55 protein-coding genes and 1 pseudogene are annotated in these 57057 nt (G+C 67.3%); 24 read left to right on the forward strand and 32 right to left on the reverse strand.

What is annotated here, in order from left to right; translation table 11 throughout:
* Position 1: 1 nt before the first annotated feature.
* Positions 2–556 carry a YceI family protein gene (locus ACNJ7E_RS17650; protein WP_009476977.1) on the forward strand — a complete coding sequence of 185 codons (555 nt, stop codon included), beginning with the start codon at positions 2–4 and terminating at the stop codon, positions 554–556.
* 73 nt (positions 557–629) lie between these two features.
* Here the strand turns inward: ACNJ7E_RS17650 and ACNJ7E_RS17655 are convergent, their stop codons facing one another.
* Positions 630–1964 (reverse strand): DUF1254 domain-containing protein, encoded by a 1335-nt coding sequence (locus ACNJ7E_RS17655; protein WP_418340561.1) that lies wholly within the window; start codon positions 1962–1964, stop codon positions 630–632.
* A 308-nt stretch (positions 1965–2272) separates the two neighbouring features.
* Between ACNJ7E_RS17655 and ACNJ7E_RS17660 the strand changes: the two genes are divergently transcribed.
* On the forward strand, positions 2273–2653 hold the full coding sequence (locus tag ACNJ7E_RS17660) for a DUF3054 domain-containing protein (protein WP_280784556.1): 381 nt from the start codon (positions 2273–2275) through the stop codon (positions 2651–2653).
* Between the two features lie 56 nt (positions 2654–2709).
* Positions 2710–4182: a peptide MFS transporter gene (locus tag ACNJ7E_RS17665; protein WP_283330856.1), complete on the forward strand. Its 1473-nt coding sequence runs from the start codon at positions 2710–2712 to the stop codon at positions 4180–4182.
* A gap of 43 nt (positions 4183–4225) precedes the next feature.
* On the opposite strand, the gene ACNJ7E_RS17670 is transcribed toward ACNJ7E_RS17665, so the two are convergent.
* The 3 genes from ACNJ7E_RS17670 to ACNJ7E_RS17680 all read right to left on the reverse strand — a co-directional run bounded on the left by ACNJ7E_RS17670 (position 4226) and on the right by ACNJ7E_RS17680 (position 8638).
* Positions 4226–4963: a sulfite exporter TauE/SafE family protein gene (locus ACNJ7E_RS17670; RefSeq protein ID WP_280784558.1), complete on the reverse strand. Its 738-nt coding sequence runs from the start codon at positions 4961–4963 to the stop codon at positions 4226–4228.
* A gap of 90 nt (positions 4964–5053) precedes the next feature.
* Positions 5054–6733, reverse strand: a complete 1680-nt coding sequence (locus tag ACNJ7E_RS17675) for an NTF2-like N-terminal transpeptidase domain-containing protein (RefSeq protein WP_283330966.1) — start codon at positions 6731–6733, stop codon at positions 5054–5056.
* Between the two features lie 96 nt (positions 6734–6829).
* Positions 6830–8638 (reverse strand): penicillin-binding transpeptidase domain-containing protein, encoded by a 1809-nt coding sequence (locus ACNJ7E_RS17680; RefSeq protein ID WP_418340562.1) that lies wholly within the window; start codon positions 8636–8638, stop codon positions 6830–6832.
* 95 nt (positions 8639–8733) lie between these two features.
* On the opposite strand from ACNJ7E_RS17680, the gene ACNJ7E_RS17685 reads away from it, so the two are divergent.
* Entirely contained in the window at positions 8734–9300 is a 567-nt protein-coding gene (locus ACNJ7E_RS17685) for a hypothetical protein (protein WP_280784560.1), read from the forward strand.
* 141 nt (positions 9301–9441) lie between these two features.
* Positions 9442–11031, forward strand: a pseudogene (locus tag ACNJ7E_RS17690) (ABC-F family ATP-binding cassette domain-containing protein); the annotation flags it as partial.
* 48 nt (positions 11032–11079) lie between these two features.
* On the opposite strand, the gene ACNJ7E_RS17695 reads toward ACNJ7E_RS17690, so the two are convergent.
* Both ACNJ7E_RS17695 and ACNJ7E_RS17700 read right to left on the reverse strand, forming a co-directional pair.
* On the reverse strand, positions 11080–11559 hold the full coding sequence (locus ACNJ7E_RS17695; RefSeq protein ID WP_280784562.1) for a nucleoside deaminase: 480 nt from the start codon (positions 11557–11559) through the stop codon (positions 11080–11082).
* 60 nt (positions 11560–11619) lie between these two features.
* Positions 11620–12693, reverse strand: a complete 1074-nt coding sequence (locus ACNJ7E_RS17700; protein WP_280784563.1) for an Lrp/AsnC family transcriptional regulator — start codon at positions 12691–12693, stop codon at positions 11620–11622.
* 55 nt (positions 12694–12748) lie between these two features.
* Here ACNJ7E_RS17700 and ACNJ7E_RS17705 point away from each other — a divergent pair, with 55 nt between their 5' ends.
* The 4 genes from ACNJ7E_RS17705 to ACNJ7E_RS17720 are packed head-to-tail and all read left to right on the forward strand — an operon-like array spanning position 12749 to position 17564.
* Positions 12749–14011: an MFS transporter gene (locus ACNJ7E_RS17705; RefSeq protein ID WP_418340563.1), complete on the forward strand. Its 1263-nt coding sequence runs from the start codon at positions 12749–12751 to the stop codon at positions 14009–14011.
* Positions 13989–15245, forward strand: a complete 1257-nt coding sequence (locus tag ACNJ7E_RS17710) for an amidohydrolase (RefSeq protein ID WP_418340564.1) — start codon at positions 13989–13991, stop codon at positions 15243–15245. Before ACNJ7E_RS17705 ends, ACNJ7E_RS17710 begins: the two co-directional genes overlap by 23 nt.
* Before the next feature lie 56 nt (positions 15246–15301).
* Complete coding sequence (locus tag ACNJ7E_RS17715; protein WP_418340565.1) at positions 15302–16729, forward strand: amidase; 1428 nt, start codon at positions 15302–15304, stop codon at positions 16727–16729.
* A gap of 28 nt (positions 16730–16757) precedes the next feature.
* Positions 16758–17564, forward strand: a complete 807-nt coding sequence (locus ACNJ7E_RS17720; RefSeq protein ID WP_418340566.1) for an alpha/beta fold hydrolase — start codon at positions 16758–16760, stop codon at positions 17562–17564.
* A 3-nt stretch (positions 17565–17567) separates the two neighbouring features.
* Here the strand turns inward: ACNJ7E_RS17720 and ACNJ7E_RS17725 are convergent, their stop codons facing one another.
* The 4 genes from ACNJ7E_RS17725 to ACNJ7E_RS17740 form a co-directional block, all read right to left on the reverse strand.
* Complete coding sequence (locus tag ACNJ7E_RS17725) at positions 17568–17945, reverse strand: VOC family protein (RefSeq protein WP_009478176.1); 378 nt, start codon at positions 17943–17945, stop codon at positions 17568–17570.
* Positions 17946–18015: 70 nt separating this feature from the next.
* Positions 18016–19251: an acyl-CoA dehydrogenase family protein gene (locus ACNJ7E_RS17730; protein WP_418340567.1), complete on the reverse strand. Its 1236-nt coding sequence runs from the start codon at positions 19249–19251 to the stop codon at positions 18016–18018.
* Positions 19252–19334: 83 nt separating this feature from the next.
* Positions 19335–20054 (reverse strand): ABC transporter substrate-binding protein, encoded by a 720-nt coding sequence (locus ACNJ7E_RS17735; protein ID WP_418340568.1) that lies wholly within the window; start codon positions 20052–20054, stop codon positions 19335–19337.
* A gap of 27 nt (positions 20055–20081) precedes the next feature.
* The gene (locus ACNJ7E_RS17740) at positions 20082–21386 is read right to left on the reverse strand and encodes an alpha/beta hydrolase (protein ID WP_418340569.1); all 1305 of its coding nucleotides are present in this window, start codon (positions 21384–21386) and stop codon (positions 20082–20084) included.
* Positions 21387–21453: 67 nt separating this feature from the next.
* Here ACNJ7E_RS17740 and ACNJ7E_RS17745 point away from each other — a divergent pair, with 67 nt between their 5' ends.
* The gene (locus ACNJ7E_RS17745) at positions 21454–22041 is read left to right on the forward strand and encodes a phosphoribosylanthranilate isomerase (protein ID WP_418340570.1); all 588 of its coding nucleotides are present in this window, start codon (positions 21454–21456) and stop codon (positions 22039–22041) included.
* 1 nt (position 22042) lies between these two features.
* Here ACNJ7E_RS17745 and ACNJ7E_RS17750 read toward each other — a convergent pair whose 3' ends face one another.
* The 5 genes from ACNJ7E_RS17750 to ACNJ7E_RS17770 all read right to left on the reverse strand — a co-directional run bounded on the left by ACNJ7E_RS17750 (position 22043) and on the right by ACNJ7E_RS17770 (position 26998).
* Complete coding sequence (locus tag ACNJ7E_RS17750) at positions 22043–22939, reverse strand: alpha/beta fold hydrolase (RefSeq protein WP_418340571.1); 897 nt, start codon at positions 22937–22939, stop codon at positions 22043–22045.
* 41 nt (positions 22940–22980) lie between these two features.
* The gene (locus ACNJ7E_RS17755; protein ID WP_280784573.1) at positions 22981–23619 is read right to left on the reverse strand and encodes an alpha/beta hydrolase family protein; all 639 of its coding nucleotides are present in this window, start codon (positions 23617–23619) and stop codon (positions 22981–22983) included.
* Positions 23616–24572: an alpha/beta hydrolase gene (locus ACNJ7E_RS17760; RefSeq protein WP_418340572.1), complete on the reverse strand. Its 957-nt coding sequence runs from the start codon at positions 24570–24572 to the stop codon at positions 23616–23618. Before ACNJ7E_RS17760 ends, ACNJ7E_RS17755 begins: the two co-directional genes overlap by 4 nt.
* A 48-nt stretch (positions 24573–24620) precedes the next feature.
* The gene (locus ACNJ7E_RS17765) at positions 24621–25967 is read right to left on the reverse strand and encodes an MFS transporter (protein ID WP_283351592.1); all 1347 of its coding nucleotides are present in this window, start codon (positions 25965–25967) and stop codon (positions 24621–24623) included.
* A gap of 125 nt (positions 25968–26092) precedes the next feature.
* Complete coding sequence (locus tag ACNJ7E_RS17770) at positions 26093–26998, reverse strand: LysR family transcriptional regulator (protein ID WP_283330844.1); 906 nt, start codon at positions 26996–26998, stop codon at positions 26093–26095.
* A gap of 112 nt (positions 26999–27110) precedes the next feature.
* On the opposite strand from ACNJ7E_RS17770, the gene ACNJ7E_RS17775 reads away from it, so the two are divergent.
* The 7 genes from ACNJ7E_RS17775 (at position 27111) to ACNJ7E_RS17805 (ending at position 32882) form a co-directional block, all read left to right on the forward strand.
* On the forward strand, positions 27111–27647 hold the full coding sequence (locus tag ACNJ7E_RS17775; protein WP_418340573.1) for a hypothetical protein: 537 nt from the start codon (positions 27111–27113) through the stop codon (positions 27645–27647).
* A 57-nt stretch (positions 27648–27704) separates the two neighbouring features.
* The gene (locus ACNJ7E_RS17780) at positions 27705–27911 is read left to right on the forward strand and encodes a hypothetical protein (RefSeq protein ID WP_005571421.1); all 207 of its coding nucleotides are present in this window, start codon (positions 27705–27707) and stop codon (positions 27909–27911) included.
* Positions 27912–27942: 31 nt separating this feature from the next.
* The gene (locus ACNJ7E_RS17785; RefSeq protein ID WP_005263616.1) at positions 27943–28098 is read left to right on the forward strand and encodes a DUF6131 family protein; all 156 of its coding nucleotides are present in this window, start codon (positions 27943–27945) and stop codon (positions 28096–28098) included.
* 116 nt (positions 28099–28214) lie between these two features.
* Positions 28215–29381 carry a dihydro-p-hydroxycinnamoy-CoA dehydrogenase gene (couH, locus tag ACNJ7E_RS17790; RefSeq protein WP_418340574.1) on the forward strand — a complete coding sequence of 389 codons (1167 nt, stop codon included), beginning with the start codon at positions 28215–28217 and terminating at the stop codon, positions 29379–29381.
* A 126-nt stretch (positions 29382–29507) separates the two neighbouring features.
* Positions 29508–30836 carry a p-hydroxycinnamate MFS transporter gene (couT, locus tag ACNJ7E_RS17795; protein ID WP_280784580.1) on the forward strand — a complete coding sequence of 443 codons (1329 nt, stop codon included), beginning with the start codon at positions 29508–29510 and terminating at the stop codon, positions 30834–30836.
* Between the two features lie 54 nt (positions 30837–30890).
* Positions 30891–32426 (forward strand): p-hydroxycinnamoyl-CoA synthetase, encoded by a 1536-nt coding sequence (gene couL, locus ACNJ7E_RS17800; protein ID WP_280784581.1) that lies wholly within the window; start codon positions 30891–30893, stop codon positions 32424–32426.
* A gap of 45 nt (positions 32427–32471) precedes the next feature.
* Complete coding sequence (locus ACNJ7E_RS17805) at positions 32472–32882, forward strand: DJ-1/PfpI family protein (protein ID WP_418340575.1); 411 nt, start codon at positions 32472–32474, stop codon at positions 32880–32882.
* Between the two features lie 32 nt (positions 32883–32914).
* Here ACNJ7E_RS17805 and ACNJ7E_RS17810 read toward each other — a convergent pair whose 3' ends face one another.
* From ACNJ7E_RS17810 to couR, 5 genes are all read right to left on the reverse strand, one after another.
* Positions 32915–34684, reverse strand: coding sequence for a CocE/NonD family hydrolase (locus ACNJ7E_RS17810; RefSeq protein WP_418340576.1), 1770 nt, complete (start codon positions 34682–34684; stop codon positions 32915–32917).
* Complete coding sequence (locus ACNJ7E_RS17815) at positions 34681–36006, reverse strand: MFS transporter (protein ID WP_280784584.1); 1326 nt, start codon at positions 36004–36006, stop codon at positions 34681–34683. The genes ACNJ7E_RS17810 and ACNJ7E_RS17815 overlap by 4 nt, the downstream gene beginning before the upstream one ends.
* A gap of 172 nt (positions 36007–36178) precedes the next feature.
* Positions 36179–37087 (reverse strand): LysR family transcriptional regulator, encoded by a 909-nt coding sequence (locus ACNJ7E_RS17820; RefSeq protein ID WP_280784585.1) that lies wholly within the window; start codon positions 37085–37087, stop codon positions 36179–36181.
* Positions 37088–37093: 6 nt separating this feature from the next.
* Positions 37094–37570: a DUF3237 domain-containing protein gene (locus tag ACNJ7E_RS17825; protein WP_280784586.1), complete on the reverse strand. Its 477-nt coding sequence runs from the start codon at positions 37568–37570 to the stop codon at positions 37094–37096.
* 6 nt (positions 37571–37576) lie between these two features.
* Positions 37577–38017, reverse strand: coding sequence for a MarR family transcriptional repressor CouR (gene couR / locus ACNJ7E_RS17830; RefSeq protein WP_009478157.1), 441 nt, complete (start codon positions 38015–38017; stop codon positions 37577–37579).
* Positions 38018–38131: 114 nt separating this feature from the next.
* Between couR and couN the strand changes: the two genes are divergently transcribed.
* The 3 genes from couN to couM are packed head-to-tail and all read left to right on the forward strand — an operon-like array spanning position 38132 to position 40436.
* The gene (gene couN / locus ACNJ7E_RS17835) at positions 38132–39043 is read left to right on the forward strand and encodes a 4-hydroxyphenyl-beta-hydroxyacyl-CoA dehydrogenase (protein WP_280784587.1); all 912 of its coding nucleotides are present in this window, start codon (positions 38132–38134) and stop codon (positions 39041–39043) included.
* Positions 39040–39930 carry a 4-hydroxyphenyl-beta-ketoacyl-CoA hydrolase gene (gene couO, locus ACNJ7E_RS17840; RefSeq protein WP_280784588.1) on the forward strand — a complete coding sequence of 297 codons (891 nt, stop codon included), beginning with the start codon at positions 39040–39042 and terminating at the stop codon, positions 39928–39930. The genes couN and couO overlap by 4 nt, the downstream gene beginning before the upstream one ends.
* A gap of 32 nt (positions 39931–39962) precedes the next feature.
* Complete coding sequence (gene couM / locus ACNJ7E_RS17845) at positions 39963–40436, forward strand: p-hydroxycinnamoyl-CoA hydratase (protein WP_144285422.1); 474 nt, start codon at positions 39963–39965, stop codon at positions 40434–40436.
* Positions 40437–40499: 63 nt separating this feature from the next.
* Here couM and ACNJ7E_RS17850 read toward each other — a convergent pair whose 3' ends face one another.
* Positions 40500–40679 carry a hypothetical protein gene (locus ACNJ7E_RS17850; protein ID WP_005243850.1) on the reverse strand — a complete coding sequence of 60 codons (180 nt, stop codon included), beginning with the start codon at positions 40677–40679 and terminating at the stop codon, positions 40500–40502.
* A 344-nt stretch (positions 40680–41023) separates the two neighbouring features.
* Here ACNJ7E_RS17850 and ACNJ7E_RS17855 point away from each other — a divergent pair, with 344 nt between their 5' ends.
* The 3 genes from ACNJ7E_RS17855 (at position 41024) to ACNJ7E_RS17865 (ending at position 44877) form a co-directional block, all read left to right on the forward strand.
* Complete coding sequence (locus ACNJ7E_RS17855) at positions 41024–41788, forward strand: pirin family protein (protein WP_280784589.1); 765 nt, start codon at positions 41024–41026, stop codon at positions 41786–41788.
* A gap of 91 nt (positions 41789–41879) precedes the next feature.
* Positions 41880–42851 (forward strand): intradiol ring-cleavage dioxygenase, encoded by a 972-nt coding sequence (locus ACNJ7E_RS17860; RefSeq protein ID WP_418340577.1) that lies wholly within the window; start codon positions 41880–41882, stop codon positions 42849–42851.
* Positions 42852–42927: 76 nt separating this feature from the next.
* Entirely contained in the window at positions 42928–44877 is a 1950-nt protein-coding gene (locus ACNJ7E_RS17865) for a M13 family metallopeptidase (protein WP_280784591.1), read from the forward strand.
* Between the two features lie 3 nt (positions 44878–44880).
* On the opposite strand, the gene ACNJ7E_RS17870 is transcribed toward ACNJ7E_RS17865, so the two are convergent.
* From ACNJ7E_RS17870 to ACNJ7E_RS17920, 11 genes are all read right to left on the reverse strand, one after another.
* The gene (locus ACNJ7E_RS17870; protein ID WP_283330832.1) at positions 44881–45945 is read right to left on the reverse strand and encodes an ABC transporter ATP-binding protein; all 1065 of its coding nucleotides are present in this window, start codon (positions 45943–45945) and stop codon (positions 44881–44883) included.
* A gap of 17 nt (positions 45946–45962) precedes the next feature.
* A complete protein-coding gene (locus tag ACNJ7E_RS17875) occupies positions 45963–47282 on the reverse strand; it encodes an ABC transporter substrate-binding protein (protein WP_418340578.1) in 1320 nt (439 codons plus the stop codon).
* Positions 47283–47300: 18 nt separating this feature from the next.
* Positions 47301–48155 carry a carbohydrate ABC transporter permease gene (locus tag ACNJ7E_RS17880; RefSeq protein ID WP_418340582.1) on the reverse strand — a complete coding sequence of 285 codons (855 nt, stop codon included), beginning with the start codon at positions 48153–48155 and terminating at the stop codon, positions 47301–47303.
* Positions 48156–48196: 41 nt separating this feature from the next.
* Positions 48197–49129 carry a carbohydrate ABC transporter permease gene (locus ACNJ7E_RS17885; RefSeq protein ID WP_280784595.1) on the reverse strand — a complete coding sequence of 311 codons (933 nt, stop codon included), beginning with the start codon at positions 49127–49129 and terminating at the stop codon, positions 48197–48199.
* Positions 49130–49227: 98 nt separating this feature from the next.
* Positions 49228–50148: a L,D-transpeptidase gene (locus ACNJ7E_RS17890; RefSeq protein ID WP_280784596.1), complete on the reverse strand. Its 921-nt coding sequence runs from the start codon at positions 50146–50148 to the stop codon at positions 49228–49230.
* A gap of 169 nt (positions 50149–50317) precedes the next feature.
* Positions 50318–51997, reverse strand: coding sequence for an FAD-dependent oxidoreductase (locus ACNJ7E_RS17895; RefSeq protein ID WP_418340579.1), 1680 nt, complete (start codon positions 51995–51997; stop codon positions 50318–50320).
* A gap of 93 nt (positions 51998–52090) precedes the next feature.
* The gene (locus ACNJ7E_RS17900) at positions 52091–52312 is read right to left on the reverse strand and encodes a dodecin (protein ID WP_280784598.1); all 222 of its coding nucleotides are present in this window, start codon (positions 52310–52312) and stop codon (positions 52091–52093) included.
* Positions 52313–52329: 17 nt separating this feature from the next.
* On the reverse strand, positions 52330–53535 hold the full coding sequence (locus tag ACNJ7E_RS17905; RefSeq protein WP_280784599.1) for a serine hydrolase domain-containing protein: 1206 nt from the start codon (positions 53533–53535) through the stop codon (positions 52330–52332).
* 93 nt (positions 53536–53628) lie between these two features.
* Complete coding sequence (locus ACNJ7E_RS17910) at positions 53629–54144, reverse strand: DUF6764 family protein (protein ID WP_418340580.1); 516 nt, start codon at positions 54142–54144, stop codon at positions 53629–53631.
* 53 nt (positions 54145–54197) lie between these two features.
* Entirely contained in the window at positions 54198–55226 is a 1029-nt protein-coding gene (gene ligD, locus ACNJ7E_RS17915) for a non-homologous end-joining DNA ligase (protein WP_283330826.1), read from the reverse strand.
* Complete coding sequence (locus ACNJ7E_RS17920) at positions 55227–56270, reverse strand: ATP-dependent DNA ligase (protein WP_280784602.1); 1044 nt, start codon at positions 56268–56270, stop codon at positions 55227–55229.
* A gap of 148 nt (positions 56271–56418) precedes the next feature.
* Between ACNJ7E_RS17920 and lppU the strand changes: the two genes are divergently transcribed.
* Positions 56419–57015 carry an LppU family putative lipoprotein gene (gene lppU, locus ACNJ7E_RS17925; RefSeq protein ID WP_037197591.1) on the forward strand — a complete coding sequence of 199 codons (597 nt, stop codon included), beginning with the start codon at positions 56419–56421 and terminating at the stop codon, positions 57013–57015.
* Positions 57016–57057 lie beyond the last annotated feature (42 nt).

Genomic DNA, 57057 nt, shown 5'->3' on the forward strand with positions numbered 1-57057 from the left:
CATGACCACCGCCACCGCCACCCTGCCCAACCTCACCGCCGGAACCTGGGCCATCGACACCGTCCACTCCACCGTCGGCTTCTCCGTCCGCCACCTCATGGTCAGCAAGGTCCGCGGCACCTTCAACGACTTCACCGGCGCGATCACCGTCGCCGAGGACGGCACCGCCGCCGTCACCGCCGAAATCCAGGTCGCGTCCATCGACACCAAGAACACCGACCGCGACGCCCACATCAAGTCCGCCGACTTCTTCGACGCCGAGCAGTACCCCACCGCCACCTTCACCTCCACCGCGGTCCGCGCCAAGGGCGACGACTACGTGGTCGAAGGCGAATTCACCCTCCACGGCGTCACCCGCCCCGTCGAGCTCGCCCTCGAGTTCAACGGCGTCAACCCCGGCATGGGCAACGGCCCGGTCGCCGGCTTCGAAGCCACCACCGTCCTCAACCGCAAGGACTTCGGCATCACCATCGACATGCCCCTCGAAGGCGGCGGAGCCGTCGTCGGCGACAAGATCACCATCACCCTCGAGATCGAGGCCGGCCTGCAGGCCTGACCCATAGGCGTCGATATCAGTGGTACTGAAACGAGTGCCCGTTACGACCTGGGACTGTCGTTCGCTCGCAGTCTCAGATTCTGGTGATCGGTGGGACGACGTACGTCTGATCCAGCACTGAGGGTGCGGGCTCGTACATTCTGAGTACGGGCCGGAACTCTCCTGTGGGAGAGGGCAACCAGTTCGCGGTTGCGGCATCACTCGCGGGTTTGGTGTGGCTGATGGTGATGGTCAACGACCCGTCCTCGTCGCGCACGATCCCGGGAGTGCGATCACCGATCGAATAGCGGTTGATCGGGTTGCTCACCAGGAAGAAGTCCGGCACCGAGTACATGGTCAGCGACCAGAATGCGTCAACGGGCGGAGTCGGGTCGAGCCGGAGTGTGTACGTATTCGAACCGGTGAGCTGCCGGCCCCGATCATCGAGGTAGGTCATGATGTATGCCGCCTCGTAGGGGTGATTCCCCCAGAGCCCTCCCTTGGCTGCGGCAGCCCGCTCGATGATCCGCAAGGTGGGGTCCTCGATCTTGAATCGTGCGTCGTCGAGCGCCCCGACTTCGAAGAAGTCGAGGTTGTAGTCGAAGGCGTGGAACGTCAGCTTCCAGCCGTTGACTTCGGGACTCGACCCCTTTGTCAGTGCCGTGTCCAGGTTTTGACGACCGGCAGCCAAGCCTGCGCGCAGAGCTGCCGCCGTCTCGTCGTCGGGTGACGAGTAGGGAGTGGGGCCGGATCGGTCGATTCCGAGCGGTGCGAACGAGTCCTGCAATGCGCGATCGCGTGTAGCCGGCGGGAAGGCCTGTGACCACAGCCGTAGCTTCTCGAAGAACAGGAGGTCGGTGCCGACCGTCGGATCCGGCGACGGGAGACCCGCGGGTCGGGTGCCGGGGTGGAGCACGGTCAGAGTGGTCGAATCCTGCAATGCATGAACAGCAGGAAGGTCGTCGTCGCCGGAGCATCCCCACCTGCCGACGATCGAGGCAATCGTCGTAGGGAACGTGATGACGGTGACGTCGCCCGGATCGCCGGCGTTCCAGCCCGGCGGCACCAGCAGGAAATCGGCGGCGGCGGTGCCGGTGGCGCGGTGGCCCACGTACGCGAAGTTGTTGGTCCAGGCGTCGACGAACTGCAGCACGTAGTACCGGCCGGCAGTGTCCGGAACGTGCAGGGCGACAGGTCCCACGGACAGATCTATCTGGGCCATCGAGTACACGGTGTCGTTGTTGATGGTCACGAACGTGTCTGCCGGGCCGGCCAATGCTCGCGCGTGGCTGAAGGTGTTGAACCCTGCTGCGGGATTCGCTCCGACTCCCTCGTGGACATACCGGTGGACCTGGTCCACGTTGAAGACGAGGGGAAATCCGTAGATGTAGGCATGAGATGCCAGATCGGACAACGTCTGGTTCGTCACGGCAATCCTTTTCTTCGTCCCTGTTCTTCGTCTCGGATACGCGTCGGGTCTCCATACCGGCCCGACTGTGGGCGAGCCCTACGATTGACAACACTGCGGTGATCAGCCCCGGTCCGCATCACCCGATGCGGATGAGGAACCTGCGAACGTTCCCACGTACCGACCCGCACCGCGTCATCGTATGAACGCCGTGCCCTTCCACGATCGGTGACCGCACGACCGTCAGCTCGCGACGCGTTCCGGCCGGCGCGGTCTCGCGAAGTCGATCGGCCGGAACTGTGAGAAGGCACCACCTCTAGGCTGGCCGTGTGAAGAAGTACCTCCCCGCGCTCGTCCTGGACGTCGTCCTCGTGATCGTGTTCTGCGCCATCGGCCGCCGCAGTCACGACGAAGCCAACGCACTGACGGGTCTGGCCACCACGGCGTGGCCGTTCCTGACCGGCCTGGCGGTCGGCTGGCTGGCCACCGTCGCGCTCTACCGCGACAAGTTCGACGCGTTCCTCATCGTCCCGACGGGCATCGTGGTGTGGCTGTCGACGCTCGCGGTGGGCATGCTGTTGCGCGTCGTCAGCGGCCAGGGAACGGCGTTCAGCTTCGTCCTCGTGGCGGGCACGGTGCTCGCCGTGTTCCTCCTCGGCTGGCGTGCCGTCGCGAAGATCGTGACGAAGTCGCGCGCCACCACCCGATAGCGGCGAATCCGCCCCGACGGCACACGCACACCCGCTCGAGGTGAGACAGTTTTCCCATGAGTGACACCATCGATCCGGCCCGGGACGAGAAGCGGTCCGACCGCGGCTTCTTCGGCCAGCCGTTCGCCCTCGCGAACCTGTTCGGCGTCGAGATGTGGGAGCGATTCTCCTTCTACGGGATGCAAGGCATCCTGATCTACTACCTCTACTATTCGGCCGCCGACGGTGGCCTCGGAATCGCCGAATCGTCCGCGACCAGCATCGTCGGCGCCTACGGCGGAACGGTGTATCTGTCCACCATTCTCGGAGCCTGGATCGCCGACCGGCTCCTGGGCTCCGAACGGACCCTGTTCTACAGCGCCATCCTCGTCATGCTCGGCCACATCGCCCTCGCCGTGTTCCCGGGACTGTGGGGTGTGGGAATCGGCCTGGTCTGCGTCGCATTCGGTAGTGGCGGGCTCAAGGCCAACGCCACATCCCTCGTCGGTGATCTCTACGACGAAAACGACGAGCGCCGGGACGCCGGATTCTCCATCTTCTACATGGGCATCAACCTCGGCGCCCTCGTCGGCCCGCTGCTGACGGGCTGGGCGCAGGACTCCATCGGCTTCCACGCCGGCTTCGCGCTCGCCGCAATCGGCATGGCGCTCGGACTGATCCAGTACACGCTCGGCCGCAAGCACCTCCGCGGCATCGGCGCGGAACCGCCCAATCCCCTCCCCCGCGCCCAGCGGCCCAAGTGGATCGCGATCGGCGCCGCCGCGGTCGTGGTCATTGCGGCCCTGTCCCTGACCGGGGTGATCACCGCGGCCAACATGTCGGATATCGTGGTCGGCCTCACCATCGTCGCGGCTATCGGCTACTTCGCGATCATGTTGTCGAGCCGCCGCATCACGGCCGTCGAGCGCAGCCGCGTCTACGCGTTCATCCCGATGTTCATCGCCAGCGCGGTGTTCTGGTCGCTGTTCCAGCAGCAGTTCACCACCGTCGCGGTGTACTCCGACAAGCGACTCGACCGCAATCTGTTCGGCTGGGACTTCCCGCCGTCCTGGGTGCAGTCCATCAACCCGGTCTTCATCATCATCTTCGCGGGCGTCTTCGCAGCCGCGTGGACGAAGCTCGGACCCCGCCAGCCGTCGTCGCCGATCAAGTTCGCGGCGGGCACCGTCATCATGGGTATCGCGTTCCTGGCGTTCATCCCGATGTCGGGTGGCGGCGCGAACAGTGCACCGCTGCTGGGTCTGGCCGGAATCCTGTTGCTGTTCACATTCGCCGAACTGCTGCTGTCCCCGGTCGGGCTGTCGCTGTCGACCAAACTGGCGCCCGAGGCCTTCCACACCCAGATGGTGGCGTTGTTCTTCCTGTCCGTCGCCCTGGGCACCGCCATGGCGGGCACACTGGCCGGCTACTACGACGAGAACAACGAAGTCCCGTACTTCACCGCGGTCGGGCTGGGCTCGATCGCCGTCGGTGTGCTCCTCGCCATCGGCTCCCCGTGGATCCGGCGTCTGATGAAGGGCGTGCACTGACGCATGGCGGCATTACGACACTGACGATGCACGGAGCGTCGACTCAGCGCACCCACAACCACGCGGCCAACCCGAATCCCGCGATCGCGATGACGACGCGGAGGACGGACGGTGGTATCCGCCTGACGACAGGCGGCCCGCACCAGCCACCGGCCAGGGCGCCGATCGCCATCGCGGCGGCGGCGCCCCAGTGGACGGGACCGAAGACCGCGAACCCGATCGCCGCCACCAGGTTCGCGACGCCGAGGAAAAAGCTCTTCAAGATGGTCGCGCGCCAGATCTTCTCCGAGGTGAGGATCAGCGCGATCGCCAGGAAGATCACGCCGGCGCCGGCACCGAAGTACCCGCCGTAGATGGCGACGACGAACAGCGACACCGAATACGCGCGTGGCATGTCCCGCTCGCCTGCGAGCGCGCGGAGCCGGGGCTGCAACAGCAGCGCCAGCGCGGCGAACGCCACCATGAACGGAACGATCGCCTCGAAGGACCCCGCCGGGGCCACCAGCAGGATTCCCGCGCCGACCAGGCCGCCCGCAGCCGAGTACAGCGCCCAGCGCCACAGCTTGGGACCGGTGTCGGCGACCTCCCGCGTCGAGTTGGACAGGGCGCCGACGCCGACCGCCACCATCGCGACCGTGTTGGTGACGTTCGCGGTCACCGGCGGCAGACCGACCGCGAGGAGGGCGGGATACGACACGATGGACGCCAGGCCGGTGACGAAGCCGACCAGTCCCGCGAAGAACCCCGCTACGACGAGAAGACCGATATCAAGCAGGGACACAAGGTAGAAACTTACCCTTGCTCACTTACTCCCTCAGCGCGGACGGCCCCGCCGTGTCCTCAGTTCGCCGGCTTCGCCATCACCGTGTCCTCAGTTCGCCGGCTTCGCCATCTCACGGAACAGCATGTCGGTCATCTTCACCGCCCGGTCGCCACCATCGGCGTCGGCGACGAAGACCGCGAAGGCCAGGTCGCCGCGTGAGCCGTAGAACCAGCGGTCGTCGCCGCTCGCCCCGTTCATGCCCATGAGGTCCGGGTAGCCGTTGAGGAACGACGCTCCGCCCCGCACCACGTTGTCACGCATCATGCCGCGGAGCTGGTCGTTGACGTTCGCCGGAAGCGGCTGAGCGGCCACATCCGTGGTGCCCGGCTGTCCCTGGACGATCATCGGGGCCGGCGCACTGCCCCGCGCGATCGATGCGGCCAGCATGGCCATCCCGAACGGCGTCACGGCGGGCAGGTCGCTGTCCTTACGGTTCATCACCTGGTTCATGCCCGACTGGTCGGCGGTGAAGACGGCCGTCTGATGGTCGAGGCCCGGGATCTTGTAGTTCATGCCGAGCCCGAGCTGATTGCCCGCCTTCTCGATGTCCTCGATCGACAGCGACGACGGGTCGACGCCCTTCTGCAGTCCGGCGGCCTTCTTCACCAGGTCGAGGTTCGACCCGGCGGGATACAGGCCCTGGAACGCGATCGGCCCCTGCTCCATCGCCTGATTGTTCTGCGCGGCGGCCAGCACGGCGCCGGAGGACGGCTGGATCGCGACGATCGTCGCGGGGGTGCCGACACTGACCACGGCTTCCTCGGCTGCCAGCTGCAGGCGGGAGTCCATGGTTGCGACGATGTCCGGTCCGGGCGGGCCCTGGAAGCCTGCCTGCGGGATGAGCGTGCCGTCGGGGTCCACGAGATGGACGGCCCAGCCGGCCGTGGCATCCCGGTTTGCCTGCCACACCTTGCGCAGCGGATCCAGCAGCGGCGTCGTGATACGCCGATCCGCCGTGATGAGCTTCGGCGTCTTGATGGTGACGACACCGGGGATAGCGAGATCCTGCTCGAGGTACTCCCAGTCCTGGTCGCGCAGCAGCACGGCGGTGACCTGCTGGCCGGGCTTCTCGGCCATCTCCGCCATCATCGTGTCGGACGTCACGAGGGGCGCCACCGGCTCGAGGACCTCCGCGAGACGCCGGGTGGTCGCGACGGGATCGGGCATCGTGGCGGGATCGAGGGTGACCGAGTTGATGGTCTGCTCGTTCATGAGCAACGCACCGAACGCGTCGAAGACCCGCGGCGGAGCGGCGTCCGTCCGGTCGTAGCGGACGATCCGTCCGTTGCCCAGGTCGGGCGCGAGGATCGACGGATCCCAGGAGATCCGCCAGCCGACGGACAGGTTCCGCACGCCACCCTGAACCTGGTAGGTCCAGTCCTTGCCCTCACCGAAATGCCAAGCGGCACCGACGGTGAAGAAGCCGGAGTCCGAGCCGAGATCCATGAACTGGGTCAGGTCGAACTTGGCGTCCTCGGGTTTGAGTCCGTCGAACATCTGCTGAATCGCCGTCTCCGCGGCGTTGGGATAAGAGGTCTGCGCTGCAGCAGCGGCGGCGTCGCCCTCGTTCAGTGCGTTGACGAAGTCGTCGACGACCGACTGAGCGGTCGCCTCCTCTTTCGACAGCACACACGACGCCAGAATCACCGCCAGAACGACAGCCGACGTCAGGGCGATCACGTATCTGTTGCGGCGGCCAAGCGATCGTCCATTCCCCATGTCCACCATCTTGCTTTCAGTCACATGCGTAACAAGCACCATTTGCCTACGAAGGAGTTACGGTTGAGCCACAACTTATCCCCGAACGGCCAAGCGCGAACGGGTTTATCGAAGAAAACGCCCCGCAGCCTGCACAGCAGGGGCCGAACTGTCACCTGTTGCTATAAATACGGCAAATGCTAGGTCGTCCTTGATTCCGACGAACCAGCCGTGCGCGGGACCATTTCCCGACTCGGCCGTCCCCGTTTTGCCGAGCAGTCCCGGAATGTCCTGCAGCGCAGTAGCGGTACCGCCCGTCACAGTTTCGCGCATCATCGTCCGGAGGTCGGAGGTGACGTTCGCAGGCACGGTGGGCGCCGTCTTGTCGGCGGTTCCCGGTTGGCCTTGCACGATCATAGGCGACGGCGTCGAACCGTTCGCGATGGAGGCGGCCACCATGGCCATCCCGAACGGCGTCGCGGTCACCTGCCCCTGCCCGATCCCGGACTCGACGCGGGCCGCCGGACTGTCGGCGACGGGCACGTTGCCGGTCACGGTCGTCAGCCCGGGCGTCACGTAGTCGACGCCGAGCCCGAACTGCAGCGCGGCCTGCTGCAGGGCGTCGGGCGGCAGGCCGACCGCCAGCCGTCCCATGGTGGTGTTGCACGACCGCGCGAAGGCGGTGTGCAGCGGGACCGCACCGAGGTCGAATTCGTCATCGTTGGGGATCTGCCTGCCCTCGATGTTCTCGGTGCCGGGGCAGGGCAGAACGGTGTCCGGTGTGGCGGCACCGGCCTGCAGGGCCGCGGACGTCGTCACCGTCTTGAACGTGGATCCCGGTGGGTAGAGGCCGGTCAGCGCGACCGGCCCGAGTGCGTCGGCCGGGGCGTTCTGCGCTACCGCCAGCACCTCGCCGGTGGAGGGTCGCAGGGCGACGATCGCGGCCTGCTGCGGGACGTCGGCGAGCGCCCGCTCGGCAGCCATCTGCATCGGGAGGTCGAGGGTCGTCGCGATGTCGGGGGCGTCGGGGCCCTGCTCGCCGGCGACGCTCTTGGCCGCGCCGTCCTGGCCGACCAGCTGCACCGCCCAGCCGGCGGAGGCGTCCTGTCCCTCCTGCCACAGGTCGCCGAGGCCCGCCAGGGTGGGTGAGGCCAGCGCCTTGTCCGTGCTGAGCAGTCTGGTCTGCGGGGCCAGCGTCACGCCGGCGAGTTGCCGCAACTGCGGTTCGATCGGCGCGAGGTCCTCGGCGCGCAGCGAGATGGCCGTGACCGGCTTGCCCTGGGCGCCGGCCAGATCCTGCTGGAGCGAGGCGGCGGTGATCGTCGGGGCGATGGGCGACAGCAACGCGGCCACCGCCGCGGTGTCCGCACCCGGTTCGAGGTTGACGAGCGTCACGACCTGTTGCTCGAGGATCGGTGCCCCGCCCGCCGCGAGGACCTTCGGCGGCGCCCCGGTCGTGGTGGTGTACCGGACGGTGGTGTCGTCGGTGAGGCCGGGTGCGAGGACGGCCGGGTCCCAGACGATCTTCCAGTCGTCGCCTTCCTTGGTGGCGTTGCCGGTGGTGCTGTACTTCCACTCCTGCCCCGGCGCGAACGGCCACGACACGTCCATCGTGAACGTGCCGCCGTTGTCACCCGCCTCCTGCACGTCGGTGCGGGTGAACGTCCCGTCCTTGTTTCCGAGCCCGTCGTACATCGCCGTGATCGCGGCGGTTGCGGCGGCCGGATCGGTGGTGAGTTCGGCGGCGGCCTGCACGTCGTCGCTGTTGAGGGCGTCGGCGAACTGCTGCGAGACGGTGTCGGGCTGGTCCGGCCCGAAGAGTCCGCAGGCGGAGAGCACGGACGCGAGGACGGCGATTCCGGCCGCTGCCTTCCGGGTGGGGGTGGGACGGATGGGGCTGTGACGAACGGTTGAGGTGCGCACGGACTCGATCATGCCTGACGTGGTGGCGCGCCTCGAATAATCGGTGTAATCATGTAATCAGTGCTGCATCACAGTGATCGCGGCACCAGGGTCCCCAGGAGGACGCCATGAGGAACACACAAGGTCCGGGCCCGCGCCGCTTCGGCCGGCCCGGTGGATGGCAGCAGGCGGATGTCCCCGATGCGAGCGACGCGGCCGAATGGTTCACCGGCCGTCTTCCCGACGACTGGTTCACCGGCCCCGCGACCGTCGAGGTCGACCGCGAGGAGATCGTGGTGGTCGGCGAATTGCCGCCCGTCGAGTCCGCCGACTCCGGTTCGGAGGCCGCGATCGACGGACGCATCTCCCGGTTCCGCGAAACGACCCGGGGCGATCGGATGCGCATCGCCGACGAGGCCGAGAGGCGTTACGGACGCAAGGTCGCGTGGGGCGTCAGCCTCGACGGCCACAAGACGTTGTTCACCCACCTCGCCGTTCCGGTGATGACCCGGCTGCGCCAACCCGAACGCAAGGTTCTCGACACGCTCGTCGACGCCGGTGTGGCGCGGTCGCGGTCGGACGCCCTGATGTGGACGGTGCGCCTGGCCGGCCAGCACAGCGAACAGTGGCTCGCCGAACTCCGCGACGCCATGGCGAAGGTGGACGAACTCCGGGCCGACGGCCCTCAGATCTAATTCGATTGCGCGGGCATCGGCGGCGTCCTATCGTGAACGTCACCGATGCGCACCGGGCGCGTCAGACAGAGGGGAACGGTCCATTGCTCCTGACGAGGTAGTCACGCGAGTCTTCATCCGCACACACCTCGGGAGTCCCCTATGGCCCAGTCATATCTGTCCCTGTCCGACCTCACGTTCACCTGGCCCGACGGCGAGCCGGTCTTCGACGGCCTCGACGCCGTCTTCGGCCCCGGACGCACCGGGGTGGTCGGTCTCAACGGTTCCGGTAAATCCACCCTGCTCCGGCTGATCGCCGGGCGCCTGCACCCCGACCGCGGGTCGGTGACGGCGCAGGGCGAGGTGGCGTACCTGCCGCAGGACATCACGCTCGATCCCACGCTGAAGGTCGACCGGATCCTGGGCATCGCCGACCTCCGGGCGGCGTTGCACCGCATCGAGTCCGGCGACGGCACACCCGACGATTTCGATGCCGCGACCGGCCGCTGGGACATCGAGGAGCGGGCGGTCTCGACCCTGCACCGCCTCGGTCTCGAACGCGTGCTCGGCAGCACGTCCGACCTCGATCGCACCGTCGGCACCCTGTCCGGCGGAGAGACCGTGTTGCTCGGCCTCACCGCGCAACTGTTGAAGGAACCGGAGGTGCTGCTCCTCGACGAGCCCACCAACAACCTCGACAGCGCGTCCCGCAGCAAGCTCTACGAGGTGGTGCAACAGTTTCCGGGCACCCTGCTGGTGGTCAGCCACGACCGCGACCTGCTCGATCTCATGAATTCCGTCGCGGAGCTGCGTGGTGGTGAGATCCGCATGTTCGGCGGGAATTTCAGTGCCTACCAGGAGATCGTCGAGGCGGAGCAGGAGGCCGCGCGGGCCGCGGTGCGCGATGCCCGCAGCGATGTGCAGAAGCAGAAGCGGGAACTCGTCGAGGCCCGCATCAAGATCGACCGTCGTAAGCGGTACGGGCAGAAGATGTTCGAGAACAAGCGCGAACCGAAGATCGTGATGGGGCTGCGGAAGCGTCAGGCGCAGGAATCCGCGGGGAAGCTACGGAACAACCACATCGCGAAGGTCGACGAGGCGCGGGAGTCGTTGACGGAAGCCGAAAGTGCCCTGCGGGACGACCGCGAGGTGCGCATCGACCTCCCGGCCACGGAAGTGCATTCGGGCCAGGAGGTGGTCTCCGTCCGGGACGTGAGCCTGCTCAGCGGACAGCAGGTGTCGCTGGACGTCGTGGGCCCCGAGCGGATCGCCCTCGTCGGACGCAACGGCGTCGGCAAGACGACCCTGCTCGACGCCGTCGTGGCCGCGGGACCGCGAGTTCCGTTCAAGGCGCTGCCGCAGCGACTCGACGTGTTCGACGAGTCGCTCACGGTCGCCGAGAACGTGGCCGCGGCGGCGCCTCACGCGTCGCAGGAACAGATCCGTGCCCAACTGGCCCGGTTCCTGTTCCGCGGCAACGATTCCGACGTGCTCGCGGCGGCATTGTCGGGTGGGGAACGGTTGCGGGCCGCGCTCGCGACCATCCTGCTGGCCGAACCCGCCCCGCGGCTGCTGCTGCTGGACGAGCCGACGAACAACCTCGACCTGCCGAGCCTCACTCACCTCACGCAGGCGCTCCGCAGCTACCGCGGCGCGTTGATCGTGGTCAGTCACGACCGACAGTTCCTCCACGACATCGGCGTCACCCGGTGGCTGGAACTGACCGACGAGGCCCTTCGGACCCGTGCGCCTTTCGGNGCCCCCGCTACCGGAAAGGCGCACGGGTGCCGGAGGCGCCGGTCATTCGGCCACGCCGATGTCCTCGTTCCAGAGTTCGGGCTGGGTCTCGATGAATTCGGCCATCAGGTCGATGCAGTGCTGATCGCGCAGGACGGTCACGTCCACGCCGTTCTCGCGGAGCCATTCGTGACCGCCGGTGAACGTCACGCTCTCCCCCACCACGATCGCGCCGATGTTGAACTGCCGGACCAGACCGCTGCAGTACCAGCACGGTGACAGGGTCGTCACCATGATCGTCGAGCGGTAGTCACGTTGGCGCCCGGCCGCGCGGAAGGCGTCCGTCTCACCGTGGACGGACGGGTCGCCGTGCTGGACTCGTCGGTTGCGACCGCTGCCCAGCAGGGTTCCGTCGCCGGCGAATAATGCAGCCCCGATCGGTATTCCGCCCTCACGTTTGCCGAGTTCGGCTTCGGCGATCGCCACGGCCAGCAGTTCCTCGGGGTCGAGCGCCGCCCGCGCGGAGTTCAGGGGAATCGACATGCCTCTACCTTCCCTGCGGGACGCGGCCACCACAACAGCGAAATCGTGTGGGTTGTTCGTCTACGCCGATCTCGGCGAACTGTCGCGCCACACATCCAAGGGAACGTGGCCGACTGCGGCGCCGTGCGGGCCGAGCAACCGCCCCATCCGTTTGAGCGGTCGAAGCGTCACCCGGCGGCTGTCGACGCGAACGTTGTCGGACAGGGCAACGAGCCGTTCCTCGATGCGGCGGCAGTCCTGCGCCGAGCGCAGCCACAGGTACACGAGCAGGTTGTATCGCCCGCTGGTCGAGGCGCACAGCCGGATTTCGGGCCACGTGGACACGGCACGGCCCACACGGTCGAGATCTGCACCCGCGTCGACCTCGAATATTGCATTGAGCGGCCAGCCTGCTGCCTGCTGGGTCATGTCACATCGGAAGGCCAATTGGCCTGATCGCGTGAGCTTGCCGAGCCTGCGCCTGACGGTCGTCTCGCTGACTCCGCACCGGTCGGCCAATTCGGCGTAGCTGCAGCGCCCGTCGGCGCTCAATGCGTCCAGCAACGGACGGTCGGACGCCTTCAGCGGAACCGGGAACGGATCACTCGGTGGCGTGGTGAGCTGGGCGCGCTGGGCACTGTCCAGCGTCCGCGGCTGCCATCCGCCGCCTTCGTGGTAGACGTGCAGACACAGCTCGGCCCGAATCGAGACCACTCCGGGTATCCGGCTCAGATGGTCGTGGACCAGATCGTCCAGGGCCTGGGGGCCGGCGGTGGCGACGGCGGCAAAGTATTGCGCCTTGCCGTCGGTGCGTTCGACCTGATAAGCGCAGTTCAGCCCGCACAGTGCTGAGCCGACGCGGTGAACGGCCTCGGGAGTGCACTCGAGCGTCACGTAGGCGTTCGTGTGGTGTTGCCCGACCGGGTACGCGGTGATCCACGCCTGTCCGTCGTCGGATAGCTGGCGCCAGCGCCGGGAGGCGGTGGTGGCGTCCACACCGAGGGCAGTGCCGATCTGGGCCCAGGACCCGCGTGGGCTGATCTGGAGCGCGTTGAGCAGGGTCAGGTCGAACTCACTGAACGAGGCGCCGCCGGAATCCGGCACGAAGGGGTGTTCTGCGCCGGAATGCTGCGCGTCAGGGGTTTCGAGTGCCACGCGGTCCATTGTGAGTCATCCCACCCATCGAGTTCGTCTTGTGAGGAGATTTATCGTGCTGCGTTCCACTCGCATCACCGTGCTACTGCTCTTCGCGGCGTGGGCGGTCGACTACATCGACCGACTCGTCATCAATCTCGCCCTGCCCGCGATCGGTACGGAATTCGCACTCGACTACGGGCAGCGCGGCCTGATCGTGTCGGCGTTCTTCGTCGCCTACGCGCTGTCGCAGATCCCGGGCGGGCTGCTCGCCGATCGGTTCGGTGCTGTGCGTATCGCCCTCGCGGGTCTCATCGCGTGGTCCCTGTTCACCGAGCTCACGGCGATCGCCTGGTCGTTCACCGCACTGTTGGCGATCCGGCTGCTGTTCGGCTTCGCGCAGGGCGTGTTTCCCGCAGCCGCGATCAAGCTGTTGTCGGAACGCAGCGTGCCCGAGCAGCGGATGACAGCCAACGGGTGGATGCTGAGTTCGAACGCCTTCGGCTCGTTCGCCGCCGCGATCATCGCGTCGATTCTGTTGCCACTGTGGGGATGGCGGCCGATGTTCGCCGTCATCGCCGTCCTCGGGGTTGTGGTCGTGGTTGCGATCAAGCGTTGGATGCCCGAGGCACTGCCCTCGGATGTGTCCACTCTCGACCCCGCCACGGCACACCGAAGCAGCAGTTCGAGTGGCGTGGGGATCGTGCTCCGAGCGCCCGCGATGTGGTGTTTCGCGCTGGTGTTCTTCGGATACGACGTGATCGTGTGGGGCATCGGCTCCTGGACCGTCTCGTATCTCCACGAGGAGCGGGGCGTGTCGATCGGCACCGCGGGTCTGCTCTCGATCGCCCCGACCCTCGTGGCCGCCATCGCCGTGATCGTCGGCGGCCGTTTGTCGGACCGGTGGGAGGGAAGACCCAGCCGCATCATCGTCCCCGCGATGATCGTCAGTGCCGCACTCGTGATCGTCCTGCCCCACACGGAATCGGTGACCATGTTCGTCGTCGTCGGAACCGTCCTCAGCGGCATCAGTGCACTGTGCTACATGCCCGCGTTCGCGGTGCCGCTGCGCAGCCTCCCGGCTTCGGTTTCCGGGGCCGCGTCCTCGATGATCCTGTTCGGCGGCATGATCGCCGGCATCGCGGCGCCCTTGGCCTTCGGAGCGATCGTCGACGCCGCGTCCTGGACCACTGCTTTCGGTGCGCTGGCCGTCGGCCCGCTCATCGCGATCGCCGCCGTTCTCGCCGCACCCCAAACCACCGACCACATGCTCGCCGCCGTCCGGCTCGACCGCACCCCCGACCGAGAGGAAACCCATGAGCATTCCACTGTCGAATGATGCCGCACAGCAGCCCCATTGGCGGGACGTCTACGACGATCTCCACGCGCATCCCGAGCTTTCAGCGTGCGAGTACCGCACCGCGGGTCTCGTGGCGCACGAGTTGCGTGCCCTCGGCGGCTGGGAGGTGACCGAGCGCGTCGGTGGCACCGGCGTCGTCGGTGTTCTGCGGGGCGGCCCCGGGCCGGTGGTGCTTCTGCGCGCGGATATGGACGCCTTGCCTGTGCAGGAAGACACAGGCTTGGACTACGCGTCGAGGGTGCCCGGGGTCATGCATGCTTGCGGACACGACGTGCACGTCGCTGCGCTCCTCGCGGTGTGCGCGCGACTCGCCGGCGCGCCGACGATCGACGGCACGGTTCTGGCGGTGTTCCAGCCCGCGGAGGAAACGGGGCAGGGTGCGCGCGCCATGCTGGACGACGGCCTGTTCGAACGGTTTCCGACGCCCGCGATCTGCCTGGGCCAGCACGTAGCGCCGTTGCCCGCGGGCGTCGTCGTCTCCCGGGAGGGTGCCGTGATGGCCGCGTCCGACAGCATCCGAGTGACACTGTTCGGGCGCGGTGGCCACGCGTCGACGCCACACAGCGCGGTCGATCCGTTGCTGATGGCGGCCTCACTGACACTGCGATTCCAGACTCTCGCCGCCCGTGAGGCCTCCGCCCGGCCGGCGCCGGTGCTCACCACCGGTGCATTGCATGCGGGCACCGCCGCGAACATCATCGCCGACGATGCCGAGTTGCTCCTCAGCCTGAGGACGTTCACACCGGCGTCGCGTGAGCGGATGCTGACGGCGATCAGGCGACTGGCCGAAGCGGAGGCGGCCGCTGCCGATGCGCCGAAGTCTCCGGATATCCAGGAGTTCAACAGCTTTCCGTTGACCGTCAACACTCCGGACGTGACCGGGTCGGTGCTGCGGACAATCGCCGAGGCCGGAATGCCCGTACATCGTCTGCCCCATCCACTGACCGGCAGCGAGGACTTCGGCGAACTCGGGACCGCGGCGCGGTGTCCTTCGGTGTTCTGGCACATCGGTGGGATGGAACACAAGCGCTTCAGTGAAGCGGATCTCGCGGCCCTGGCAGCGGGGCAACCGCCGGCCGGAATGCCACCGAACCACTCACCACGGTTCGCGCCCGACCCGGCATCCGTGCTGCCCGCCGCGACCGCAGCAATGCACGCGGCGGCGACGCACGCGCTCGCCACGGAGTGCTCACCGCACGCTGCGTCCCGCTAGCACTGCGCCACAACAGCTTCGACGACCCATCGGGTTCTACGAAAGACGAGGAACATATGACCACCGATCTCCCGTACCTCAGCGCCACCGCAGCGCGAGCACTCTTCGACTCGCGCGAACTGTCCCCGGTAGAGCTGATGCACGCCCTCATCGACCGTGCCGAGCAGGTCGAACCCCACGTGAACGCGTTCTGCGAGCAACTCTTCGACGAGGCACTCGTACAGGCCGAGGAAGCCGAGCAGCGCTATCTCGGACGCGGCCCGGCGCCGCGTCCGCTGGAGGGCATTCCGGTGGCCGCCAAGGAAAAGCACGCTATCGCCGGGCGATCCCTCACCGAGGGCTCGCTGGTGAACAAGGACGTTGTCGCGGCCGAGAGCGCTCCGGTGATCGAGCGAATCCACGCCGCAGGCGGCATCATCCACGCCCGCACCACCACCCCCGAATTCAGCGTCGCCGGGTTCACCCACACCCCGATGTGGGGCGTGACCCGCAACCCCTGGAACCTCGCCTACAGCCCGGGCGGATCCTCCGGCGGCTCCGCGGCGGCGCTGGCCGCCGGAACCACCCCGCTGGCGACCGCGTCGGACATCGGGGGCTCGACCCGGGGCCCGGCGGCGTTCACCGGGACCGTCGGATACAAGGCCCCGTACGGGCGAATCCCCGGGGTGCCCCCGATGAGCATGGACTTCTATCGCGGCGACGGTCCCATGGCACGCACCGTCGACGACACGATCCTGTTGGCGAACATGCTCATCGGGCCGGACGTCCGCGACCACACCTCACTACGTCCTGCGATCACGCTGCCCACCGAATACCCCTCGGTGGAGGGCATGCGCGTGGCGTTGAGTATCCGGCTGGGCTGCTTCGTGGTGGAACCGGAGATCGAGGCCAACACCCGCGCGGTGGCACGTGCGCTCGAGACCGCCGGGGCGATCGTCGAGGAGATCGAGCTGCCGTGGACCGCCGAGGAGATCCGACTGGCAGTGACAACACATTTCGGCACGATCATGGGTGCGATCGTGGCGCAGGTCGCGGCCGGGAACGAGGATCTTCTCGCCCCCTACACCCGCGCGTTCGCGACCCAAACCGCGAGCGCCCGCACGGGGGCAACCTTCGTCGACGGTTTGCGAATCGAGACCCGGATGCACCGACAGCTCGCCGAGGCGATGTCCGGGTTCGATGCCCTGCTGTGCCCGACGTCCGGCGTATCGGCCTACCCCGCGGGGGACGACATGCTCGACGGGATCGTCGTCGACGGTCAGCGGCTCGATCACGCCGCGGAGGCGTTGCTCACCCTCCCGTTCAACATCAACAACCGGTGTCCGGTCCTGGCCGTCCCCAGCGGTCACGCGTCATCCGGCGTCCCCACCGGGGTGCAGATCGTCGGGCACACCTACGACGACGCCACCGTCTTCCGTGTCGGCAGGGCCGTCGAACAGCTGCGACCGTGGGATTACACGCGAGAGCATCGTCCCGGCGTGTGAGGTACGCAGGTGAGGCCGCGACTTCTGAGTGATGCAGACTGGGCGGGTGCAGCACGCTACCAATCCCGTCGACGGTGTCCGGATCGCGTACAAGACCGTCGGCGACGGTGAGCCGCTCGTTCTCCTTCACGGCACGGCGCTCTCCCACGCGATCTGGCGGGGATTCGGTTACGTCGCCGCGCTGCGTGACCGGTACCGGCTGATCCTGGTCGATCTGCGGGGCCACGGGCGCAGCGACAAGCCGCACGACGAGAGCGCGTACGCCATGGAGCTGGTCAGCGGCGACGTTCTGGCGGTCCTCGACCACCTGGATCTTCCGAGCGCGCACGTGCTGGGGTATTCGCTCGGCGGCCGGGTCGCGCTGGCCTTGGCGGTCGGGGCGCCCGAACGGCTGGAGAGCCTGATCGTCGGCGGTGGCAGCAGCCGACCGCAGGCCGGCGCGTTCGACCGCCTGTTTTTCCCGGGCTGCATCGACGTCCTCGAGCGGGACGGCATGGATGCGTTCCTGGGGCAGTGGAATGCCCTGCGCGCGTGGCCGATCGACGCCGGCACCCGGGCGGCGTTCATGGCGAACGACGCGAAGGCGCTCGCCGCGTACATGCGGCGTTCCGGTGTGGAGCCGGGGGTGGACGACGACGTCCTGCGCGGGATCGCCGTCCCCACCCTGTTGTTCGTCGGTTCGAACGACGCCGAGAGGATCGGCGACACCCAGCGGGTGGCGGCACTGATTCCCGGTGCGTCGCTGACGATCCTGCCCGGTTTCGACCACTCGACGGCGGTGGCCGCGAGCACCGAGGTGCTCGCGGCCGTCGAGCCGTTCCTCGCTTCGGTGTGACCGCTACATCCATTCGACCAGTTGGATGATCACCCCGTTGGGGTCGCTCATCTGGAAGTAGCGTTCGCCCCAGGGCTCGGTTTCGATGGGCGTCACGATCGGGACACCCTCCGCCTGCAGTCGCTCGTATTCGGCGTCGATACCGTCGACGACGAGCGCGATCAGCAACCCCTGGCCGGCGTCACCGGCGATCCGCGCGGGCTTGAAGGTTTCCAGTCCGGTCTTCAGGAAGACCAGATTGAAGCCCACGTCCGCACGCTTCAGTGACACGAAGCCCTCGGCTGCCATCTCCTCGACGAAGCCCAGGTGGGACTTGGCGAACTCGGCCGACGCACTGGGGTCTGCGACGTTCAGCGACAGTGCGCTCGCGGTGACCTTCACGGTGGTGTCCTTTCGTTGACGACACCCCACTAACGTACGCCGTACGACATTTGTTCCCGAGGGCCACACCTCACATCGCCAGCAGACCCTTCGCGATGTGCGTCACCTGGATCTCGTTGCTGCCTGCGTAGATCATGAGCGACTTCGCGTCGCGCGCGAGTTGCTCCACCCGGTACTCGGCCATGTACCCGTTGCCGCCGAACAACTGCACCGCCTCCATCGCCACCTCTGTGGCCGCCCGCGAGGAGTAGAGCTTCATCGCCGACGCCTCCGCGAGGCTCACCTGATCCCCCGCCGCGGTGCGCTCGATGGCATTGAAGACCATGTTCTGCACGTTGATGCGGGCGATTTCCATCTCGGCGAGCTTGAGCTGGATGAGCTGGAACTGGGCGATCTCCTTACCCCACAGCTTGCGGGACTTGGCGTAGTCGACGCACAGCCGGTGACACTCGTTGATGATGCCGAGCGACAGCGACGCGATGCCGATCCGTTCGGCCGCGAAGCTCTCCTTCGCGCTGGACTTGCCGTCGGACTTGCCGCCGTCCTCCGTCTCGCCGAGCAGACGGTCGCGGGTGAGGCGCACGTTGTCGAAGAACAGTTCTCCGGTGGGTGAGGAGTTCATGCCCATCTTCTTGAACGGCGCACCCTGGGTGAGCCCCTCCATGCCCGCGTCGAGGACGAAGGCGAGAACCTTCCGGTCGCGACGGTCGACGGACGAGTCTCCCTCGTCGAGCTTCGCGTAGACGATGATGACGTCGGCGTACGGGCCGTTGGTGATGAACGTCTTCTGCCCGTTGAGGATGTAGTCGTCGCCGTCGCGGCGCACGTAGGACTTCATGCCGCCGAACGCGTCCGAGCCGGAGTCGGGCTCGGTAATGGCCCAGGCTCCGACCTTCTCGAACGTGACCAGTCCGGGTAGCCAGCGCTCCTTCTGCGCCAGCGTCCCGCGACTGCGGATGGTGCCCGCCGCCAGCCCGAGGCTCACCCCGAGCGAGGCGACGAGCCCGAGGCTGACGCCGGCCAACTCGGCGTTCATGATGACGCCCATGCTGCCCGCACCGCCGAGGCCGCCGGACTTCTCTTCCTTCGCGCCGGACACGGCCCCACTGCGTTCGCGGTCCAACGACTTCGTCAGCGCGTCACGGGCCATCTCGTCCAGACCGAAGGTGGCGAAGAGTTTGCGGATGATGTCGAACGGAGGCAGCTCACCGGTCTCCAACTTGTCGACGTGCGGTCGAATCTCCTTGTCGATGAAACCGCGGATCGCGTCGCGGAACATCAGGTCGGTATCTGACCACTCATACATGCCGGGCACTCCAGTCACTGAGAGAAAGGGTTGCCGCAAATATAGAACACGTTCCTATTCTTGGACAGGTGTGCCGGTCAGCACTAGCGGCCGTCGGTTTCACCGACCCCGAGCCACGTCGACCTCAGCCGGTCGAGGGTGCCGTCCGCGGCCAGGGTGCGCTGCGCCGACTCGATGCGTTCGCGCAGCGCGTGATCCCCCGTGCGGACGGCGACGGCGATCTCCTCGCGGGAGATTTCCCGTTCGACCACCTCCACGTGCGGGCGATCCCGGACGAGCCAGGTGAGGACAGGCGCGAGTTTCATGACGGCGTCGCACCCGCCCGAGGACAGGTCGTCGAGAGCCTGCCCGATCCGGTCGTAGGCGTACACGCGGATCGCGCCCGCGCGATCCTCCGCGACCAGCCTCTCCACGATCGGCTGACTCGTGTTGCCGTGCTGGACACCGACGGTCAGACCGCCCAGGTCATCCACCCCGCGCACTCCCGGATGTCGCGACGTGTCGACGGCGAGGGACTGACCCGACACGAGGTACGGAGCGCAGAAATCTGCGCGCGCCCTCCGCTGCGGTGTCACGGTGGTTCCCGAGGCGATGCAGTCGAATTCACCGTCCGCCAGCGCATCGAAGATGCCGTTGAAGTCGGTGCCCCGGTACGGGACGAGCGACCATTCGAGGCCGAGCACCTGCGCGACGGCCCGCGTGAACTCGACATCGAAACCCGCAGGAGCCCCGCCGTCCCGGAACTCGAACGGCGGGTCGGGCAACGCCGAACCCACCCGCAGTATGTGCGCTGCCGCCGTCATCTCATCCCTCTCCGCCGTGACGAGTGCCTACGAGCCGATCAGCCCCAACCGCTGTGCCAGCCACGGCAGTTCCTTCTCCAGCCCCGCCGACCACACCGCGAAGCTGTGCCCGCCGGGGACCTCCGCGTACTGCACGTCCATACCCGCGGCCTTCGCTGCCTGATACACCTTCTGCGCGCCGGGTTTGTAGGCGTCGTCGTCGGAGCCGACCACGAAGACCCCTGCCGAGTCCGGGTACTTGTTCGACGCCATCAGATCGAGCGGGTTGACCTTCTTGAACTCGGCCTCGTCACCGCCGAACGCCTCGTCGAGGGTGCGCTGGTGGTCGCCGAGTGTGGGTTCTTCCTGACCCGAGATGTCGAGGAACGTCGGGTACACGTCGGGATAGTTGGTGGCCATCTGCAGCGAACAGGTGCCGCCGTAGGAGAGGCCGCCGATGGCCCACGCCTTGGGGTCCGGGTTCACCTGCAGGTTCGACTTCACCCAGGACGGAACGTCCTTCGCCAGATACGTGGCCACGTTGCCCAGCTTCGAATCGACACACAGGGGGTTCGCGATCTGCGAGCCGGTGCCGTCTGCCACCACCACGATCGGGGCCAGTCCCCCGTGTTTCGCGGCGAACTCGTTCATCGTGGTGGCGAGCTTGCCGCCGGCGAACCAGTCCTCCGGCGCACCGGGCTGACCGGCCAGCATCACGAGCACCGGCAGCAGGGGGCGCGGGTTGGCGAAGTAGGCGGGCGGGAGGTAGATCTCGGCGTCGCGGGCGGCGAACCCCGACGCGGTTCCGGGGACGGCCGCCGTCAGGACCCTTCCCTCGCTCGGCATTCCGGGCGGGGCGGTCCACGACGCGTCGAGAGGTGTTCCCGTCACCACGTTCTCGGCGGCGCTGCCGAGGTCGTTCATCTGAACCCGGTCGAACGGCTCCGCCCCGAAGGCCGTGCCCACCGTGGGGTAGGCGTCGAACACCAGGTTGATCTGCGTCGCGGACGCGAGAATCACGGCGAGAACCGCGAGAACCGAGACGACGGCGGCTTTCACCGTCCGGCCGGCGCGGATCCTCGGCACGAGCAGGACGATCGCGAAGAGCCCCAGACCGATCCACACGTAGATGGAGATCTCGATGGGGTCGGGGAACGGCCGGAGCACCTTCTCGACCATCACGTTGAGGACGACGGTGACCACCACCGACACGGCCAGGCAGATCGGAATCGCTTTCCTGGGGTACCAGGGTGCGCGGGCGGCGAGCAGCCACACGCCGCCGAGCGCACCGATCACCGTGAGGATCCAGGGCAGAGGCCCTGAGATCACGCTGAGGTCGCTGAGCCATTCCACGTCACGAAGCCTAGAGCGCGAACCCGCACTGCGTCGGCGACTCGGAGCGACCGGTAAAATTGCCGGGGTGACATTCATCAAGGTGTGCGGTCTGCGAGACGAGGCCTCCGTCGACCTGGCCGTGCGCCTCGGCGTCGACGCCGTGGGTTTCGTGTTCGCCGACAGCGTCCGCCGGATCTCCCCCGAGGACGCCGCGCCGCTGGTCCGCCGGGTCACCGGTCACACCGTCGCGGTGGGTGTGTTCAAGGGGAGTCCCGTGTCGGAGGTGATCGAGGTCGCCGCCGCGGCGGGTCTCGGGACCGTCCAGGTGCACGACCTGAAGTCCGCCGACGACGTCGCCCGGTTGCGGGAGGCGGGGCTCGGCGTGATCCGTGCCGTGGTCGCCGGTGACACGTCGGGCGATTTCGGCGCCGACCGCATCCTCGTCGACGGGGCGACCGCCGGGGCGGGCGTGCCCTGGGACTGGGCGAACCAGAGCCGGCCCGACGGCGAGTGGATCCTCGCCGGCGGACTTCATCCCGGCAACGTGCGGGCCGCCGTCGACGCGACCGGCGCGTGGGGCGTCGACGTGTCGAGCGGCGTCGAATCCTCGCGTGGAGTGAAGGATGCGGCGCTGATCGAGCAGTTCGTCGCCGGCGTCCGGTCCGGCGACTGAGTCAGCCCGGCATCCCGGCCACGGAATCTTCGACGTCCCACGACGCGAGCACCGTCCGGATGCCCACGACGAGCGCGAGCGGCTGGTCGATCATCACGTGATGTCCGGCGTCGGGGATTTCCACGACCCCCGCGGTGGGCCCGAATCGACGGCGCATGTCGTCCATCATGGCGTCGGTGACGATGCCGTTCTCGGCGCGGAAGTACGCGATGCGGCAGCGTGGGTCGGATCCCCCGAGGTGGTTGCTGCCGTGACGCGCGAAGAACGTGGAATCGAACTTCCACGACCAGCCGCCGTCCACCTCCTCCATCGAGTTCTCGGCGACGTGACGCAGGACCGCGGGCACCGCGGTGTCCTGCGGCGGGACGAACCGGAACCGCTCGAGCGCCTCGGCCCTGGACGGGTAGACCTTCTTCGGACCGAAGGCACGCTGCTTGCGCGCTTCCTCCTCCTCCGGTGTGCGGGCGAGGACGGGCGAATCGATCAGCTGGACACCGGCCAGATCCTCGCCGAACAGCTGCGCTGCCACGTAGGACACCATGCCGCCCATGCTGTGCCCGACGAACACCGGCGCCCCCGAGATGCCCGCAGGCTTCGCCACCGCCAGGGCTTCCTCCGCCCACTGCTCCAGGCCGTACTCCGCGCGCCGGTCGCTGTCACCGTGCCCGGTCAGGTCGAGAGCGACGACGCGACGGCCCGTGGCCAGCATGGGTGCCACATGGTCCCACCACCGGCTGTGGGCGGCGCCGCCGTGCACGAGCACGGTTCCCGGTGAGCCCGACGGCCCCCACGCACGGTAGTGGACCTGCGCCCCGGCGACGTCGACCCGGCCGGTGTCGACCGGCGACGCCAACGCCGTGGTGAACCAGTGGGGCGCGTTCGTCTGCACGTTGCTCATTCACCGAACATACCGACGACGCGCGGCCGTCCTCGCCCGCCCTACAGAAGGTCGAGCATGGCCGTGACCGCGCGTTCGACCACCGGGAACTTGTCCGGGGCCAGATCGTGGCGGGCCCCCTCGAGTTCGACGAGCGTCGTCGGTGCGGGGATCAGTTCGAGTGCCGACCGCATTTCGCCGGTAGTCGCGAACGGGTCCTTCGAACCGTGCACCACCACGGTTGGGGTGCGGAGACCGGGCAGGTGCTCGGTGCGGAGCTTCTCCGGCTTGGCCGGCGGATGCAGCGGGTACGACAGCAACAACAGGGCGTCGACGAGACCCGGTCGCTCCGAAGCGAGCATGGACGCCTGCCGCCCGCCGTACGAGTGCCCGCCTGCCCACACCGGCGCCGACACCAGCTCCCGCATCACGGCCACCGCGGCCGCGACGCCGTCCCGATCCTCCGCCGCCTTCGACGGATGCGGCGGACCCGACGCGCGGCGCTGACGGAACGGCAGATCGAACCGCAGGACGACTACGCCCCGCTCCACGAACCCGTCGGTCATGGCACGCAACAGCTTTGTGTCGCAGTCACTTCCCGCTCCATGCGTCAGAACCAGCCCCGCCACTGCGTCACCCGCGGGGCGGTGGAGATGTCCGCGCACACCGTCACGTTCCAGCAACTCGTTCATGCGGTTCACGGTAGTGGAATGGCGAGCAACTCCGGGGCGAGCAACTCCGCGAGTTCTTCGCACAGCTGGTTCGCGAGGTCGTTGGCGCGTGGCACGACGCCCATGCTCCAGTACCCGTGCAGCATGCCCGGCGAGATCCGGAGTCGCACCGGCACACCGGCGGCCTCCAGCGCAGCGGCGTACGCGGGGGCGTGATCTCGGAGCGGATCGCATTCGGCCCCGCACACGATGGCGGGTGCCACCCCCGCCAGATCGCCCTCGATCGGCGAGACGCGGGGGTCCGACGACAGTCTGCGGTCGTCGAGGTAGCCGGCCCCCATGTCCTCGTTTGCCGGCATCCTGAGGAAATACCCGTCGGCGAGTTCGTCCATCGACGGGTAACGCTTCGCGAGATGCACCGGCACGTACAGCAGCAGTTGTGCCCGCAGAGGAAGTTCCGCGTCGCGGGCCGCCAAGGCCACCGACGCCGCGAGATTTGCACCCGCGCTGTCTCCGGCGACGGCAATTCGGGACGCGTCGCCGCCCAGCCGATCGATGGTGTCGTGGATCCAGTGGAGCGATGCCAGGCAGTCGTCGTAGCCCGCCGGGAACGGGTGTTCCGGTGCCAGCCGGTAGTCGACGGCGACGACGACGGAGCCGGTTCGGGCGCAGACGCGTCGAGCGTGTGACTCGTGCGAGTCGAGGCCGCCCATCACCCAGCCGCCGCCGTGCAGGTACAGGACGGTCGGCAGAGTCGACTCCTCCGTGTCCGGCCGGTAGATCCGGGCGGGGATGCCGCCGGCAGGACCCGGGACGGTGACGTTCTCGACTTCTCGTACCTCGAGCAGTTCGGGTTCGAAGTAGAGGGCACGCATCTCCTCGATGCGCTTGCGGGCGCCTTCGATCGTCGTCTGCGGACCTGCGGCGGCGTCCCAGTCGTTCAGCTTGTCCAGCAGTACTGCCATGTCGGGGTCGAGCGTCATGAGTTCTCCTCGTGATGGGGAACCGCACCGAGGCGGTTCGGGGATCGATTACTTCTTGCCCAGGTCGGTGATCGCGACGCTGCCCGTCTCCGGGGCGGTCACCGCCGAGAGGCCGGCAACCAGCAGGCAGACGGAGCCGAACGCCGCCACCGGTATCCACCCGTGCGTGCCGGTTCCGAGCAGCGCATAGCCGATGCTCGGGGCGAAGCCCGCGAAAGCGAACCCGATCTGCGTCGAGATGGCGATGCCGGAGAACCGCACTCGGGTATCGAACATTTCCGCGAAGAAGGTCGGACCGACACCGCTGACACCGGATGCGGCGGCACCGAACAAGGCCGACACCGCGAAGATCAGGGGAACGGAACCGATGCTCATCGCCTCGAAGTAGAAGAAGAACGCGGCGATGGCGCCGACGATTCCGGCGAGATACACGGGCCGGCGGCCGATCCTGTCTCCCAGCATCGCCCAGAGTGGAATGGCGAACAGCTGCATGATGTTTGCGATGACGCCCGCCCACAGCAGGGTCTGCCGTTCGAGCCCGGCCTCACCGGTACCGTAGGCGAGCGCGAAGACCGTCATGATCGTGCCCGACACGGCGAAGAGCGAGCACGCGATCACCCGAAGCATCTGCAGCCGATAATTCTTGAACAGTTCGACGACGGGGATCTCGACCAGCTCGTTGTCGCGTTCCGCCTCCCGGAACACCGGTGTCTCCTCCATCGTCCGGCGGACGAACAGCGCGACGATCGTCAGGATTCCGCTGACGAGGAACGGGATTCGCCACCCCCACGTCATCAGCATGCCCTCGGGCAGCGCGGCGACGGGGATGAACACCAGGGTCGCGATGAGCTGCCCCGCCTGGGTGCCGCTCATCGTGAAGCTGGTGTAGAACGCCCTCGAACCCTCCGGCGAATGCTCGAGGGTCAGCGAATTGGCGCCACTCTGTTCGCCCGCCGCCGACGCACCCTGCATGAGCCGCAGGACCACCAGCAGGATCGGCGCCGCGACCCCGATGCTCCCGAACCCCGGCAGGCATCCGATGAGGAACGTCGAGACACCCATCAGGACCAGCGTGAAGACGAGCACACGCTTGCGTCCGATGCGGTCGCCGTAGTGGCCGAGCGCCACGGCCCCGATCGGGCGGGCGATGTAGCCGACGCCGAATGTCGCCAGTGCCGCCAACGTGCCGGTCGCCGGACTCTCCGACGGAAAGAAGACCGTCGGGAAGATCAGGGCGGCCGCCGACCCGTAGATGAAGAAGTCGTAGTACTCGACGAGGCTGCCGAGGAAACTCGCGAAAGCCGCCTTACGGGGCTGACGCGCGGGAACACTCGCCGGGGTACCGACAGGCTGCTGCGCGTCCGGGTGCGCAGCGGAACCAGCTCGTACGCTCATGGGAGGACCTTTCGGACCGGAGTGGAGGTGATGACGTGCCGCGGATCACACCACCGCTGCGCCGACGACTCTGCCAAACCCCTTCATCACAGTCCAAGATCAACTTGGCATACTTTCGATAAGAACTACTTATCGACACCGTCGATCGTCGGCATGAGCTCCGCCGCGAGGGCGAGGACCGTCTCGAGCAGCGGTGTCAGGGGCCTGTCCGCCCACGCCAGCGCACCGCGGATTCGGTGGCGTCCGCCGTCCGTGGGCACGACGACGGCGTCGACGGCTCCGGTGCGATGGGAACTGACAGGAATGAGCGAGACCCCCACACCCGCCGCCACCAGCGCGGTCAGCGTCGTTCCGTCGGACGTTTCCTGCGCGATCTCCGGCGTGAACCCCGCGTCGTGGCATGCAGCCAGCACGTCCAGACGCAGAGTCGATCCCGACGCCGCGGGGTTGGTGACGAACGGATCGTCGCGCAGTTCGGACAGCGAGATCTCCGAGCGTTTCGCCAATCGGTGGTCGGCGTAGAGCAGCGCCCCCAGAGGCTCGACCGAGATCACTCTCGTCCGGATCTCGGGATGCGACAGGGCCGCCGAGACGAAACCGAGATCGAGCTTGCCGGAATAGATGTCGTCGAGGATCAGCCCGCTCGGTCTCGCCCCGTCGAGAACCAGCTCGAGCTTCGGATATCTCTTGCGCACGGTCCGAGCGAACAGGGGCAGCTTCGACTGTCCGTAGGCACCGCTGAATCCGACCCGCACACGGCCCTCCTCCGCGGGATTGCCCGCCGACGCCGACTGCTCGGCCCAGGCAACGGCTTTCATCGCGGATCGGCAGGGTTCGAGAAATTGCTCGCCCGCGGCGGTCAGCCGAATCGGTCTCGTACCGCGGTCGAACAGCTTCACTCCGAGATGCCTCTCCAGCTGCTGGATCTGCTGGCTGACCGCGGGCTGGGCTATGCGCAACGACTCGGCGGCCCGGCCGTAGTTCGACACCTCGGCTACGGCGAGGAACGCGCGCATCCAGCGGATCTCCATGCCCGCACCCTATGTGGTGTCGAAATACGACGGTTGATTGCGATTGGCTCTCGGTCTGTTTGCCGGGTTTCAGCGCGGGGTACCTTAACAACACAACCGCTGGGAGTAGCCAATGGACACCATGACTGTCATCTGGATCATCGTCGCGATCGTCGTCGTTCTCGCCCTGATCGCGCTGGCCGTTGCGGCATCGCGCAAGCGGAACCAGCGCCACCGTCAGCAGGCCGACAGCATCCGCGCAAACGCGCAGGAGCAGACGTCCGTCGTCGAGAAGCGCGAGGCGATCGCGGAGGAAACTGCAGCCAACGCCAGAAGGGCTCAAGCAGAAGCCGAGGCCAAGGCGGCAGAGGCCAAGAGACTGCAGGTCGATGCGCAGACGCACCAGAATACGGCGACCAATTCCCGTGACGACCTGAAGCACGAGTGGCAGCGCGCCGACGAGCTCGATCCCGACGTCAAGAAGACGGACACTGCGACGAACGACGCCAGGGCCACCGACGCTCGAACCACGGGAGCGGGGCCCACGAACACTCGGGCCACCGACGCTCGCACCACGGACGCAGGGCCTGCCAACGGTCGCCCCAGCGGCACGGACTCCACGAATACCCACGGAGCACACGCGAAGCCGACCGACACGTCGTCGACATAGCGTTCGAGTACGACACGTGCACCGGCCGGGCGCCGGTGCCCACACGGGAGGTCGGAAATGCGTATCGGACGGCTCGTGACGCTCATCGTGATCATCTGGCTGATCATCGGCGCCGTTGCCGTGTGGCAGCGCGGTTACTTCAAGGACACGACGGCCGATTGCGCCAGCGCCGGAACGATCGCGGTGACTGTGATCGCCGGCCCACTCAACTATGCGGGTGTGAACCCGAAGATCGATTGTGAAGTGCCGCAACCGAGTCAGTAGCTCCAGACCGTCAACCGAAAGAGGGAAGACCGTGATCGTTCTCGGGATCATCCTGCTCGTCATCGGCCTCGTCGCGGGGATTTCCATCCTCACGACGATCGGAATCATCCTTCTCGTCATCGGCCTCGTGCTACTACTGCTGGGCACGACGGGCCGCGCGGTCGGCGGGCGGAAGTATTGGTATTGACGCCGGCACCCTTCTGTTGAACATGATCAATCATTGACATTATCAATGATTGATAGATAGGTTCCTTTCGAGTATGCACGCGTGCGCCGCACGCGTGCCGTCGAAAGGAACCTCGCATGTCTTCGGTTGCACTGGAACGGACCATCTTCGACGCCGATCACGATGCGTTCCGGGAAACGGTGCGCCGGTTCGCCGAACGTGACGTGGCCCCGCATCTTCGCGACTGGGCCGAGGCGGGACAGGTGGACCGGGACCTCTACCGTCAGGCCGGCAAGCTCGGGCTCCTCGGGATCAATGTCGAGGAACGATTCTCCGGCGGCGGAATCGACGACTTCCGTTTCAACGCCATCGCCATCGAGGAGCTCTGCCGCGTCGGGGCCCCCGCCGTGGTGATGGGCCTGGCCGGCATCAACGACCTCGTGACGCCGTACCTCGTCTCGCTGGCGAACGAGGAGCAGAAGCATCGGTTCCTGACCCCCTTGTGCACCGGCGAGAAGATCGGCGCCATCGCCATGACCGAGCCGGGCGCGGGTAGCGACCTGGCCGCGATCTCCACGACCGCCCTCCCCGACGGCGACGATCTGGTCCTCAACGGCACCAAGATCTTCATCAGCAACGGAATGCTCGCCGACTTCGTGATCGTCGTGGCCAAGACGGATCCGGTGGCGGGCAAGAAGGGCGTGAGCCTGCTGGTGGTCGAAGAGGGGATGGCCGGCTTCACCCGCAACGGACCGCTGCACAAGGTCGGCCTGACCGCACAGGACACCGCCGAGTTGGTGTTCGACGACGTCCGCGTCCCCCGCGAGAACGTCCTGGGCGAGCTGAACGACGGCTTCGGCTACTTGCGCCACAACCTGCCCCAGGAACGCCTCAGCGTGGCCGTCACGTCCATGGCGTCGATGCGACGCACGTTCGACCAGGCCCTGACGTACAGCTGCGACCGCACGGCGTTCGGCCGGCGGGTGGCCGACTTCCAGGCCAACCGCTTCTACCTCGCGGAGCTCGCCACCGAGATCGAGATCGCGCAGTGCTTCACGGACCGCTGCATCCTCGACGCCGCCCACGGCACGCTCGACGAGGTGACCGCGGCGATGGCCAAATGGTGGATCACCGAGCTGCAGCAACGGGTGGTCCAGCGCGCGGTCCAACTCCACGGCGGGTACGGATATATGCGCGAGTACGACGTCGCCCAGGACTATCTCGACTGCCGCGGCGGGTCGATCTACGCCGGGACCACCGAGATCATGAAGGAAATCATCGGGCGCACGCTCACGCGTGCCTGATGGGTGCGGTTACCACAGAAGCGTTGGCGATCTCTTCCATTGACAAGTTCAATGATTAATGTTTAATTGTGATCCGCGCTACACGCGATCCGCTCTGTTGTCCCACGCTTCGGCCAAGGAGTTTCGATGACGGTCACCGCCACCGCCGGCACCATGTCGGCCACCCAACGCAAGAAGGAAGTTCGCAGGGTGATCCTGTCGAGCTACCTGGGCAGCACCATCGAGTTCTACGACTTCCTGCTCTACGCCACGGCAGCGTCCCTCGTCTTCGGTCCGGTCTTCTTCGCCGATCTGGACCCCCTGGCCGCGAGCATCGCGTCGATGGGAACGTTCGCCGCCGGCTATGTCGCGCGCCCCCTGGGCGGAATCGTCTTCGGTCACTTCGGGGACACCGTCGGCCGCAAGGCCATGCTGCTGATTTCGATGACCGTCATGGGCATCGCCTCGTTCGCGATCGGACTCATTCCCCCACCGGAAATGATCGGCTCCTGGGCCGCGGTGATCCTCGTCCTTCTCCGCGTCTGCCAAGGACTCGCCGTCGGCGGCGAATGGGGTGGCGCAGCGCTGATGTCGCTCGAGCACGCCGAATCCGGCAAGCGCGGTTTCGCCGCGGCGTTCACCAACGCGGGCGCCCCCACCGGCGCACTGCTCGGCACGCTCGCGCTGGCGGCCGTGTCACTTCTCCCCGACGAGCAGTTCCTGACCTGGGGCTGGCGTATCCCGTTCCTGATCTCGGCGTTCATGCTGGCCCTCGGCCTGTTCATCCGGTCCAAGGTGTCGGAGAGCCCGCTGTTCACGGCGGCGCTGAAGGAATCCGCGAAGAAGGAAACCACCCCGCCCATCGTCACCATCCTGAAGCGGCCCCGCGCGGTCGTCGTGGCGTCGATGAGCTGCATCGCGAGCTTCGGAATGCAAACCGCGTTCACCACGTTCGCCATCACGTACGCCGTGTCGAGCGGCGCCGCGCGGTCCGACGCGCTGCTGGCGTTCTCCTTCTGCCAGTTCTGCGCGATCTTCCTGGTCCTCGGATCGGCGCGACTGTCCGACCGGATCGGCCGCCGCCCGGTCATGCTCGCGGGACTCGGCGCGATGATCCTCAGCGTCTACCCCCTCTTCCTGCTGCTCAGCACGGGACAGTTCCCGTTCATCGCGCTCGCCTTCGTCGGCTACACCATCTGCCACTCGGCCACCTACGGTCCGATGGCCGCGTTCATCTCCGAGCAGTTCGGCACCCGGGCGCGCTACACCGGTGCGTCGCTCGGATATCAGCTGGCCACCCTCATCGGTGCGGGATTCACCCCCGTCATCCTGGCGTCGCTGTTCGCGTCGTCCGGTAAATCGATCCTCCCGGTCGGGCTGTTCATCATCGCACTGTGCGTGGTCAGCGCCGTCTTCCTCGTCGCGACGAAGGAGAGCAAGGACAACGACCTGACCGCCGACACCCCGTCGGCCTGACACACCACGCCGCCACAAGCTCGAGAGTAGTTTCGAAGAGAACGAGGAGTCACCATGGACAACGAAGGCATCGGCTCGTGGCTCGAGCGCCGCATCACCATGACGCCGAAGAACGAGGCGCTCGTCTTCGACGGTCAGGCCGTCACGTACGAGGAGATGGCACTGCGGACACGCCGACTCGCCCACGGCCTGCGCGCCCTCGGCGTCGAGAAGGGTGACTGCGTCGGCTTCTTCGGGTTCAACGACCCGGCGGCGCTCGAGGTGATGTTCGCTGCCGGGCTGCTCGGCGCCACGTATCTCCCGCTCAATGCACGCCTCACCGCGGAGGAAGCACGCTACGTGCTCGGCGATTCACGCTGCACCACAGTGATCTTCGGCGATCAGCAGGCCGACGTCGCGCAGGAGCTGGCGCAGTCGGACACCCCGGTCACCACCTGGATCGGCCTGGGCGACTCGTGGTCCACCCACACGTACGAGGGCGTGCGCGCCGGCCAGCCGGACACCCGCATCGACGAACAGGTCGGCCTCGGCGACCTGTCGGTACTGATGTACTCGTCGGGCACCACCGGCGCACCGAAAGGCGTCATGCTCAGCCACGGCAACATGCTGTGGAACGCACTGAACCAGCTTCTCGCCCAGGACATGACGTCGAAGGAACGCACACTGTCGGTGGCGCCGCTGTTCCACATCGGCGGGATCGGCGGCGCTGTCACGCCGACACTGCTCAACGGCGGCACCGTGGTGCTGCTGCGCAAGTTCGATGCCGGCGTCGTCCTCGACACGATCGAGAAGGAACGCATCACCACGTTCTTCGCCGTCCCCACGATGATCCAGGAACTCTGGCACCACCCCCGGTTCGCGGACGCCGACCTGTCCAGCCTGCGGGCCATCTGCGTCGCCGGGGCTCCGCTGCCCGAAGCATTGATCTCCCCGTGGCAGGACCGGAACGTCGCGATCACGCAGGCGTACGGCCTGACGGAGACCGCGCCGTCGGTGACCATGCTGTCGAGTGCGGACGTGCGCACCAAGATCGGTTCCGCCGGCAAGCGGACGTTCTTCACCGACGTCGACGTCGTACGCCCGGACGGGTCGAGCGCCGAACCGCACGAGATCGGCGAGATCGTCGCCAAGGGCCCGAACGTGATGCTCGGCTACCTGAATCAGCCCGAGGCGACCGCCCGCACCATCGTCGACGGCTGGCTGCACACCGGCGACGCCGGCTACTTCGACGACGAAGGCTTCCTCTTCATCTGCGACCGCTACAAGGACATGTACATCTCGGGCGGCGAGAACGTCTACCCCGCCGAGGTCGAGGCGGCGCTCCTGAAACTGGACGGCATCCGGGAGGCGGCGGTCATCGGCGTCCCCCACGAAAAGTGGGGTGAGACCGGCATGGCCTTCGTCGTCGCCGACGACGGCACGACACTCGACGAGGAGACGGTGCGCGCCCGGCTGCGAGAAAAGCTCGCAGGGTTCAAGATTCCCACGTTCATCCAGATCGCGGAGGCACTCCCCCGCACCGCCACCGGCAAGATCCGCAAACCCGACCTGCGCAAGCTTGCCGCTTCGCAGCCTGTGAGTACTTCTTAACGTCGGGCGGTTAACAAGTACTCACGAGCGTGCTTGCATTATGGAATGAAGCACATCGGGATCGTGTTGTTCGACGGCGTCGAGGAGTTGGACGCCGTCGGGCCGTGGGAGGTGCTGTCCGCGTGGACGCGCATGTACCCGGACGACGGATACGCCGCGTCCTGCCTCTCCGCGTCGGGCGGGAGTGTGCAGTGCGCCAAAGGCCTCGTCCTGGGCGCTCATCATTCCCATGCCGACGCGCCGCCCCTCGACGTGCTGCTCCATCCCGGCGGTCAGGGCACGCGGCCACAACTGCTCGACGACGCCCATCTCGACTGGGTGCGCCGCCAGCGCGCCGTCGTTCCGTTGATGACCAGCGTGTGCACGGGTTCCCTGGTCTACGCGAAAGCCGGCCTGCTGAAAGACAGGCCGGCTACGACGCATTCGGCCGCTTCGCCCCCTGTGAGTACTTGTTAACCACCCGCGGTTAATAAGTACTCACGGGCGCGTCAGCGCACCACGGACAGCGACACGCGGCTGGGGTAGCGCTCCCCTGTGTGCACGGTCTGTTGGGCGACCACGAATTCGGATGATTCGTAGGCGGATTCGCCGGTGTTGAGGTTGCGGTCCCAGCGGGGATGATTGCTGGACGTCACGTGGACCCGGATCCGCTCGCCCGGTTGGAAGGTGACGGCCGTGGACCACAGGTCGATCGCGTACTCGTACACCTCCCCGGGCACGAGCAGGCTCGGTTCGGTGGACGTGTACGTCCCGGGGGTTCGGTAGGAGTCGCGGTAGCGGGCCCGCACCATGCCGTCGGTGAGTGTGATCGACGTGCCGTCCGCGGTCACCCGGCACAGTCGCACGACGAAATCGGTGTCGACCGCGCTGGACGAAGCGAACAGTGTCGCGGACACCCGGCCGATCACCGTCAACGGCTCGGTGAGTGCCTCACCGGTGAACACGAGGACGTCGTCGCGGGATTCGACGCGGCTCTGTTCCAGTGCGCCGGGCGCGAACGTTCCCGGCATCATCGTCGCCCCACCGACCGTCGGCACCGGATCCGCCGGGTCGTAGTCGTAGTCGACGCGCCCGTCGCTCTCCTCCGCTTGCGCGACGAGGGTTCCGCCGGGAGCGAGGAAGAGTTCGGCCGTCCGCGCGGGTTCCGGGAAGCGGTCGTACGTCCGCCACCGGTTCTCCCCCATCACGAAGATCCGGACCCGGGGCATGGCGGGTTCCTCGTCGCCGAGCACCGACGCGTACCACTGCGCGTGAACCGACGACAGGTCCTGACCCGAGTCGAGCACCGCCTGGTTCGCGGGACTGCCGAACACGACCGACCCACCGAGCCCGGAGAAGTTGGTGTGACTCCACGGCCCCACGATCAGGTACGGCGCGGGGGCCGCACCGGAATCACTGTGCGCCAGTTGGCCGAAGTACTGGTCGAGGGTGCTGTTCACGAAGATGTCGTACCACCCGCCGATGTGCAGCGAGGGGAGGTCGACGGCCCGGTCGCTCGCGCTGTTCCACAGGTCGCGGGTGGGGTGGTCGATGGGGAATCCCAGCGATTCGACGATCGTCGACGCGAAGAACACCGGGGCGTCGGCGGCCATGTCGCGGACGGGCAGGATGTCGAGGAACGTGTCCTCGGACATCGCCCGATCGATTCGCGCCCACGACTCCCACTCGCGTTCCGCGCGGGCGGGATCGGTCCGGGACAGTTTCGCGATCTCGGCCGGTCCGGCCGAATAGTGCCCCCACCCGAGCCGGGCACCGAATTCCACCGCGCCGCCGCGCACGAGTCCACCGGACCGCGCATTGCCGCCTGCGGAGATGCCCGGGGCGATGCCGCGCAGGGCCGGCGGCTTCTCCTGGGCTGCACGCCACTGGGTTTCGGCGAAGTACGACCGTCCCCACATACCCACGGCGCCAGTCGAGTACGACAGTTCGGCGGCCCACTGCACCGTGTCGTAACCGTCCGGACCTTCGTTCTCCGACGGCACGAACTCGCCGTCCGAGCCGAACCTGCCGCGGACGTCCTGCATGATCACGACGAATCCGGCGGCCGCGACAGTGGTGGGGTTGAGGTAGCCCGAGTTCACGGACAGGTCTCGGCCGTACGGGGTGCGGGTGAGCAGAACCGGGAAGCGTCCGGATCCGTTCGGGCGGTACACGGTCGAGCGCAGAACCACCCCGTCCCGCATCGTTGCCTCGACGTCGTTCTCGATCAGTACATCGTGTTTCACAGGTTCGGTCACTTTCGACGGGAGTGCGGTCATTTGCCGAGGTCGGTGGTGCTGGTCCGGTAGGTTTCCCGGACCGTGAGCGTGGTGAGTGCGCTGACCAGGCAGCAGCACGCGGTGAACACGGCCACCGGGATCCAGCCGTTCGGTCCGGGCCGGACGAGAGCCGCGGCGATGGTGGGGGCGAATCCGGTGGCCACCAGCGCCAGCTGCCCGGAGATCGCCATGCCCGAATACCGGATGCGCGTCTCGAACATCTCGGCGTACAGCGCGGGACCGACGGCGTTGACGAGTGAGTAGCCGGCCACCATCACGATGCACGCCGTGATCAGGATCAGCGCCGTCGAACGCTGGCTGACCGCCCAGAAAAATCCGGAGATGGCGACGGCGCAGACGAGGTTGCCGGTGATGAAGATCGGTTTGCGTCCGATCCGGTCGGCGAGGATCCCCGCCGCGGGCTGGGCCACGAGCGCGAGTGCGGCGGTGAGCACGGTCGCGCCGACCATGACGGTCCGGGACACGCCGGCCTCGTGGGTGCCCCACGACAGGGCGAAGGCACTGAAGATGGTGGAGACCACCGCGAACAGTCCGCACCCCACGACCCGCAGCACACTCGGCCAGTGGTCGCGGAAGATCACCTTCGCCGGCATCTCCTTCGGCTCGTCGGTCGACACGGCCTCCTCGAACACGTCGCTCTCGGGCAGCATCCGGCGGATGACGAGGCCGGCGAGTGCGACGAAGATGCTGAGCAGGAACGGGATACGCCATCCCCAGCTGAGGAAGGCGTCCTCGGGCAGTCCGGAGAACACGAGGACGACCAGCGACGCCAGCAACATTCCCGCGGCGGCGCCGGTGTTCACCCAGCTGGCCGCGAGCGCCCGGCGATGGGCGGGTGCGTGTTCGAGCGCCAGGGACGCGGCTCCCGCCGACTCGCCTGCCGCCGACGCACCCTGGACGGCCCGCAGCAGCACCAGCAGGATCGGCGCCGCGACGCCGATCGCCCCGTACGTCGGCAGGCAGCCGATGAGCGAGGTGGCCACACCCATCATCACGAGCGTCACCACCAGCATCCGCTTACGCCCGAGCGTGTCTCCGAAGTGCCCGAAGACGAGGGCCGCGAGCGGCCGGACGACGTAACCGATCCCGATGGTCGCCATCGACACGATGGTCCCCCAGAACGAACCGAGATCCGGGAAGAACAGGGTGTTGAACGCGAGCGCGGAGAAGGAGGCGTAGATGAAGAAGTCGTAGTACTCGAGGGTGCTGCCCACGAAGGAGGCCAGGGCTGCCCGGCGCGCGTGGGGCGACCGGACGCTCGTGTCGGCGCGTACGTCGCGGCCGTCGAATGTGGAAGTCATGTGGTTCCTACCTGAATGTGAAGGGCATCCGGGAGTTCGGAGAGGCCTCGAGGCGGGTGCGGCACCGGGGATCGGAGTTGTCCAGGTCACATCCGCTGCCGCCGAGGGAGACTCTGCCAAAGAAACCGATCACCGTCCAAGAGCAGTATCGGCACCGATTGATAAGCGATCGTTATTGCTCGTCGGGGGCGGCGTCCGGCGACGGCAGCACCTCGGCGGCGAGGTCGAGAACCGTCCGCACCACCGGCGATACGGGACGGTCCGACCAGGCCAGCGCGGCCCGGACTTCGTATCGGCCGGCGTCGAGGGGAACGAGCACCACCCGATTGGGATACGTCTGGACGTCACCCGGCACGAGCGCCACACCGACCCCGGCCGCGACGAGGGCGGTCAGCACGATGCCGTCGGTGGTCTCCTGCACGATGTTCGGCGTGAACCCGACATCCCGGCACGCGGCGAGCAGATCGCGGCGGAGCGTGGATCCGGTGGCGGCGGGATTCGCGACGAACGTTTCGTCGCGTAGTTCCGCGAGGTCGATCGACTTCCGTTCGGCGAGTGGGTGATCGCTGGGGAGCAGTGCACTGAGGTACTCCACCGAGATCTGCCGCGTGAGCACATGGGGGTGGGACACCGCGTCCGAGACGATCCCGAGGTCGAGTTGCCCCTCCCAGATTTCGTCGAGGATCTGCCCACTGACCGTCGCCCCTTCGAGGACGAGATCGATCAGGGGGTACCGGCGGCGCACCGACCGTGCCAGAGAGGACAATTCGGTCTGCCCGTAGGCCCCGCTGAAACCGACCCGGACGCGACCCTCGACCGCAGGATCCGCGATCACCGCGGCATCGACGGCGCGGTCGATTCCGGCGAGCGCGTCCTTGCACGGCTGCAGGAAGCGCTCCCCCGCCGCGGTGAGCCGGACCGATCGCGTCGTGCGGTCGAACAATTTGACGCCGAGGCGTTTCTCGAGTTGCTGCACCTGCTGACTCACTGCGGGTTGCGCGATGTGCAGCACCTCGGCCGCCCGGCCGTAGTTGAGTTCTTCGGCGACCGCGACGAACGACTTCATCCAGCGGATCTCCACGACCGGTCAGTCCACCACGAACACCGTGAGACGCACCTCGCCGGGAAGGCGCTCGCCGGTGCCGACGAGGATCCGTGAGCGCAGCCACGACCACCGGCCCTCGGCGGCGGTGAGCCGCGGTGTGCAGCGGAAGTAGATGCGCTCGGGTGGCACGGCCTCGCCGTCGACCAGTCGGGCGATGTCTTCGGCGGTACCCGAGCGCAGCCCGAAGTTGGTGACGTAGATGCGGTCGCCGTCGTCGGTCTCGATGGCGTACTTGGCCTCGAGCTCGGTGAGCGTGGACGTGCTGAGCAGCTGGAAGTCCGCCCCGACCGGCAGCACGGTGCCCCGCAGCTCGGGGCCCTCGACCCGGCCACCGACGATGGGGATGATGCGACGTGTCCCTTCGGGCGTGGACCCGATCTCCACCGGCTCGGCCACCTCCACGACGAACGTGGCGAGGAACGACATGCCGGGCGGGGCCGGGGCGAGGAGCTCGGTCATCGCGCCCTACTCCACGAAGGTGGGAAAGGCGATGCTCTGCAACGTGTCCCGCATCTGATTGACGACCGTGTCGGGGATGCCCTCGAAGTAGCGTCCGTGCGCGGCGTCGACACGCGCCTTGGCGTCGTCGCGGAGCCTGCGCCCTTCCTCGGTGGCGGCGATCAGTTTGTTGCGGCGATCCGAGGGGTCGAGGGTACGCACGACGAGTCCGCGTTCCTCGAGTTCGTCGACCAGCCCCACGATCTGACTGGGGTCGAGACCCATGGTGGCGGCCACCCCGCGCTGGTTGACGCCCTCGGCCTGCTCACACGCGAGAACCAGGACCGAGTAGGAGCGCACCCGCAGACCCGTGGGGACGAGGGCCTTGTTCACCGCGCCCAGCACCATTCCGCCGACGCGCGAGAGCAGGAACCCGATGTCGTCCGATAACGCCTGCGACTCTGCCATGCGACGACCCCCTTCTGATGATTGTCGGTAGAGTAGCAGACCTTAATCATTGACATTCTCAATCATCAATGATTACGTGTGATCCAGCGAACACGACCTTAGGAGAATCACGACATGGACCTCAGCAACAAAGTCGCCGTAGTCACCGGCAGCGGACAGGGCCTCGGACTGGCCTACGCCAAGGACCTGGTGCGCCACGGCGCCGCGGTCGTGATCAACGACGTCAACCAGGCCACCGCCGACGCCGCCGTCGCCGAGATCACCGCCGCGGGCGGCCGGGCAGTCGCCGTCGTCGCCCCGGTCGGCAGCACCGAAACCGCCCAGAAGCTGGTCGCCGGCGCGATCGACGCATTCGGACGCCTCGACGTCATGGTCACCAATGCCGGCATCCTCCGCGACAAGGTGCTGTGGAAGATGACCGACGACGACTTCGACGCCGTGATCAACGTGCATCTGCGCGGCACCTTCACCTGCGTACGCGAAGCCGTCCTGAAGTTCCGCGAACAGGGCGACGGTGGTCGCATCATCTGCATCGGCTCCCCCGCCGGCCAGCGCGGCAACTTCGGGCAGACCAACTACTCGGGCGCCAAGTCCGGCATCGTCGGCATGGTCCGTACCTGGGCGATCGAACTGCAGCGCGCGGGCATCACCGCCAACGCCGTCTGCCCCGTCGCCGCGACGGCGATGACCGAGACCGTCCCGTTCCTCGCCCCCTACATCGAGGGCATGAAGAACGGCGAGCCGCTCCCCGACATCATCCGCCGCGAGGTGGGCCTGGGCACCCCCGAGGACGCCGCAGGCATCATCTCGTTCCTCGCGTCCGACGCGGCCGCCGAGATCACCGGCCAGGCGTTCGCCGTCGGCGGCGACCGCCTCGCGTTGTGGTCGCACCCCGACCTGACCGCGGTCGAGTACCACGACGGTGGCTGGTCGGCCGACGACATCGCGGCTCAGTGGAACGGCACGTTCGGCGACGCCGTCCAGTCCGTCGGCGAGGAATTCCCCGAGGAGCTGATGGCGAAGTGAGCCGCTACGAGTACGGCATCGACTTCGACAAGATCGACGCCATCGACATCCACACTCACGTCGAGATCGACGGCTGCGGGCACCGGTCGCTCGACGACGAACTGATGGCCGCCTCGGAGAAGTACTTCAAGTCCGGCGAGGAACGCACCCCGTCCATCGACGCGATCGCCGATCACTACCGCTCGCGCAACATGGCCGCGGTCGTGTTCACCGTCGACGCGGCCTCGGCCAGCGGACACGCCGCCAACTCGGTCGAGGAGATCGCCGAGGGCGCGGCCCGCCACAACGACGTCCTGATCCCGTTCGGATCCGTCGACCCCTGGCAGGGCAAGGCCGCCGTGCGGCGCGTGCACCGGCTCGTCGACGACTACGGCGTGAAGGGATTCAAGTTCCACCCGAGCATGCAGGGCTTCGAACCGAACGACCGGCAGTTCTACCCGCTCTACGAGGCGATCACCGAGGCCGGGGTCCCCGCCCTGTTCCACACCGGTCAGACCGGGATCGGCGCCGGGCTGCCCGGCGGCCACGGCATCAAACTGCGCTACTCCGACCCGATGCTGCTCGACGACGTCGCCGCCGACTTCCCCGACCTCACCGTGATCATGGCGCACCCGTCGGTGCCGTGGGTCGACTCGCAGATCTCCATCGCCACCCACAAGGCCAACGTCTTCATCGACCTGTCCGGGTGGTCGCCGAAGTACTTCCCGCCGCAGCTGGTCAAGGCCGCCAACAGCATGCTCCGCGGCAAGGTGCTGTTCGGCTCCGACTTCCCCGTCATCCAGGTCGACCGCTGGATGAAGGACTTCGCGAACCTCGACATCAAACCCGAGGTCGCGCCGCTGATCTTCAAGCAGAACGCGCTGCGCGTTCTCGGCGTCAAGCACTGACCCGGCCCCACCGAACCACCAGGAGACTTATCGTGACCACCGCAACCACCACCCGCGTCGCCACCCTGGCCGACCTCGCCGCACTCGAGGGCCAGCCGCTGGGCACCAGCTCGTGGATCGACATCCCCCAGCAGCGGATCAACACGTTCGCCGACGCCACTGACGACCACCAGTGGATCCACGTCGACCCCGAGCGCGCCACGGCGGAGAGCCCGTTCGGCGGGCCTATCGCGCACGGCTACCTGACGTTGTCGCTGATCATCCCCATGTGGGACGAGGTACTGACCGTCGACAGCGTCACCATGGCCGTCAATTACGGTCTCAACAAGGTCCGATTCACCAACCCCGTACCCGCCGAGGGACGCGTCCGGCTGAACGCGACGCTGCAGTCCGTCGAGGAGCTGCCCAAGGGCGGCGTCCAGGTGACCGTCGCCGGGCAGATCGAACTCGAGGGCAGCGAGCGTCCCGCGGTAGTCGTCGAGGCCGTGTACCGCTTCTTCGAGTGACCCACCTGTGAGTACTTATTAACCGCCCGGGGTTAATAAGTACTCACGGGCGGCGAAGCCGCACTACTCGGGAGCCTGGTCGTCGGGCTCGACCTGTTCCGCCTGCTTCCGCTCGGACGCGTTGCCCGCGATTCCCTTCGCCTCGCGCTCGGCCACCAGCCGGTCTTCCATGTCGTCGACGAGGTCTGCGATCCGCTGGTGCTCGGGGAGGTGCTGATCGTGTCGATCCGAATTCGCCTTCATCACGCTCCTTCCGCTGTGTGCGACGGGCCGCAAATCCTGCGACTTCCGGACGCACAATTCGAACTGTACGCCGCGGGCCCGGCCGAAGCGGGCATTCACGGCGGCACGAACTGGACGCCCGTCTTTCGGGCATTTCGCACCGTCGGTGAAACCTGTTGCCGAACACCACCTTACGGATGTCAGGTTCGCCAATGTCGCACTGCGCAACCTCATTTCGCCTTCGACGCGGGTCCTCCACCGCTGCCGGCAGGCGATGAATTCGATGCACAATCGACACCGTCTTGCGAGTACCTGCAGCCGGCACCTCGTACTCTGGACCGGGTACCACCCGAAGGAGGACCGATATGCCAGCAGTCACCACACCTCATGTCTATGTTCATCGTGCCGGCGATCGGCTGAAAACCAAGATTTCCTGGTTGGATTCGAAGCACTCGTTCTCCTTCGGCCAGCACTACGACCCCGACAACACACACCACGGGCTGCTCCTCGTGAACAACGACGACACCGTGCTCCCCGGTCAGGGATTCGACACGCACCCGCACAAAGACATGGAGATCGTCACGTGGGTGCTGCGCGGCTCGCTCGTCCATCAGGATTCGATCGGCCACTCCGGCATCATCTATCCCGGCCTTGCGCAACGCATGAGCGCAGGCAAGGGCATCATGCATTCCGAGAAGAACGACAGCTGGCGCCTCGAGGGTGAGCAGCACCACGAGCCGGTGCATTTCGTCCAGATGTGGGTGGTACCCGACGAAGCCGGCCTCACTCCGAGCTACGAACAGCTCGAGATCGAGGACGAGATCCTCAAGGGCGGGCTGGTGCCCGTTGCGTCCGGAATGCCGGAATACAAAGATAATTCGGCGATCCGAATCCACAACAAGCACGCGGCCCTGCATGTCGCGCGACTCTTCCCCGGCGCATCGGTGACGCTTCCCGAAGCGCCGTTCCTCCACGTCTTCGTCGCCCGGGGCACCGCGGAGATGGAGGGTGTCGGCACCCTGTACGAGGGGGACGCCGTCCGGCTGAGCGCCTCCGGTGGCCAGCAGGTCACCTCGCACTCCGGCGCCGAGGTTCTCGTCTGGGAGATGCACGCCCGCCTCGGCGGGTGAGTTCCCAGCAAGTTCACAGCCGGACGGCACGCTGCGCGCAGGTTCGTGCGCCACGATCGGGTCACAGCCCGATCATGGAGAGGTACGCATCGTGAACAAGGACGTCGAGAAGAGCCGTCTGCGCATCAGCCGCCGCCGCGCACTGGCGGTCGGTGGAACAGTGAGCCTGGGTGGGCTCATCGCCGCCTGCACCGGGAACGGGAGCAGCAGCACGTCGGCGTCGGCCACGTCGACCGCAGCCACATCCAGTGCCGCGACGACGAGCGCCGACACCGTGAGCGCCCTGCTCGACCAGGCACCGCGGTGCGTCCTGGCCGTCGAGGAGACGCAGGGACCGTACTGGTTCGACGTCGACTCCATCCGCAGCGACATCCGCGAGGACCGGCCGGGCACGAACCTGCAGCTCGCACTGCGGGTGCAGGACCTGACGAATTGTTCCGCGGACGGCTCCGCCGCGGTGGTGAGCAATGCCGTCGTCGAGATCTGGCACTGCGACGCGGGTGGGGTGTACTCCGGCTTCGAGTCGGGTTCCAAGGCCGCGGACCTCAGCGGCAACGGCGCCCCCGCAGGCGCGCCTCCGGCGGGCGGACCCGGTGGCGGCCAACCCCCGGCCGGTGGTCCCGGTGCGGGTGGTCCCGGTGCGGGTGGTCCCGGCGGCGACATGTCCGGCGGTTCGGGTGAGACGTCCGACGGGTCCTACAGCGTCGGCGACAGCGAGGCCGCCACCACGGACGACGGCACCTACCTGCGCGGCGCCCAGACCACGGACGCGAACGGTGTCGCCCAGTTCACCACCATCTTCCCCGGTTGGTACATCAGCCGGACCACCCACATCCACCTGAAGGTGCACATCGACAAGAAGACGGTGCTCACCACCCAGCTGTTCTTCGACGAGGCCCTGCTCGACGAGGTGTACGCGACCGCGCCGTACTCCGATCACACCGGACGCGAGAACAACGTGAACAACTCCACCGACAGCATCTACGACGCCGCCGGCCTGCTGACCGTCGCCAAGCAGTCGGACGGCTACCTCGCGGCGATCAACCTCGGCATCGACGTCTGATCGATCCCCGGTCGTCTGTTTCGCCCTGAGCGCAGTGGTGGACCTCCCGGCGCGGAACGGTGTAAGGATGGAACGCATGACCACGGCTCAGCGCTCCGGCATCGACCTCACTCACCTCGACAACGACACCCGCGCCCAGGACGACCTCTTCGTCCACGTGAACGGCAAGTGGATCGACGACTACGAGATTCCCGCGGACCGGGCGATCGACGGCGCGTTCCGCACGCTGTACGACAAGGCCGAGGTCGACGTCCAGACCATCATCGAGGAGGCGGCGGACTCCGGCGCGGCGCCGGGGACCGACGCGCAGCGCATCGGTGACCTGTACGGCAGCTTCATGGACGCGGATGTCGTCGAGGCCGCGGGGCTCGCACCGATCGCGGGCGAGCTCGCCGACGTGGCCTCGGCCGCCGACCTCTCCGCGCTCGCCGCCGTCATCGGCCGCCAGCAGCGCACGGGGGTCGGCGGAGCCGTCGGCCACTACGTCGACACGGACGCCAAGAACTCCGAGCGTTACCTCGTCCACTTCAGCCAGTCGGGCATCGGCCTGCCCGACGAGTCGTACTACCGCCAGGACGACCACGCGGAGATCCGCGCGGCGTACGTGAAGCACATCGCGAAGATGTTCGCCCTCGCAGGCGTCGACTACGACGCGCAGCGCGTGTTCGACCTGGAAACCAAGATCGCGGCCGGTCATTGGGACGTCGTGAAGCGTCGCGACGCCGAGCTGAGCTACAACCTGCTCACCCTCGACCAGCTCCCCGCCGGGTTGGACTGGTCGTCGTGGATCGGCGCGCTCGGCGGCACGTCCGAGCAGTTCGCCGAGATCGTGGTCCGCCAGCCCGACTTCCTCACCACGCTGACCGAGCTGTGGACGTCCGAGGACATCGACGACTGGAAGGCGTGGGCGACGTGGAACGTCATCCGGTCCCGCGCCCCGTACCTCACGCAGGCCCTGGTCGACGAGAACTTCGCGTTCTACGGGAAGACGCTGACCGGTGCCGAGGAGATCCGTGAGCGCTGGAAGCGCGGCGTGTCCCTGGTGCAGGATCTGCTGGGCGAGGCCGTCGGCAAGCTCTACGTCGAACGCCACTTCCCGGCCGACGCGAAGGCCCGCATGCAGGAACTCGTCGCCAACCTGCAGGAGGCCTACCGGCGCAACATCTCCGACCTGGACTGGATGAGCCCCGAGACGCGGCAGGCGGCGCTCCGCAAGCTGGAGAAGTTCACGCCCAAGATCGGCTACCCCGACAAGTGGCGCGACTACTCGGCCGTCACCATCTCCCGCGACGACCTGGTGGGCAACTACCGCAGCGGCTACGCGGCGGAGTACGACCGCGACCTCGCGAAGCTCGGCGGCCCCGTCGACCGCGACGAGTGGTTCATGACACCGCAGACAGTCAACGCCTACTACAACCCGGGCATGAACGAAATCGTCTTTCCCGCAGCCATTCTGCAGCCGCCGTTCTTCGACGCTGCCGCCGACGACGCCGCCAACTACGGCGGAATCGGTGCCGTCATCGGTCACGAGATCGGCCACGGCTTCGACGATCAGGGCGCCAAGTACGACGGCGACGGCAACATGGTCGACTGGTGGACCGACGACGACCGGACCGAGTTCGGCAAGCGCACGAAGGCGCTGATCGAGCAGTACAACGAGTTCGAGCCGAAGGCGCTGCCCGGCCACAGCGTGAACGGCGAGTTCACCATCGGTGAGAACATCGGCGACCTCGGTGGCCTGTCCATCGCCATCGCGGCGTACCGGATCGCCACGGAAGGGTCCGAGCCCGAGGTTCTCGACGGCCTCACCGGTATCCAGCGGGTGTTCTTCGGCTGGGCACAGGTGTGGCGCACCAAGGCCCGGGACGCCGAGGCGCTCCGCAGGCTGGCCGTCGATCCGCACTCGCCGCCGGAGTTCCGCTGCAACGGCGTGGTCCGCAACCTCGACACGTTCCACGACGCGTTCGACGTCCAGCCGGGTGACGCCCTGTATCTGGATCCGGAGGAGCGCGTCAAGATCTGGTAGCGACTACCGCAGACGGTTCCCCGTCGCCGCGGAGAAGAAGTACACCTCGCCGGGCTTCGGCTGCAGGTGCACCCTCTCCCCCGCGGCGACGGTGCGGGTGCGGTCCACCCGCACCACCACCTTCCCGGACGTCCCGGACGCGTACACGAAGGACTCCGCCCCCAGTTCCTCGAGCAGGTCGGCGTCGACCGTGTACGAGTCCTTGCGCCACGACCCCACCAGCACCCACGACTCCGGGCGCACCCCGACGATCACGGATCCGTCCCCGATAGCCGAGTGCGGCACGGGAATTCGCAGGTCGCCCAGTTCGGCGACGCCGTCGCGGATCGGGGTGTCCATGAGGTTCATCCCGGGCGAGCCGATGAAACCGGCGACGAACGTGTTGACCGGGTCGTCGTAGAGATCGCGGGGCCGGGCGACCTGCTGGAGGCGCCCACCCTGCATGACCGCCACCCGGTCGCCCATAGTCATGGCCTCCACCTGGTCGTGGGTGACGTACACGGTGGTCGTGCCGAGCCGGCGCTGCAGGCCCGCGATCTGCGAGCGGGTGCTCACCCGCAGCTTGGCGTCGAGGTTGCTCAGCGGTTCGTCCATGCAGAACACCTTGGGGTGCCGCACGATGGCCCGGCCCATCGCGACCCGTTGACGTTGCCCGCCGGACAGTTTCGCCGGTTTGCGATCCAGCAGCGGTTCGAGTTCGAGCATCCGCGCCGCTTCCAGCACCCGTTCGGTGCGTTCCACCTTCCCGACGCCGGCGTTGCGGAGCGCGAAACCCATGTTGTCGGCGACGGTCATGTTCGGGTACAGCGCGTAACTCTGGAACACCATGGCCACGTCCCGCGCCCGGGGCGGCAGCGCGGTGACATCGGCGCCGCCGATCTCGATGCGGCCCGCCTCGACGGCTTCGAGGCCGGCCAGCATTCGCAGACTGGTCGACTTACCGCACCCGGACGGACCCACCAGGACGAGAAACTCGCCGTCCGCGATGTCGAGGTCCAGCCGATCGACCGCGGGTCGATCGGCTCCGGAATAGCGGTGGGTGACACCTGCGAACTGCACGTGGGCCATGGATGTTCCTTCTCCTCCTACTGGGGCAGCTTGGGTGTGATCTGGCGGTCGATGATCTGCTGCAGTTGCGTCCCGACACCCGCGAACGTCGCCGCCACGTCCGCATTCTGCAGCGCGATCTGCTCGAGTCCGGTGCCGATGATCTGGTCGCCGCCGGGCACGAACACCCGGGCGTAGTCCTGCGACCGGGTCTTCGCGAGCTGGTCGACGGCGGTGCGCGCGTTGGGGTTCGCGTCGAGGTACGCCTTCATACTCGGGTCCTCGACAGCGGACTTGCGGACGGGCATGTATCCGACGTTCTGGGAGAAGTACGCGGTGTTCTCGCCGTTGGTCACGAAGTCGATGAACGTCAGCGCGTTCTTCTTCCGCTCGTCGGAGATCCGCGCCGGAATCGCGAGGCCCGCGCCACCGGTCGGGCAGCCCGGCGCGCCCGACGCGGGGAGGAAGGCGGTGCCGAAGTCGAACGCGGCCGACTTGGTGATCCCCGACAGGTCGCCGGTCGAGGCGATGGTCGAGGCGAGGATGCCGGCGCCGAACTCGTTGGCGATGTCGCTCGACACGGCCGCGTATTTCTTCGTGTGGATCATGTCCTTCAGGAACGTCCCCGCGGCGAGTGTCTTCTCGTCGCCGAACTTCAGGTCCCACTGGTCCGAGTACGCCCCGCCGAACGTCCAGACCGGCCCCTCGAACGTCCAGCCCAGGTAGTTCTTGGCGTCGCCCCAGCCGTGGGCCAGCTTGCCGCCGCCCATCACCCGCTGCAGTTCGGGACCCCACTCGTCGAACTCCTGCCAGGTGGCGGGCCCCCGGTCGGGCAGTCCGGCCTGCGCCCACACCTGCTTGTTGTAGTAGAACAGCGGCGTCGACCGCGCATACGGAAGGGCGTAGTGCCTGCCCTCGAACAGGTAGTCGGCGAGCAGCGAGTCGACGTAGTCGGAGGAGTCGACACCGACCTCGCCGAACAGTCCGTCGAGCGGCTCGATGGCCCCGGTCAGGGCGTAGTTGAACCACCAGACGTCCGACAGGACCACCACGTCGGGCAGTTCGCCGCCCGACAGGGCCGCGTTGAACTTCTGCGAGACCTCCTCGTAGTTCTTTCCGCCGTCGACGAGGTTCACGGTGAGGTCGGGGTATTTCGCCTGGAACCGGTTGATCAGTTCCCGTTCGACGTCCTGCGACTTGCCCGGGTGGTTGGACCAGAACGTGATGGTGTTCGCATCGCCCGCCGCGCCGGACGTCGCCGACGAGCCCGACCCCGACCCGGCGCACGCGGACAGCGCGGCGCCGGCGGCCACCGCGCCCGCCAGCCCGAGGAATCCTCGACGGTTCATCCGATTCATGTCTCTCCTCGTTCTCCGCTATCCCTTGACCGCACCCGATGTGAGGCCCTTGATCATGTGCCGTTGCAGCACAAGGAAAACCACGAGAATCGGCAGCATCGTGAGTACCGTTCCCGCCATGACCGGACCCCAGTTGGTGAGCCCGTCGTTGTTCTGGAGTTGGGTCAACCCGATCGGCAGCGGCGCGACGGACGCGTCGTCGGCCATCAGGAACGGCCACAGGTATTCGTTCCACTCGGTGACGACGGTGATGATCGCGAACGCCACCATGGTGGGCCCGGACACCGGCAGGATCACCCGCCACAGTAGGCGGAAGTGGCCTGCGCCGTCCATCCGGGCGGCCTCGATGATCTCGGTGGGGATCGACAGGAAGTGGTTGCGCATCAGGAACGTTCCGAACGCGACCCCGGCGAGCGGAACGATGATGCCGTGAAAGCTGTTCCGCCAGCCCCATTCGGCGACGAGTGCGTAGTTGGAGATGACCGTGATCTGGTTGGGCACCATCAAGGCGGCGATGATGCCGAGGAACACGACGTTCTTACCCGGGAACCGCAGGAACACCAGTCCGTAGGCGCTGAACACGCCGAGTGCGAACTTCACGACGGCCAGCACCCCGGTGATGATCACGGAGTTGCGCAGGAACGTCCAGAACGGCACCGACGTGGTGGCCTCCGAGTAGTTCTCGGGATGGAAGGTGCCGGGCCACCAGGTGACCGGCAGGGTGTAGACGTCCGGGCGATCCTTGAAGGATGTCATCACGATCCAGTACAGCGGCAGGGCCACCATGACCAGCACCGCCACCATCGCGGCGTATCCCAGGGCCGTCACGAGCGCTTCCCGGCGGCGATGGTCACGGGCCGGGTCTGTCGCCACCGGCACCTCCGTGCTGCGCTGTTCGCGCAGTGTCTCCGCGGTCACCGGACCTCACCGCGATCCATGATCCGCACCTGGTAGACGGTGATCCCTAGCAGGACAAGGAACATGATCGTGGCCACGGTGGCGCCGTAGCCGGCACGGAAGTTGCGGAACGATTCGTTGTAGACCTGGTAGACCATCGTGGTGGTTCCGGTGCCGAGCGGACCGCCCCGGGTCATCACGTTGATGATGTCGAACACCTGAAGGGAGCCCAGCATCACCGTGATCGAGAGGAAGTAGGTGGTCGGACGCAACTGCGGCAGGATGACCCGGCGGAACGTCGTCCACCGGCCCGCCCCGTCGATCTCCGCGGCCTCGGTCAGCTCACGCCGCGTGCCCTGCAGTGCCGCAAGGTAGATCACGAACGTGTAGCCGAGGTTCTTCCACATGTAGGTGACCGTCACCATGAACAGCGCCCAGTGCGGGTCCTGATAGAAGTCGGGGACGGAGTCGATCCCGACACGGTGCAGCAGATCCTGGATCAACCCGAAACGGGGATCGAACACGAACTGGAACGCCACGCCGATCGCGGCTCCCGAGATGACGAACGGCGCGAAGATCGCCGAGCGGACGAGGTTGCGGCCGTGCAGGTTACGGTCCAGCAGCACGGCGAGCGCGAGACCGGCGATCATCGATCCCACCACGGTCGCGACGGTGAACACGACGGTGTTGCCGACGATCTGCCAGGTGTCGGTCCGGCTCCACCACTCGCGGTAGTTGTCCCATCCGACGAACGTGGCGACGGGGTCGGCGATGTTCCAGTCGAAGAACGACAGCCGGATGTTGTCGACCAGGGGCCGGTATGTGAACAGTACGAGCAGAACCAGATTGGGACCCACCAGCGCCGCGAACAACGCATAGTCCCGCCACGGACGCCCGAGCAGTCCCTGCTTTCCCGGCGACGGCAGGGAACGTTGCGGACTCGATCTCACTGCGGCAGTCTGACGACCGATGACGAATAGCCGGTGAATTGCCGTAGCCCGCACATTGAACTGTGCGGGCTACGGGAAGAACGCGGTGGGAATCGGGGTCAGCGGTTCCAGTCGCCGAGACCGTCGGAGCCGCTCAGCACGCCGCCCGCGGTGTTCTGCACGACCACGGCGTCACCCTTCTTCGAGTTCTCGTAGAACCACTTGGCGTCCTCGGTACTCACGTTGAGGCAGCCGTGGCTGACGTTGGTGTTGCCCTGTGCGTCCACCGACCACGGTGCGGCGTGGACGAAGATGCCGCTGTACGACATGCGGGTGGCGTACTCGACGTACGTGCGGTACCCCTCGGCCGAGTCGACCGGGACTCCGTACGTGGACGAGTCCATGTACATGTCGCGGAACTTGTCGCCGATGATGTACGTGCCGTTCGGCGTCTCGTGATCGGTCTTACCCATCGACGTCGGCATGGTCTTGACCACTTCGCCGTTCCGGGTGACGGTGATCTGCTTGGTGTTGTCGTCCGCGGTCGCCACCAGCGCGTCGCCGATGGTGAACGTGGAGTGCGCATCGCCGGCATCCACGGTGACCTCGGTGTTCGCGGGCCAGAACTCGGTGGGCTTCCAGCGCACCTGGCTGTCGTTGATCCAGTAGAAACCACCCTCGACGGGCTGGCTGGTGGTGACCTTGATGGCCCGCTCGGCGGCGGCGCGGTCGCCGATCGCCTCGTTGAAGCGGATGATCACCGGCTGCGCGACACCCACGACCTCGCCGGCGCCCGGGTTGAGGGACGGAGCCGAGAAGTTCGCGGGCGCGGGTGCCGGTTCGGGAAGCGGCAGCTGCGGCGCGCCGGGCAGCCCGGGAAGGGTGGGAAGACTCGGAATCTCCGGTCCACCGGGAAAGAGCGGTGCGGCCTGTGCGGCCCCGACCAGCGCAGTTCCCGAGACGACGGCCCCGGTCAGTGCGACGGCGACGCGCGAAGACCAGTGCTTGTTCCTGGAAAAACCGATTCCTGACTTGCCCATATGACCACTCTCGTTCGACGACGTGTGCAACGCGCGTCCCCGACGGACCTACCAATCGCGCACTGCCATTAACACACATCATCCGGCCGCGAGCAATTTGCCCGCAATCGTTGCCGCTCCGCGGCCTGCGGGGAGGTGGTGTCACCGAGTGGTCAAGAAGTGCTCACGATCAGGTCTCGGCGCGGGCGGCGGCGAGCATGCTTTCGATGGTGATCAGCTTGGTGCGCGTCCGGCCGGCCGCCTTGCCCCCGGCGCGTTCGGTCTTGTCGATCCGCTGCCAGCCCTGGTAGTCGACGGCGTCGGGCGCACGCTCGGCGATCAGGCGGTCGAGAGCCTCACGTTCGGCGGGCGCGTCGAGCCGACCGGCGGAGAAATCGTCGATCAGCATCTTGACCGTCTCCGCGGAGCAGTACTTGTTGGTGCCGATCACGCCCGTCGGCCCGCGCTTGATCCAGCCCGCCACGTACACGCCGGGCACCGGCGCGCCGGTCTCGGGATCGATCACCCGGCCGTTCTCGTTGGGGATGACGCCGCGCCGGTCGTCGAAGGGGATGCCGGCCACGGGTTGACCGCGGTAGCCGATCGAGCGCAACACCAGGCCGGTGTCCAGCGTGGAGGTGACGTCGGACGGTTTGGCGCTGAGCCGTCCCGACGCGTCCGCGACCATCTCGTTCTTCGCGATGCGCACCGATTCGACGGTGTCGGTGCCGAGAATCTCCACGGGCGACGTCAGGAACCGCAGCACGATCCGCTTCTTCGCCGGATCGGCGGTGCGCCGGGCGAATTCCTCGACCTGCCGCACCTTGTGGCGCTGCGACGGCTCGGCCTCGTCGCCGTCGACGAACGCGCGGCTTGCCGGGTCGAGGACCGCTTCTTCCGGGTCGACCACGATGTCCACGTTCGGCATCAGCCCGAGCGCGAGGAGTTCGGGGTTGGTGTAGGCGGCCTGAGCGGGGCCGCGGCGGCCGAGAATGACGACCTCGCGGATGTTGCTCGCCCGCAGCGCCTCGAGGGCGTGGTCCGCGAGGTCCGTCTTCGCCAGGATCTCCGGATCGGTGACGAGGATGCGAGCCACGTCGAGTGCCACGTTGCCGTTGCCCACGATGACGGCCCGCTCCCCCGACAGGTCGAACGCGTGGTCGGCGTAGTCGGGGTGGCCGTTGTACCAGGCGACGAACTCGGTGGCGGCGTGGCTGCCGACCAGATCCTCGCCGGGAATGCCCAGCGTGCGGTCGCCTGCCGCGCCGACCGCGTAGATGACGGCGTGGTGGTGCGCGAGCAGTTCCTCGTGGCTCACGTCCCGGCCCACTTCCACGTTGAAGTGGCAGTGCACCGTGCGCTTGCCGACGACGGAGCGGAACTGGTCCGTGACGCCCTTGGTGCCCGGATGGTCCGGCGCGACACCGGCGCGCACCAGCCCGTACGGGGTGGGCAGGCGGTCGAAGATGTCGACCTCGACGCGCGGCTTCGCGGTCAGTTCCATCGCGGCGTAGCAGGCGGCCGGACCCGACCCGACGATCGCGACGTGGAGCGTGCCGAGGGCTGCGTCGATCTGCGGCAGCTTGAGCGGCTCGGGCCAGTCGGGGCCGATGGGGTGCTTGGTGTAGTACTGCGCGTTGATGTCGAGGTACGGCTCGTCGACCTCGTCGAGGTCGTTCTCCGCGTAGATCGCCTCCACCGGGCACTCCTCGACGCAGGCCCCGCAGTCGATGCAGGTGTCCGGGTCGATGTACAGCATTTCCGTGGTGGCGAACGGCTTCTCGTCCGGTGTGGGATGGATGCAGTTGACCGGACAGACATCGACGCACGATGCGTCGTTGCAGCACGGCTGCGTGATCACATAAGTCACGGTTCTCCCCTACCTGAGTACGCGCAGTCCGACGTCGGGATGTGACACCAGACTATAACGTGTTCCAATTTTGCGCGAGAACCGTGCGCGATGTCAGACCGCGTCGCCAGGCTCCACACGGAATCCGACCTTCACCGTGACCTGGTAGTGCGCGATGGCGCCGTTCTCGACGTGCCCCCGGGTCTCGACGACCTCGAACCACTCGACGTTGCGCACGGTCTCGTTGGTCCGCGCGATGGCGTTCTCGACGGCCGCGTCGGTACTGTCGCTCGACGAACCGACGACCTCGACAACTCGGTACACGTGATCACTCATCGGGATTCCTTTCGTGGTTACTTGCCGTTCCGGACGATCGCCTGCGCCTCGACACCGAGCCGGGCCAGACGAAGATCACCGAGAGCCGTGAGGGAACTCCCGAGTCGGTTGGTGACGAAGCCCAGGGACAGGCCGCTGTCGAGGTCCGCGTAGGCACCGGACCCGCCGACGCCGTAGTGCCCGATCGCGTTCCGCGGTTGTTCCCGGGACGCGAGGATCGGCCGGTGGTAGCCGAGGGACCACTGCGGGCGGATCCCCAGGACGTAGTCGCGGTCGTGGGTCTGCACCTGCGACATCTGCGCGATGGTGGCCTTGCGCAGGAACCGGTGTCCGTCCAGCCTGCCCCCGTTGGCGATCGCGCCGTACATGCGCGCGAGCGCCCGCGCGCTGAACACGCCGTTCCAGCCGGGCATCACCGCATCGTGCACCGCGGGGTTCCGGACCAGCACGTCGAATCCCTGGGGCATCGCCGCCTCGGCGAGGCCGCGGGTGGGGCCGACGAGCGAGAGCACATTCGACGTGAGCTCCCAGTTGAGGCCGGCCGGGTTGATGTGCGGAAACAGCTTCGCGATCCGTGGACGGTGCTGTCCGGGAACCTGATACCAGAAGTCGTCGACGCCGAGCGGGCCCGCGATTTCGTCCTGCACGGCCTGGACGAACGACTTCCCGGTGACGCGTGCGATCAGTTCGGCCACCAGCCACCCGTAGGTGACGGCATGGTACCCGGGACCGCGCAGCCTGCGCGGATCCGCCGAGGTGGCCGCGAGGGCCTGGACGACGGCGTCGTAGTCGAGGAGATCGAGCGGGCTTCGCATCAGGCCCCGGACCTTGTGCAGTCCGGCCCGGTGGGTGAGGAGTTCGCGAACCGTGATGTCGTCCTTGCCTGCCGCGCCGAACTCGGGCCAGTAGCGCGCGACGGGCGCGTCGTAGTCGATCAGCCTGCGCTCGGCGAGGCGGTGGACGACCGTGCTGGCCACACCCTTTCCCGTCGAGAACGACAGGGCGACGGTGTCGCGGTCCCATCGGCGGTCGCGGTCTGCCCAGCCCGCCCAGATGTCGAGGACTTTCTCACCCCGGAAGTACGCGGTGAGCGCCCCGCCACCGTGCTGTGGTTGCCGGTACATCGCGAAAAATCGGTCGGCGAGCGGCAGGAACCGCGGATCGACGTGCAGCTCCGTCCGTGGCACGGACGCGGGCCGGGGAACTCGAACGCTGGTCGTCATCGACCACCTCCGATCTCGCTGCCGTATCTCCTACGGCAGTTGCGTCAACCCATTGTGACTACCGTCACCATACGACGCGGACCGGGGTGCCGTTCAGGGAAGCCGCCACACTGTTATGCCGTCGGTCAGACACGCTTGACCTGCAAGGAAATTGATCGCGAGCGACGGTCCAGCGGCGCACACCACGCCCTTGGCCGGATCCGCGACCAGCGCCTGCCCTCCCGGACCGCTCAGCACCAGCGCGGGACCGGCACCGTCGACCGTTCCGATGGCGACGCTCTGGGGCCCGACCGCCACCGCGGCGACTGCGCCACGACGTGCCTCGGCGGCACCGACACCGCCACCCAGGCCGGCGCCGAGCGCCGCTCCCGCGTGGGCTGCGTCGGCGAACCCGACACCGTCCGTGCCGAACGCCGCCGAATTGCTGCTCGTATCGGCGTTGGCCCCGCACGCGGTGCGGTCGACGACCGTGGTGTCACCCCGGCCCGGTGGGGACACACAGGACAGGGACACGGCCGACGCGGTGGCCGGCGCGATCATCAGGGTCCCGAGTGCCGTCGCGACGACACCGAGGACGAGTCCGGCAGTACCGACTGTCGTACGTTCCATGGCGACCTCACATTGTTCCCGACCCGACCGTCCCGAGCCTACGTGAGCGCCGGCTATTTGCGGTCTCGGTCCCGACTCGGTTGTACCCGCTTGGGTTCCCCCGGCATTTTGGGGTAATTGGGTGGGTACGGCAGATCGCCGAGACCGTTCGCGGCGTCCCGTTCGGCCATCTCCAGCAGCACGTCGAGCGATTGAGCCACGTCACCCATCGTCGCCATGGGATCGCCGCGCTTCGCGAGCAGCGCGGGCACGGTCGCGATGGTGAAGTCGTCAGGGTCGACGTCCACCAGTTCCTCCCAGGTGACCGGCGTCGACACGGTCGCGATCGGCGTCTTGCGGGCCGAGTAGGCGGACGCGATGGTCTTGTCCCTGGCGTTCTGGTTGAAGTCGAGGAAGATGCGTTCGCCGCGTTCCTCCTTCCACCAGGACGTGGTGGCCCGGTCGCCGCTGCGCCGCTCGATCTCCCGGGCGAGGGCGATGCCCGCGCGCCGCACCTCGATGAAATCCCAGCGCGGTTCGATGCGGAGATACACGTGCAGCCCGCGGCCGCCCGACGTCTTGGGGAAGCCGACGAGACCGAGTTCGTCCAGCAGCGGCCGCAGCACGTCCAGCGCGACCGCCCGGGCGTCGTCGAATCCGGTTCCCGGCTGCGGGTCCAGGTCGATGCGCAGTTCGTCGGGATGATCGACGTCGGGGCACCGGACCGCCCACGGGTGGAACGTGATGTTGCCGAGGTTCGCCGCCCACACGATGTTCGCGGCACTGCGCACGCGGAGCACGTCCGCCTTGCGGCCGGACGGGAACGTGACCTCGCACGATTCCACGTGATCGGGCCGCTTCGCGGGAACCCGCTTCTGGTAGATCTCCTCGCCCTCGATCCCGTCCGGGAACCGTTGCAGATGCGTCGGCCGATCGACCAGGGCGGTCAGCAGCGCACCGTCGAGTGCCACGGTCCGGTAGTACTCCACCAGGTGCCGTTTCGTGCCGCCCTCGGCACCGAGTTTGGGATAGTAGATCTTGTCGGGGTTCGACAGCCGCACGGCGACGCCGTCGACGTCGAGTTCTTCGGCAGGACTCGCCATCTAGGAACCTCCGGCCAGGACGTCGGCAAGGTCGTATCGCACCGGGACCTCCAATTGTTGGAACGTGCACTCGTCGGGCGTCCGGTCCGGGCGCCAGCGCAGGAACCGCGCGGCGTGCCGGAACCGGGCACCCTCCATCTGGTCGTACGCCACCTCGACGACGCGTTCGGGGCGCAGCGGCACCCAGGTTCGGTCGTTGCCGGACTGCCACCGGGTCGGCGCCCCGTCCGCGACGACGTCGTCGCCGACGCGCAGCTCGTCGAGTTCGGCGAGCAGTTCGATCCGCCGCGCCGCCGTGAACGCCGATGCACCGCCGACCATCGCCATCTGGTCGCCGTCGTACAGTCCGAGCAGCATCGACCCGATCCCCGGCTGACTCTTGTGCGGCCGGTATCCGATGACGACGCAGTCGGCGGTGCGGGCGTGCTTCACCTTCACCATTTCCCGCTTGTTGGGCAGGTACGGACCCACCAGCTTCTTCGCCACCACCCCGTCGAGGCCGGCCCCCTCGAACGCCTCGAACCACTTGGTGGCCGTCGCACTGGATTCGGTGGCGGCGGTGACGTGGCAGCTGGGTCCGCCGCCGATGGTGTCGACGAGCTGCGCGCGCCGTACCGAGAAGTCCTCGCGGCTGAGGTCGCGGTCGCCCAGGGCGAGCAGATCGAACGCGACGAACTGCGCCGGGGTCTTCTCGGACAGCATCGTCACCCGGCTCTCGGCCGGATGAATGCGCTCCGACAACGACTCCCAGTCGAGCCGGGTGCGGCCGTCGATGTTGCGCGGGACGACGAGTTCGCCGTCCACCACGCACCGCTGCGGCAGTTCGTCCTTCACCGCCCGGACGAGTTCGGGAAAGTACCTGGCCAGATCCTTTCCGCCGCGGGACCCGAGCACCACCTCGTCGCCGTCGCGGAAGACGAGGGTGCGGAAGCCGTCCCATTTCGGTTCGTAGGACCAGGCGAGCCCGGACTCCGGTTGCGCCGGAACGGACGACGCAGCCTTCGCGAGCATCGGCTGTAACGGAGGCATCACGGGGAGATCCACCCGTCCATACTGTCACCACAATTGGCAAATCGGACGGCGATGTAATCAAATAATGCGCGACACGGCAATCGCGGTGGACACGATCGAGGTGGCAACGGTCATCTCGGAGGAACGGGTGGCGGACGGTCACCTGACGGAGGGGTCAGACATGACAGGGTTAGTTCGGCGGGTGTGTACCGCAGTCGTCGCGTTGTCGGCGACGGCAGTTCTGGTGGCCGGGTGCGGTTCGGACACGACGCCCACCGCGGTGCCGGAGTCGGGTGCGTCCGCGGCCACCACGTCCAGCGAATCGACCACCGTGATCGACGGGCAGGAAGGCGAGGACGCCGGCGGCGACGTCGACTTCGAGGTCGCGATCGGTGAGTGCGTGAAGCTCGGCGGCACCGTCTCCGACGCCGAGATCGACAAGGCGGTGTGCGGCAGCGCCGATTCGAACTACAAGGTGATCGCCAAGGCCGCGAAGAACAGCCAGTGCATCAGCGACGCCGACTCGTACTACTACGAAACCCTCGGCGGCATCGAGCAGGGCGCGATCTGCCTCGACGTGGACTGGGTTATCGGCGGGTGCATGGACGTCGGCGGCGAGGATCCCGCGCGCATCGATTGCGGCGACACCACGGCCGTCGACGGTGTGAAGGTGACGGAGATCGTGCAGGGCGCCACGTCCGTGGACTCGTGCAGCACGTCGTCCAACGGATACGAATACCCCGAGCGCAAGTTCGTCGTCTGCGTCGACGAACTCTGACAGCAGGCGCCGGCCGGCTGCGGGCACTGCCCGCAGCCGGCC

It is taken from the genome of Rhodococcus mengyinensis (assembly GCF_048381435.1).
In the GTDB taxonomy this organism is placed as follows: Bacteria; Actinomycetota; Actinomycetes; order Mycobacteriales; family Mycobacteriaceae; genus Rhodococcus_F; species Rhodococcus_F opacus_D.

Coding starts and splice junctions, on each gene's coding strand:
- couH (WP_418340574.1), top strand. CDS start 28,215: ATGTCTTCGGTTGCACTGGAACGGACCATCTTCGACGCCGATCACGAT.
- ACNJ7E_RS17855 (WP_280784589.1), top strand. CDS start 41,024: ATGCCAGCAGTCACCACACCTCATGTCTATGTTCATCGTGCCGGCGAT.
- ACNJ7E_RS17815 (WP_280784584.1), bottom strand. CDS start 36,006: ATGACTTCCACATTCGACGGCCGCGACGTACGCGCCGACACGAGCGTC.
- ACNJ7E_RS17810 (WP_418340576.1), bottom strand. CDS start 34,684: ATGACCGCACTCCCGTCGAAAGTGACCGAACCTGTGAAACACGATGTA.
- ACNJ7E_RS17665 (WP_283330856.1), top strand. CDS start 2,710: ATGAGTGACACCATCGATCCGGCCCGGGACGAGAAGCGGTCCGACCGC.
- lppU (WP_037197591.1), top strand. CDS start 56,419: ATGACAGGGTTAGTTCGGCGGGTGTGTACCGCAGTCGTCGCGTTGTCG.
- ACNJ7E_RS17870 (WP_283330832.1), bottom strand. CDS start 45,945: ATGGCCCACGTGCAGTTCGCAGGTGTCACCCACCGCTATTCCGGAGCC.
- ACNJ7E_RS17650 (WP_009476977.1), top strand. CDS start 2: ATGACCACCGCCACCGCCACCCTGCCCAACCTCACCGCCGGAACCTGG.
- ACNJ7E_RS17680 (WP_418340562.1), bottom strand. CDS start 8,638: ATGATCGAGTCCGTGCGCACCTCAACCGTTCGTCACAGCCCCATCCGT.
- ACNJ7E_RS17735 (WP_418340568.1), bottom strand. CDS start 20,054: ATGACGGCGGCAGCGCACATACTGCGGGTGGGTTCGGCGTTGCCCGAC.
- ACNJ7E_RS17760 (WP_418340572.1), bottom strand. CDS start 24,572: ATGACGCTCGACCCCGACATGGCAGTACTGCTGGACAAGCTGAACGAC.
- couN (WP_280784587.1), top strand. CDS start 38,132: ATGGACCTCAGCAACAAAGTCGCCGTAGTCACCGGCAGCGGACAGGGC.
- ACNJ7E_RS17850 (WP_005243850.1), bottom strand. CDS start 40,679: ATGAAGGCGAATTCGGATCGACACGATCAGCACCTCCCCGAGCACCAG.
- ACNJ7E_RS17825 (WP_280784586.1), bottom strand. CDS start 37,570: ATGACCGAGCTCCTCGCCCCGGCCCCGCCCGGCATGTCGTTCCTCGCC.
- ACNJ7E_RS17805 (WP_418340575.1), top strand. CDS start 32,472: ATGAAGCACATCGGGATCGTGTTGTTCGACGGCGTCGAGGAGTTGGAC.
- ACNJ7E_RS17890 (WP_280784596.1), bottom strand. CDS start 50,148: ATGGGCAAGTCAGGAATCGGTTTTTCCAGGAACAAGCACTGGTCTTCG.
- ACNJ7E_RS17905 (WP_280784599.1), bottom strand. CDS start 53,535: ATGACGACCAGCGTTCGAGTTCCCCGGCCCGCGTCCGTGCCACGGACG.
- ACNJ7E_RS17685 (WP_280784560.1), top strand. CDS start 8,734: ATGAGGAACACACAAGGTCCGGGCCCGCGCCGCTTCGGCCGGCCCGGT.
- ACNJ7E_RS17730 (WP_418340567.1), bottom strand. CDS start 19,251: ATGTATGAGTGGTCAGATACCGACCTGATGTTCCGCGACGCGATCCGC.
- ACNJ7E_RS17770 (WP_283330844.1), bottom strand. CDS start 26,998: ATGGAGATCCGCTGGATGCGCGCGTTCCTCGCCGTAGCCGAGGTGTCG.
- ACNJ7E_RS17910 (WP_418340580.1), bottom strand. CDS start 54,144: ATGGAACGTACGACAGTCGGTACTGCCGGACTCGTCCTCGGTGTCGTC.
- ACNJ7E_RS17865 (WP_280784591.1), top strand. CDS start 42,928: ATGACCACGGCTCAGCGCTCCGGCATCGACCTCACTCACCTCGACAAC.
- ACNJ7E_RS17780 (WP_005571421.1), top strand. CDS start 27,705: ATGCGTATCGGACGGCTCGTGACGCTCATCGTGATCATCTGGCTGATC.
- ACNJ7E_RS17710 (WP_418340564.1), top strand. CDS start 13,989: ATGAGCATTCCACTGTCGAATGATGCCGCACAGCAGCCCCATTGGCGG.
- couL (WP_280784581.1), top strand. CDS start 30,891: ATGGACAACGAAGGCATCGGCTCGTGGCTCGAGCGCCGCATCACCATG.
- couR (WP_009478157.1), bottom strand. CDS start 38,017: ATGGCAGAGTCGCAGGCGTTATCGGACGACATCGGGTTCCTGCTCTCG.
- ACNJ7E_RS17775 (WP_418340573.1), top strand. CDS start 27,111: ATGGACACCATGACTGTCATCTGGATCATCGTCGCGATCGTCGTCGTT.
- ACNJ7E_RS17875 (WP_418340578.1), bottom strand. CDS start 47,282: ATGAATCGGATGAACCGTCGAGGATTCCTCGGGCTGGCGGGCGCGGTG.
- ACNJ7E_RS17900 (WP_280784598.1), bottom strand. CDS start 52,312: ATGAGTGATCACGTGTACCGAGTTGTCGAGGTCGTCGGTTCGTCGAGC.
- ACNJ7E_RS17765 (WP_283351592.1), bottom strand. CDS start 25,967: ATGAGCGTACGAGCTGGTTCCGCTGCGCACCCGGACGCGCAGCAGCCT.
- couT (WP_280784580.1), top strand. CDS start 29,508: ATGACGGTCACCGCCACCGCCGGCACCATGTCGGCCACCCAACGCAAG.
- ligD (WP_283330826.1), bottom strand. CDS start 55,226: ATGGCGAGTCCTGCCGAAGAACTCGACGTCGACGGCGTCGCCGTGCGG.
- ACNJ7E_RS17715 (WP_418340565.1), top strand. CDS start 15,302: ATGACCACCGATCTCCCGTACCTCAGCGCCACCGCAGCGCGAGCACTC.
- ACNJ7E_RS17750 (WP_418340571.1), bottom strand. CDS start 22,939: ATGAGCAACGTGCAGACGAACGCGCCCCACTGGTTCACCACGGCGTTG.
- ACNJ7E_RS17675 (WP_283330966.1), bottom strand. CDS start 6,733: ATGGTGGACATGGGGAATGGACGATCGCTTGGCCGCCGCAACAGATAC.
- ACNJ7E_RS17695 (WP_280784562.1), bottom strand. CDS start 11,559: ATGTCGATTCCCCTGAACTCCGCGCGGGCGGCGCTCGACCCCGAGGAA.